This window comes from Desulfosporosinus shakirovi (assembly GCF_020595055.1).
Lineage (GTDB): Bacteria > Bacillota > Desulfitobacteriia > Desulfitobacteriales > Desulfitobacteriaceae > Desulfosporosinus > Desulfosporosinus shakirovi.
The window spans coordinates 1-57,671 of sequence record NZ_JAJDOO010000017.1 but is presented as its reverse complement, the minus strand read 5'-3'; the positions used below and the strand labels follow the sequence as shown (position 1 = coordinate 57,671).

Annotated in this window: 59 protein-coding genes and 2 riboswitches; of the genes, 10 read left to right on the top strand and 49 right to left on the bottom strand. The window is 41.4% G+C overall.

Annotated elements, in window-relative coordinates:
- Positions 1-6 precede the first annotated feature (6 nt).
- The 10 genes from LJE72_RS15285 to LJE72_RS15245 form a co-directional block, all read right to left on the bottom strand.
- On the bottom strand, positions 7-1,404 hold the full coding sequence (locus LJE72_RS15285; RefSeq protein WP_229248594.1) for a sigma-54 interaction domain-containing protein: 1,398 nt from the start codon (positions 1,402-1,404) through the stop codon (positions 7-9).
- Between the two features lie 263 nt (positions 1,405-1,667).
- A complete protein-coding gene (locus tag LJE72_RS15280; protein ID WP_229248593.1) occupies positions 1,668-2,072 on the bottom strand; it encodes a MaoC family dehydratase in 405 nt (134 codons plus the stop codon).
- Positions 2,069-2,497 carry an FAS1-like dehydratase domain-containing protein gene (locus tag LJE72_RS15275; protein ID WP_229248592.1) on the bottom strand — a complete coding sequence of 143 codons (429 nt, stop codon included), beginning with the start codon at positions 2,495-2,497 and terminating at the stop codon, positions 2,069-2,071. The genes LJE72_RS15280 and LJE72_RS15275 overlap by 4 nt, the downstream gene beginning before the upstream one ends.
- A 14-nt stretch (positions 2,498-2,511) precedes the next feature.
- On the bottom strand, positions 2,512-2,709 hold the full coding sequence (locus LJE72_RS15270; protein ID WP_229248591.1) for a hypothetical protein: 198 nt from the start codon (positions 2,707-2,709) through the stop codon (positions 2,512-2,514).
- Between the two features lie 11 nt (positions 2,710-2,720).
- A complete protein-coding gene (locus LJE72_RS15265; protein WP_229248590.1) occupies positions 2,721-3,314 on the bottom strand; it encodes a hypothetical protein in 594 nt (197 codons plus the stop codon).
- Positions 3,315-3,361: 47 nt separating this feature from the next.
- Positions 3,362-3,664, bottom strand: coding sequence for a 4Fe-4S binding protein (locus LJE72_RS15260; RefSeq protein ID WP_229248588.1), 303 nt, complete (start codon positions 3,662-3,664; stop codon positions 3,362-3,364).
- 15 nt (positions 3,665-3,679) lie between these two features.
- Entirely contained in the window at positions 3,680-4,690 is a 1,011-nt protein-coding gene (locus tag LJE72_RS15255) for a 4Fe-4S binding protein (RefSeq protein ID WP_229248586.1), read from the bottom strand.
- A 5-nt stretch (positions 4,691-4,695) separates the two neighbouring features.
- Positions 4,696-4,824 (bottom strand): hypothetical protein, encoded by a 129-nt coding sequence (locus tag LJE72_RS26300; RefSeq protein ID WP_282437913.1) that lies wholly within the window; start codon positions 4,822-4,824, stop codon positions 4,696-4,698.
- Positions 4,769-4,921 carry a PHP domain-containing protein gene (locus LJE72_RS26555; RefSeq protein ID WP_312038936.1) on the bottom strand — a complete coding sequence of 51 codons (153 nt, stop codon included), beginning with the start codon at positions 4,919-4,921 and terminating at the stop codon, positions 4,769-4,771. Before LJE72_RS26555 ends, LJE72_RS26300 begins: the two co-directional genes overlap by 56 nt.
- 445 nt (positions 4,922-5,366) lie before the next feature.
- On the bottom strand, positions 5,367-5,552 hold the full coding sequence (locus tag LJE72_RS15245) for a hypothetical protein (RefSeq protein ID WP_229248584.1): 186 nt from the start codon (positions 5,550-5,552) through the stop codon (positions 5,367-5,369).
- A gap of 243 nt (positions 5,553-5,795) precedes the next feature.
- On the opposite strand from LJE72_RS15245, the gene LJE72_RS15240 reads away from it, so the two are divergent.
- Positions 5,796-7,214, top strand: coding sequence for a Na+/H+ antiporter NhaC family protein (locus LJE72_RS15240; RefSeq protein ID WP_229248582.1), 1,419 nt, complete (start codon positions 5,796-5,798; stop codon positions 7,212-7,214).
- A gap of 17 nt (positions 7,215-7,231) precedes the next feature.
- Here the strand turns inward: LJE72_RS15240 and LJE72_RS15235 are convergent, their stop codons facing one another.
- Together LJE72_RS15235 and LJE72_RS15230 are read right to left on the bottom strand one after the other, a co-directional pair.
- Positions 7,232-7,882 carry a potassium channel family protein gene (locus LJE72_RS15235; protein ID WP_229248580.1) on the bottom strand — a complete coding sequence of 217 codons (651 nt, stop codon included), beginning with the start codon at positions 7,880-7,882 and terminating at the stop codon, positions 7,232-7,234.
- A gap of 15 nt (positions 7,883-7,897) precedes the next feature.
- Positions 7,898-8,038 carry a hypothetical protein gene (locus LJE72_RS15230; protein ID WP_229248578.1) on the bottom strand — a complete coding sequence of 47 codons (141 nt, stop codon included), beginning with the start codon at positions 8,036-8,038 and terminating at the stop codon, positions 7,898-7,900.
- A gap of 246 nt (positions 8,039-8,284) precedes the next feature.
- Here LJE72_RS15230 and LJE72_RS15225 point away from each other — a divergent pair, with 246 nt between their 5' ends.
- The 5 genes from LJE72_RS15225 (at position 8,285) to LJE72_RS15205 (ending at position 11,167) form a co-directional block, all read left to right on the top strand.
- The gene (locus tag LJE72_RS15225) at positions 8,285-8,749 is read left to right on the top strand and encodes a hypothetical protein (RefSeq protein WP_229248577.1); all 465 of its coding nucleotides are present in this window, start codon (positions 8,285-8,287) and stop codon (positions 8,747-8,749) included.
- A 163-nt stretch (positions 8,750-8,912) separates the two neighbouring features.
- Positions 8,913-9,533 carry an RNA polymerase sigma factor gene (locus LJE72_RS15220; RefSeq protein WP_229248576.1) on the top strand — a complete coding sequence of 207 codons (621 nt, stop codon included), beginning with the start codon at positions 8,913-8,915 and terminating at the stop codon, positions 9,531-9,533.
- Complete coding sequence (locus LJE72_RS15215; RefSeq protein ID WP_229248575.1) at positions 9,490-9,966, top strand: anti-sigma factor family protein; 477 nt, start codon at positions 9,490-9,492, stop codon at positions 9,964-9,966. The genes LJE72_RS15220 and LJE72_RS15215 overlap by 44 nt, the downstream gene beginning before the upstream one ends.
- Positions 9,967-9,984: 18 nt before the next feature.
- Entirely contained in the window at positions 9,985-10,692 is a 708-nt protein-coding gene (locus LJE72_RS15210) for a B-box zinc finger protein (protein ID WP_229248574.1), read from the top strand.
- Between the two features lie 166 nt (positions 10,693-10,858).
- Positions 10,859-11,167 (top strand): zinc-ribbon domain containing protein, encoded by a 309-nt coding sequence (locus tag LJE72_RS15205; RefSeq protein WP_229248573.1) that lies wholly within the window; start codon positions 10,859-10,861, stop codon positions 11,165-11,167.
- 144 nt (positions 11,168-11,311) lie between these two features.
- Here LJE72_RS15205 and msrB read toward each other — a convergent pair whose 3' ends face one another.
- The gene (gene msrB / locus LJE72_RS15200) at positions 11,312-12,280 is read right to left on the bottom strand and encodes a peptide-methionine (R)-S-oxide reductase MsrB (protein WP_229248572.1); all 969 of its coding nucleotides are present in this window, start codon (positions 12,278-12,280) and stop codon (positions 11,312-11,314) included.
- 325 nt (positions 12,281-12,605) lie between these two features.
- Between msrB and LJE72_RS15195 the strand changes: the two genes are divergently transcribed.
- Positions 12,606-14,309, top strand: a complete 1,704-nt coding sequence (locus tag LJE72_RS15195) for an acyl-CoA dehydrogenase (RefSeq protein WP_229248571.1) — start codon at positions 12,606-12,608, stop codon at positions 14,307-14,309.
- A 390-nt stretch (positions 14,310-14,699) separates the two neighbouring features.
- Here LJE72_RS15195 and LJE72_RS15190 read toward each other — a convergent pair whose 3' ends face one another.
- From LJE72_RS15190 to LJE72_RS15140, 11 genes are all read right to left on the bottom strand, one after another.
- Positions 14,700-15,542, bottom strand: coding sequence for a DegV family protein (locus tag LJE72_RS15190; protein WP_229248570.1), 843 nt, complete (start codon positions 15,540-15,542; stop codon positions 14,700-14,702).
- Positions 15,543-15,885: 343 nt separating this feature from the next.
- Positions 15,886-16,227: a MazG-like family protein gene (locus LJE72_RS15185; RefSeq protein ID WP_229248569.1), complete on the bottom strand. Its 342-nt coding sequence runs from the start codon at positions 16,225-16,227 to the stop codon at positions 15,886-15,888.
- 185 nt (positions 16,228-16,412) lie between these two features.
- On the bottom strand, positions 16,413-18,692 hold the full coding sequence (locus tag LJE72_RS15180) for a xanthine dehydrogenase family protein molybdopterin-binding subunit (protein ID WP_229248567.1): 2,280 nt from the start codon (positions 18,690-18,692) through the stop codon (positions 16,413-16,415).
- Position 18,693: 1 nt separating this feature from the next.
- Positions 18,694-19,143, bottom strand: a complete 450-nt coding sequence (locus LJE72_RS15175) for a (2Fe-2S)-binding protein (protein WP_229248566.1) — start codon at positions 19,141-19,143, stop codon at positions 18,694-18,696.
- A complete protein-coding gene (locus tag LJE72_RS15170) occupies positions 19,128-19,931 on the bottom strand; it encodes an FAD binding domain-containing protein (RefSeq protein WP_229248565.1) in 804 nt (267 codons plus the stop codon). Before LJE72_RS15170 ends, LJE72_RS15175 begins: the two co-directional genes overlap by 16 nt.
- Before the next feature lie 182 nt (positions 19,932-20,113).
- Positions 20,114-20,215: riboswitch (purine riboswitch) on the bottom strand.
- A gap of 217 nt (positions 20,216-20,432) precedes the next feature.
- A complete protein-coding gene (locus tag LJE72_RS15165; protein WP_229248564.1) occupies positions 20,433-21,596 on the bottom strand; it encodes a pyridoxal-phosphate-dependent aminotransferase family protein in 1,164 nt (387 codons plus the stop codon).
- A 405-nt stretch (positions 21,597-22,001) separates the two neighbouring features.
- Positions 22,002-22,103: riboswitch (purine riboswitch) on the bottom strand.
- Between the two features lie 82 nt (positions 22,104-22,185).
- Positions 22,186-22,653, bottom strand: a complete 468-nt coding sequence (locus tag LJE72_RS15160; RefSeq protein WP_229248563.1) for a MarR family winged helix-turn-helix transcriptional regulator — start codon at positions 22,651-22,653, stop codon at positions 22,186-22,188.
- The gene (locus tag LJE72_RS15155) at positions 22,610-24,241 is read right to left on the bottom strand and encodes a DHA2 family efflux MFS transporter permease subunit (protein ID WP_229248562.1); all 1,632 of its coding nucleotides are present in this window, start codon (positions 24,239-24,241) and stop codon (positions 22,610-22,612) included. Before LJE72_RS15155 ends, LJE72_RS15160 begins: the two co-directional genes overlap by 44 nt.
- 13 nt (positions 24,242-24,254) lie before the next feature.
- Positions 24,255-24,908: an HlyD family secretion protein gene (locus LJE72_RS15150; protein ID WP_229248560.1), complete on the bottom strand. Its 654-nt coding sequence runs from the start codon at positions 24,906-24,908 to the stop codon at positions 24,255-24,257.
- A 15-nt stretch (positions 24,909-24,923) separates the two neighbouring features.
- A complete protein-coding gene (locus LJE72_RS15145; protein ID WP_229248558.1) occupies positions 24,924-25,889 on the bottom strand; it encodes an HlyD family secretion protein in 966 nt (321 codons plus the stop codon).
- A gap of 467 nt (positions 25,890-26,356) precedes the next feature.
- A complete protein-coding gene (locus LJE72_RS15140) occupies positions 26,357-26,608 on the bottom strand; it encodes a hypothetical protein (protein ID WP_229248556.1) in 252 nt (83 codons plus the stop codon).
- Between the two features lie 110 nt (positions 26,609-26,718).
- Here LJE72_RS15140 and LJE72_RS15135 point away from each other — a divergent pair, with 110 nt between their 5' ends.
- Positions 26,719-27,126 carry a hypothetical protein gene (locus tag LJE72_RS15135; RefSeq protein ID WP_229248555.1) on the top strand — a complete coding sequence of 136 codons (408 nt, stop codon included), beginning with the start codon at positions 26,719-26,721 and terminating at the stop codon, positions 27,124-27,126.
- 145 nt (positions 27,127-27,271) lie between these two features.
- Positions 27,272-28,273 carry a methyl-accepting chemotaxis protein gene (locus LJE72_RS15130; RefSeq protein WP_229248554.1) on the top strand — a complete coding sequence of 334 codons (1,002 nt, stop codon included), beginning with the start codon at positions 27,272-27,274 and terminating at the stop codon, positions 28,271-28,273.
- On the opposite strand, the gene LJE72_RS15125 is transcribed toward LJE72_RS15130, so the two are convergent.
- From LJE72_RS15125 to trkA, 24 genes are all read right to left on the bottom strand, one after another.
- The gene (locus LJE72_RS15125) at positions 28,247-29,836 is read right to left on the bottom strand and encodes an ASKHA domain-containing protein (RefSeq protein ID WP_229248553.1); all 1,590 of its coding nucleotides are present in this window, start codon (positions 29,834-29,836) and stop codon (positions 28,247-28,249) included. The two genes, LJE72_RS15130 and LJE72_RS15125, sit on opposite strands and share 27 nt — an antisense overlap.
- An 84-nt stretch (positions 29,837-29,920) precedes the next feature.
- Positions 29,921-30,688, bottom strand: coding sequence for an NRDE family protein (locus LJE72_RS15120; RefSeq protein ID WP_229248552.1), 768 nt, complete (start codon positions 30,686-30,688; stop codon positions 29,921-29,923).
- A gap of 141 nt (positions 30,689-30,829) precedes the next feature.
- Complete coding sequence (locus LJE72_RS15115; RefSeq protein ID WP_396391200.1) at positions 30,830-32,257, bottom strand: sigma 54-interacting transcriptional regulator; 1,428 nt, start codon at positions 32,255-32,257, stop codon at positions 30,830-30,832.
- 346 nt (positions 32,258-32,603) lie between these two features.
- On the bottom strand, positions 32,604-34,358 hold the full coding sequence (locus LJE72_RS15110) for an acyl-CoA dehydrogenase family protein (RefSeq protein WP_229248550.1): 1,755 nt from the start codon (positions 34,356-34,358) through the stop codon (positions 32,604-32,606).
- A gap of 36 nt (positions 34,359-34,394) precedes the next feature.
- Positions 34,395-35,174, bottom strand: coding sequence for an enoyl-CoA hydratase/isomerase family protein (locus tag LJE72_RS15105; RefSeq protein ID WP_229248549.1), 780 nt, complete (start codon positions 35,172-35,174; stop codon positions 34,395-34,397).
- Between the two features lie 14 nt (positions 35,175-35,188).
- Positions 35,189-36,046, bottom strand: a complete 858-nt coding sequence (locus LJE72_RS15100; RefSeq protein ID WP_229248548.1) for a 3-hydroxyacyl-CoA dehydrogenase family protein — start codon at positions 36,044-36,046, stop codon at positions 35,189-35,191.
- A 41-nt stretch (positions 36,047-36,087) separates the two neighbouring features.
- A complete protein-coding gene (locus tag LJE72_RS15095; RefSeq protein WP_229248546.1) occupies positions 36,088-36,234 on the bottom strand; it encodes a hypothetical protein in 147 nt (48 codons plus the stop codon).
- Between the two features lie 29 nt (positions 36,235-36,263).
- Positions 36,264-37,844 carry an acyl CoA:acetate/3-ketoacid CoA transferase gene (locus tag LJE72_RS15090; protein ID WP_229248652.1) on the bottom strand — a complete coding sequence of 527 codons (1,581 nt, stop codon included), beginning with the start codon at positions 37,842-37,844 and terminating at the stop codon, positions 36,264-36,266.
- A gap of 88 nt (positions 37,845-37,932) precedes the next feature.
- Positions 37,933-39,126, bottom strand: coding sequence for a thiolase family protein (locus LJE72_RS15085; RefSeq protein WP_229248544.1), 1,194 nt, complete (start codon positions 39,124-39,126; stop codon positions 37,933-37,935).
- A gap of 592 nt (positions 39,127-39,718) precedes the next feature.
- A complete protein-coding gene (locus LJE72_RS15080) occupies positions 39,719-40,576 on the bottom strand; it encodes a GNAT family N-acetyltransferase (RefSeq protein WP_229248542.1) in 858 nt (285 codons plus the stop codon).
- 295 nt (positions 40,577-40,871) lie between these two features.
- Complete coding sequence (locus LJE72_RS15075) at positions 40,872-42,179, bottom strand: phenylacetate--CoA ligase family protein (RefSeq protein ID WP_229248651.1); 1,308 nt, start codon at positions 42,177-42,179, stop codon at positions 40,872-40,874.
- A gap of 271 nt (positions 42,180-42,450) precedes the next feature.
- The gene (locus LJE72_RS15070) at positions 42,451-43,350 is read right to left on the bottom strand and encodes a uroporphyrinogen decarboxylase family protein (protein WP_229248649.1); all 900 of its coding nucleotides are present in this window, start codon (positions 43,348-43,350) and stop codon (positions 42,451-42,453) included.
- A 224-nt stretch (positions 43,351-43,574) separates the two neighbouring features.
- On the bottom strand, positions 43,575-43,862 hold the full coding sequence (locus LJE72_RS15065) for a spore coat protein D (protein ID WP_229248540.1): 288 nt from the start codon (positions 43,860-43,862) through the stop codon (positions 43,575-43,577).
- Positions 43,863-43,949: 87 nt separating this feature from the next.
- Positions 43,950-44,792 (bottom strand): 1,4-dihydroxy-6-naphthoate synthase, encoded by an 843-nt coding sequence (locus LJE72_RS15060; RefSeq protein WP_229248538.1) that lies wholly within the window; start codon positions 44,790-44,792, stop codon positions 43,950-43,952.
- Positions 44,789-45,493 carry a futalosine hydrolase gene (locus tag LJE72_RS15055; RefSeq protein WP_229248536.1) on the bottom strand — a complete coding sequence of 235 codons (705 nt, stop codon included), beginning with the start codon at positions 45,491-45,493 and terminating at the stop codon, positions 44,789-44,791. The genes LJE72_RS15060 and LJE72_RS15055 overlap by 4 nt, the downstream gene beginning before the upstream one ends.
- A 159-nt stretch (positions 45,494-45,652) precedes the next feature.
- Entirely contained in the window at positions 45,653-46,351 is a 699-nt protein-coding gene (locus LJE72_RS15050; protein ID WP_229248534.1) for a sulfite reductase subunit beta (hemoprotein), read from the bottom strand.
- 52 nt (positions 46,352-46,403) lie between these two features.
- A complete protein-coding gene (locus LJE72_RS15045) occupies positions 46,404-47,012 on the bottom strand; it encodes a DsbA family oxidoreductase (RefSeq protein ID WP_229248533.1) in 609 nt (202 codons plus the stop codon).
- A 5-nt stretch (positions 47,013-47,017) separates the two neighbouring features.
- Entirely contained in the window at positions 47,018-47,647 is a 630-nt protein-coding gene (locus LJE72_RS15040; protein WP_229248532.1) for a hypothetical protein, read from the bottom strand.
- A 145-nt stretch (positions 47,648-47,792) separates the two neighbouring features.
- On the bottom strand, positions 47,793-48,890 hold the full coding sequence (locus tag LJE72_RS15035; protein ID WP_229248531.1) for a TDT family transporter: 1,098 nt from the start codon (positions 48,888-48,890) through the stop codon (positions 47,793-47,795).
- A 75-nt stretch (positions 48,891-48,965) separates the two neighbouring features.
- Positions 48,966-49,352, bottom strand: a complete 387-nt coding sequence (locus tag LJE72_RS15030) for a RidA family protein (protein ID WP_229248530.1) — start codon at positions 49,350-49,352, stop codon at positions 48,966-48,968.
- Positions 49,353-49,852: 500 nt separating this feature from the next.
- Positions 49,853-50,803, bottom strand: coding sequence for an NrfD/PsrC family molybdoenzyme membrane anchor subunit (gene nrfD, locus LJE72_RS15025; protein ID WP_229248529.1), 951 nt, complete (start codon positions 50,801-50,803; stop codon positions 49,853-49,855).
- 22 nt (positions 50,804-50,825) lie between these two features.
- Complete coding sequence (locus tag LJE72_RS15020) at positions 50,826-51,482, bottom strand: 4Fe-4S dicluster domain-containing protein (protein ID WP_229248528.1); 657 nt, start codon at positions 51,480-51,482, stop codon at positions 50,826-50,828.
- A 676-nt stretch (positions 51,483-52,158) separates the two neighbouring features.
- Positions 52,159-53,610 (bottom strand): TrkH family potassium uptake protein, encoded by a 1,452-nt coding sequence (locus tag LJE72_RS15015; protein ID WP_229248527.1) that lies wholly within the window; start codon positions 53,608-53,610, stop codon positions 52,159-52,161.
- Between the two features lie 14 nt (positions 53,611-53,624).
- Positions 53,625-54,956: a Trk system potassium transporter TrkA gene (trkA, locus tag LJE72_RS15010; RefSeq protein ID WP_229248525.1), complete on the bottom strand. Its 1,332-nt coding sequence runs from the start codon at positions 54,954-54,956 to the stop codon at positions 53,625-53,627.
- Positions 54,957-55,277: 321 nt separating this feature from the next.
- On the opposite strand from trkA, the gene LJE72_RS15005 reads away from it, so the two are divergent.
- Entirely contained in the window at positions 55,278-56,363 is a 1,086-nt protein-coding gene (locus LJE72_RS15005; RefSeq protein WP_229248523.1) for an FUSC family protein, read from the top strand.
- Between the two features lie 598 nt (positions 56,364-56,961).
- Here the strand turns inward: LJE72_RS15005 and LJE72_RS15000 are convergent.
- Positions 56,962-57,648 carry a L,D-transpeptidase gene (locus tag LJE72_RS15000; protein WP_229248521.1) on the bottom strand — a complete coding sequence of 229 codons (687 nt, stop codon included), beginning with the start codon at positions 57,646-57,648 and terminating at the stop codon, positions 56,962-56,964.
- Positions 57,649-57,671: the final 23 nt, after the last annotated feature.

Genomic DNA, 57,671 nt, shown 5'->3' with positions numbered 1-57,671 from the left:
GACGAATTACTTTATACCATACCGACGTAACTTATCATAAAATACTCGCCGGGAAAAGCCTAATGCCTCCATTGCCTTCGTACGATTATTCTTATGAGTGACTAAAGCCGATAAAATAAGTTCCCTTTCCACAGATGCAATAATCTCTTTTACCGAAGAAGAGTCCCTCATATTGTCATATTGATCGAAAGTAGACGGTATTAATTGAGCTGGCAAATGATACATTTCGATAATCATACCGTTACACACAATACTTGCGTGTTCTAATACATTTTGCAATTCCCTAATGTTACCGGGCCAATCGTAATCTTGAAAAAAGCCTACGACTTGGGGAGACAATATCAGCTCATGACCAACTTCTCGAGCGAACTGAGCAAGGAAGGTTTTAGCCAGAGCTAAAATGTCATCTTTACGCTCACGCAGTGGAGTTAAATTAAGAGGAACGATATTTAAGCGGTAATATAAGTCACGTCGGAAAGTGCCTTGTTTGATCATACTTTCTAAATCACGGTTTGTGGCCGCGATCACCCGAATATTGACTTTTATGGGTTTAGTTCCTCCTACTCGTTCAAACTCTTTTTCTTGTAACACTCGCAGTAGTTTTGCTTGCATGGTATAGCTCATATCCCCAATTTCGTCCAAGAAAATTGTGCCGCTGTGAGCCAACTCAAATTTCCCCAGCTTCCCTCCCTTTTTTGCACCCGTAAAAGCACCGTCTTCATAGCCAAAGAGTTCGCTCTCTATTAAGTCCTCAGGTATAGCTGCACAATTCACCTTAATCAGTGGCATATCTTTACGACGGCTGCTGTTATGTACTGCTCTTGCCAATACTTCTTTGCCTACACCGCTTTCACCGCGGATTAATACTGTACTATCCGTGCGCGCTACCTTGGCCGCCAACACCAATGTCTCTTTCACGTTCCTGTTTTGTCCTACATATTCCTTGAAGGAAAGAGGTAGTTGTTCCCACTGTTCTAACTGCTCTTTTAAATAGTCCGCGAGTCCCTTGGTTTGTTGCAGCTCACGGTTTAATTCAACGACTTCAGTTATGTTTTTAAATGTAGAAACACAGCCAATAACACTGTCGCCATTATATAAAGGAAAGGAGCTCCCTACCACATCGATCCCTAAGGAATCCAGATAGTCTGCACCACTGGTTGGCTTACCCGTTCGCAATATTTCAATCGCCGCCGCTTTTGGCTCAATCTTGTCTAATCTTCGCCCTAATACTTTAGCGACAGGCACTCCAAGAATTTTAGCATAAGCCTCGTTTGCATAAACAATCGTCGTATCGGAATCAATAACAAGCACTACGTCATGAATATTATCCAATATATGAAACAATAGTTCTCTGTCCCATTGTGGAAAATCGCTGGTTGTGACAGCATGGACTCCGACACTCATGTTTTTCCCCCATTCTCTTTGCTTTTTATCACCATTATATAGAAGCTGGTTAATTGAAGTAAAGGATAAATCTTTAAATAGTTCAAATATTCTTGATATAATTTAATGCCCCTAGAAACACAAAAAGACCTTGGTCAGGCCTTTTTGTGTTTCTAGGGGCATTCGTGCAAACCGTTGTATACTAAAACGCACAATATTTTTTATTCATTTAAACAGGTCCGTCTCGCATATATGAAGATCAAAAAGGACTCATTAACAGTGATTTAGCTTTTAAGCATGACGTATGCCAAGCCGGATAAAACTCTCTCCTTCTTGTTGTTAGAGGCTTCTAAAATACAAACCAAGGTGTTTTTCGATCGCGCTTTAATAGAACCAGAGCAGGTTATCTTATCATTTGGTCGGACTATTTGCTCAAATCGCACATTGAATTTACCGAGCATCCCTTCTTCACCGATCCAATCTGTTAGCATGGCACCCATTTGAGCCATTGTTAACATGCCGTGCACTATCGCCCCCTCCAGACCGGCTTGGCGGGCATAATCATCATCTAAATGAATCGGATTAAAATCCCCTGTAGCCTCCGCGTATTGACGTACTTGCAAGTCACTAGGAACCCATTCTCGGATAGGAAGGGGTTCTGCAACCTGATAATCTAATAGGCTTTTCATTCGCCTTCCTCCTTAGAAGGTGCAATCAAGACAGAACTACTGGCAAATACCAATTCTCCGGCCAAATCATAACCAGTAGTTTCGAGCACTACAAACATCCTCTTCCCTAGCTTGCCACTGCGTTCATAAACATCTTTAACGCACTTCTTATAATTAAGACTATCCCCCACACAGAGCGGACGATAGTATGTTATATTCTGTTCTCCGTGAATCATGCCAGGTGCCGGCAATTCTACTCCGGGAATAATTGCCTGAACTAATGTTCCCACAAAAGTTGCAGGCACTCGGTCATTGAACCGAATCCCAATGGCTTCTGCGAACCTGCGCACATCTTCATGTCTAATTTTCAATGGGAGCAACTTGCTCTCAAGGCCAATTAATTCTTTGCCAATTATTATATTCTCCGCCCTCCTTCCTTTTGCCATAAGTAATAGCCACTTTAAAGACTCATTTTCTTCTTGAGTTCGCCCAGTTTGGTCTGTATTATTTCTAAATCTGGATCAAGAGCATTTGCTACCATATATTCATTTAAAGCTTCATAAAGATGGCCAGCACGTTCTTTAAAAATACCCTCACCTAAATGACGCATAGCTAAGCTCTCATGATCAAGGTCATCCTCGTTATGTCCAATGTGCACGATTAACCTCCTTACACCTTTTGAAAGGTGAGTTCACATAGCCCGCTGCCGTCTGCCTCATTTTTACAAGTCATTTGCACGGGAGTTCCAGCTTGTTCTGCTGCCACTTGACAAGCTGCCAAGCAGAAAGTCTGGCAGTTGTTTATCTCTTTTTCACCGAACTTCTTGCCTAGGCTGCAGTTAAAACTGCGCACTTTTAAGACCTTTGTGGTTGCTTCTGTAACCGTCCAGGCATCTCGTGGACGTAAAGCTAAAATGGCAAGTTCAACATATCGTTCAAAGACATGGGGAAAACGAATCCCAGTTTGCTGAGCTACACGTTCAATCATATCCGCCGTCCTATCTCGGTAGGCGTCGGAATCAGCGTTGCTTATTACAAGGTTCATAAAATCCTTCCCCTGTTTTACCAGAAATTCCTCGCTTCTTACTTCGTCTGAGCTAAACAGACTTTCAATTGGGAATTCCTTGTTCACAGCATAAATTAGCTCCTTAGAAAGATCATAGACATAATCCTGACCGGGGTTTATCTTTAACCTGCGCCCAGGTGCTGCCTCTGCACTGGGGTTGCCTTTGACTTTTTGTAAAACCTTAAAATCCAAAGCCATACTTAACTCCCCTTTGTTTTTAAAATTATTATTTTTTCCCAAATAAGTTAAAAATTACGTTTTTTTAATTGAGTTGCCCTTTCCTCCTTATATTTCTGGGCTAACTGATCACGGGGGACAAAATTAAGTTGTATAGCATCAATAGGACAAACCTTGACACAATCACCACATCCGGAACACTTGTCGAAATAGCGTCCAATGATTCGATATTCATTGGGATCGCTCTCTCGTCCTTTCCAGACTTTCGTCGGACCGCACACGAAAACTACCGATGGACATACACTCAAACACCTGCGACAGTTTAAGGGATCTTTGCATAAGTTATAGTCAATGCCAATTTGAGCGATCATAAGATTCTCCTCCTTTTACCAGTTTTCGGCTAATCCCGGCAAACTCTGCCTGTCAATTAATTCGATAGCGCCACTTGGGCAGGCCGTTACACAGAGTCCGCACCCAAAACATTGATCTAAGTCTATATAAGCTTTGCTCGTGTAAACCTCAAGATTTAGAGCTTTAAACTGACACCGGCCCAAGCAACTTTTACACCCTGTGCATTTCTCTCGATCTACTTTAGCCACTGTATGGCCCTTTAGCAAAAATTTAAAGTCATAATCGATCCTGTTACGCACCGCTACACACCCAGGATACTCGCATTGGCAGAGTCCCCCAATGTAGGGTGTGCCAAATACATCAACCGTCTGAACTCTTCCTTCCTTGTGGTTCATCATTGCCCATTCTTTTGCTTCCTCCGGGGTAACGAATTCTACCCCGCCATGATAAGTCTCAGGCCAACGTTCCCACTTATACATTCCAGGTCCGATGCCCATACACGTGAAGTTTTCCTCATCAGGCATACCCCTTTGCACTCGACGACATCCGCAGGTCATTTTAGCCAAAGGATATGCAATATCCAGAATCTGAAGATATTCATCAAGGGTGACTACCTGTCCAAAATGTGTTTGATAGGCATGTTCCAAGGCTTCGCGTTTAATTTCGTCCTCCCATTCTTGATCCCCGCTGATTCTAGCCTTAACTAACTCTGCCACCACGCCGGCACCCATCCCGGCTGCCTGTGGGTCTGCATCAGCACCAGCCGCTTCTTTGCCCTCTTTGCGAACTTTATATAAACGTCTTGCATAGTTTTCCGGGTTGAGATACCATTTTTCTCCGTTACTATATTTATCACATACCCAACACATTCCGTGATACCTCCTTCTTCTTTGCCTGAATACATCCATTTTGTAAGATCTACCAGGTGCGCTTCCATTCTCAACTGGGGCATCAACTACGGTTACACAAGAGCCAACACTGAGTACACTTTGGGCGTCGCTCCCCCCGGTTCTCTTTTTACCTAAAATTTTTGTGGCCTTACGCACCGCATTTATTTCCTCCTGACTGCTTCGGCCATTAATTCAATTCCACCATAGACTTGAAGACCGCGTTCCTTGTGCAGTTTAGCCAACTCCCTTGGATCCCAAGCAATAATCATGATCCGTGATGCAGACACCATCCAAACCTTTCTGACACGCTTCGTGAATTAAGTCCCAAATGTTCATACGGCTGCAGGCCGAGCCCTGACTGGAATGCGTATGCAAATCAAACTCCATGCTAAATTTCTTCATATTCCTCCCCGCTTAATTTCGATCCTTTGCTATTACATAAGCAATTTCCATGCCAATGAATTACCATAAGACTATCTTCAGCGGATACACACAATGTTCACTTCAAATATTCTAAGTTAAAAGACACTATAAACTCTACTCGGGCGAGTCCACAACAGCTCTCGGCAATAGCTAAATATAAGTATGATTAATGAGATCTCTCGATGTTATAAGAAATAGCCACGATTGAAATCGCGGCCATTTCGCCATCCTAACATTATTCCCTGAGAAAGAATATCTGTTGCTCGCATAGAGATGGACATTGAGTGCAATTGCATAAGCAGAATAATCGGAACAAATAAGGTCTATCTTACACTTAAATTAAAATATAGACACCCTTGAAGGGTGTCTATATTTTAATTTAAGAATGTTTTACGCAAAAATTTCTCACTTACTTAGACTTAGCTAATCGGGGCAAATCCCAGAATTCCTTTTTTAACGGGACCTCATAGGTAATCTTAGTATATTGTTCTTTGTCATAAGTTTGCCCCCTTAAGAGGTCAACCAGAAAACGTTCACCACTGCGTTTGTCTTCAATAACGACCATACGACTCGGGTTGCTTGGCTGTCTTTCCAAAATAAAATCCCCTTATCAAATTAAAATTTACTCCACAAACAATAAATCCCATCTGTTACAATTCGATAAATATTTAGAGATTCCTTCTTTGAATACATTAAGAAATCGATGATTGCCACCTTAATATATGATTGCCAATTTGGGGATAATATATTAGTGAGCAAAATTCGAACAACAATTTGTTATACAATTAGTTCTTGAGAGATACATTTATAAATACTCAGAAACGGAAAGTAGGTCATAATGGAAAATTCATGGGTTTCACTATTGCCTTTTATCGTTGTCATTCCTATAGCGGTCTTAACTAAACAGGTTCTGCCAGGATTGTTTGCGGGTTTGATCCTAGGAAGTTATCTCATACAACCGGATCTCTTTGGAGGAATTACTACACTTATCTCCTATCTGATCAACAATTTGGTAAAACCCAATAATATACGTATAATTATTTTCCTCTATATGTTTGCTGGCCTCATTAATTTAACCAGGATGACTGGAGGAATTAAAGGTTTTGTTGACTTAGTAAGTCGAAAAGTAAAAACAAAACGCTCGGCAATGCTTCTTATATGGCTTTCAACAATTGGGACCTTTAATAATCCCAATTTTCGGATTGTAACTGTTGCACCTATCATGAAACTGCTGAAAAGAAGATTGCCGATTTCTACTCAGAAGATCGGTTTCATGATTGAAGTCACCTCAAATCCGGTTGTTGCGCTTGTACCTGCAGCGACTGCCTTTGTCGGATATATGGTGTCTTTGATAGGGACAGCGCTGCAGCAGGTCGGCATCAATGAATCCCCTTACAGTATCTTCATAAAAAGTATACCTTTTAATTTTTTCTCTCTTGTTATAATTGGAATAGGGATTTATTATAGCTTTTTTGGAGAAATGAGCAACCACATGCAAGGGGATATGGTTGAAGATTCTGATGCCCAGCGGGAGGAAGAAGATTTGCAAAAATGTTTGCAAGCTTATGAAAAGGAAACCCCCAGTAAGCCTCTAAATCTATTATTGCCCCTTAGTATTGTCTTAGTTATGACTCTGTATTTAAGTTGGCGAAACGGTCAGGCCCATGCAATAAATATTTTTGATGCCTTTGTTAAGGCAGACGCACTTGGGGTTATGCTTGAGGCGCTGTTCGTTACCTTACTTCTATCCTTGCTTCTTTTCCTTTTGCAACGTTTCAGCATTGCCAAAATTGTTACTCATTTCATCGATGGGGGCAATGAATTAGTCTCTGTTATCCTTATGCTTGCCTTAGTTTGGGCCTTATCCGCTGTCTCTGAAGATTTAGGGTTTTCCACCTATATTGCTTCAAATTTGATTGGTTGGATCCCCGAAACCTTTATAGCACCTGTAGTTTTTATCTTAGGGAGCTTCATAGCCTATTTTATTGGTTCATCATGGGGAACCTGGGGTCTGTTAATGCCCCTCGCAGTAACTCTCGCCCACCAAACCGGATCAAATATTATCCTCGTCATTGGTGCCGTTTTTGCAAGTGGAACCTTTGGAGCTTTCGCCTCCCCTTTGAGTGATAATTCCATAACGCTCTGCGCAATACTTGATTTGCCAGTAATGGAATATGCGCGCTTAAAGTTAAAACCATCGTTAATTGCGGCTGGCATAACAACGATTTTATTTGGAATTGCATCACTGTTTATTTGACTTAAGGCATGCCTGTATTATTCAGGTAATTTCGAAAGTGCATTCTTACTTCCAAGGATCACCAATACATCTTTTTCATCTATGACATCCTCTGCTCCTGGCGCAACAACTATATGCTCTCCCTTCTTCTTGATGGCCATGACATTAATTCCATACACAGCTCTTAGATCTAATTCTCCAATCGTTTTCTTAAGGAAACGAGAGGGAGCGGCAATTTCAAAAATGCTATAATCTGGTGATAGTTCTATAAAGTCCATGACATTTGAACGAATTAAGTTATGAGCTAAGCGTATCCCCATATCTTGTTCCGGATAAATAATTTGATCTGCTCCGATTTTTTCCAAAACCTTTCCGTGCTGAGACGATTGAGCTTTGGCAACTACAGTCGGAATTCCCATTTCTTTTAACATCAGTGTAATCAAAATATTTGCTTCTAAGTCATCCCCCATCGCTACAACTGCAACATCAAAGTTTCGCACTCCTAAAGCTCGAAGTGTCTCTTCCTCTCGTCCATCAGCCTGTACTGCTTGGGTCACATCATTCATGATGGCATGGACGGCATGTTCGTTCTTATCCATTGCTAGAACATCATGTCCTAAGTCGCTTAAGGTTTTTGCGACACTTGTTCCAAATCTGCCTAATCCAATAACTACGAATTGTCTGCGCATTAATAACTACCTCCTTCAGGCAATCAGAATTTGTTCATCCGGATATTCAAAATTTGCTTGATTTTTCTTTTTCTGAGCAAGCGCAAACGCCAAAATCAACCCTTCAAGTGAACAACCAATGACTGTTAGAAGTAGCTTTAATAAAACGAAGGACATAGTGCTCTTATAGCACAATGTATCGTCACTAATTCTTTATACTAATTATGCCTTAATCTGTCCAAAAACAATACATCTAAACTTACCCCTGCGGGACTTCTATCACTAATATGTCTAAACCAAGCTTGCTAAACCAGTATCAAAATTAAAATCGAACTTTACCAAAACCATTAAAAAGGGGTTATAGTGAAATCTGTAGAAGTAAATCTACTTATAATAAAGCAAAGTGGGGTGGTCAACATAACAATGAGCATTCTGATCGGTATCGTACCCTTAGTACTAATCATTTTAATCATCGCAAGTGTGATACGAATTAAAAAAGGTAACGAAGAATCTGCGGAAAGAGGTAATGAAATGATTAAAACCGTCTATGTTTATTTGATACTATTCGCAACGTTGATGATGACGATTGGGGGGACAGTAGCTGCTTTTATGGCTGTGGCTGATATTGTTGCTCCACCTGGTTATTATCAGAGCTTTGAGCAATATAAGATGCAACCCCAATATAAAGGAGAGGTTCCAACGCCTGCTAATCCATCTCAAACTCTAAGTGATGCAGAGTTAAAAGAGCAATACGATCGAATTGTTAATGATGAACGATCCTTAACCAAACAAAGAGCCCTAAATAGCCTAATTAAGAGCTTCGGTTGGATTATCGTTCCTCTACCGATATTTCTATATTTTCAGCGCAAGGTGAAACAACCTATTTAGCCTCTATTCTACATATAATTAGCAAGTCACCTAAAGGAAAACCTCCCCAGTCAAAAGACCGGCGAGGTTCTTCTTTTTAAATATTCAGCTAAGAATTTCATTTTAATTGAAGTATAATCCAGCATCGATACGTCTAAAGGGTAGTAAGGGCGGTGAACGGTATTTGCATGATGATGAAGCTCAAAACATCCTCAAAGGGGATGAAGAATTAATTAAATCTATCCTATCAGGAAATGGGGAGCGATATGGAGATATCGTGGAGCGCTATCAGACAGGATTATACAGGGCAGTTTATTATTATACTCAGAATGTTGAAGACGCCCGCGACCTCACCCAGGATATTTTTATCAAGGCCTATAACAATCTGGCTGGATTCAAACAGGGCTCTGCGTTTTCCACTTGGCTCTACCGAATTGCAGTAAACCATTGCCTCGATTGGTGTCGGAAGAAAAAACCCACATATGTAGAATCTTTCAGTCTGGATAATCTCTCTTCTGACGAAGACAGCCCAGAAGACTTGTTTCTACAGCAGGAGATTACCTCTGAAGTACAAGCAGCAGTCGGGAGCCTGCCGGCAATCTACAGTACAGTCCTTATCCTTTACTACTTTGAAGACTTCAGTCCCCAACAAATTGCAGACATAACGGATATACCCAAAAGAACGGTGGAAACTCGCTTGTTTCGGGGGCGAAAAATGTTAAGAGACAAACTCCAACCTAAATCTTCTGGAGGTGAAGACCATGACCTGTTATCGAAGCCGGGACAACTGGCACAGCTACGTTAAATACAGTTTGAGCGAGGCAGAACGAGACGAAATGGCTTCTCATCTAGCGCATTGCCCTGAATGCCGCAGTATCGTTGCAATTATTCAGGAGACATTAGAGAGCTTGGCAAAAAAGCAAGTAATCCTCTGTCCTCCTCTAGATATCAAAATCAACGTTATGAAGGCTATTGATAAGAATCGATATAGGGAAACCATCGTTAGCACTAACCCCTTCCACCTTTTCGAGTTAAAAAACTGGGGCGTTAGCATGATCGCAGCGGGAATCCTCCTTTTCGCACTGAACCTAACCACCTTGAGCCCTGGATCTGAAAACGGTCAGATGACCGAATTGCATACCGAGCTAGGTAAGCAAATTACTATTCCCTTCGATAAAATGAGCCAAGTTGCTAACGACGCTCTTGAAAAGATTGAATCTCTGAGATTGTCAAAATAGAAAAAGGGGGATTTACCCATGAATTGCAAATATCATCCCAATCAAGAAGCCCAAGCCATATGCGTGAAATGTAAAAATCCAATCTGCTCGGAATGCACAATTAAAGTAGACGATAAAACCGCCTGCCGCCAGTGCCTTGAACAAAATCTCAGTTTCAACCCAGCGTCAACAAATTCACCTGCGGGCATTCCTAGAAAAACCTTTCTAGAGAAATTCCTGTTTCTCTGCTACAGCCTGATTCCTGGTGCTGCGCACATGCATTTGGGCCTTTTTCGGCGTGGTCTTCAGCTGATGATCATCACTTTTGGCGGAATCACACTTATTAACTTTATCGGTTTGGATTTCCTCATTCCTTTCATAGTAATACCCACTTGGTTTTTCAGTTTCTTTGAGAGCCATCATTTAAGGAAGCGGTTTGAAAACGGGCAGGCTATCATCGATCAGGATCTCTTTGACCGTCAATTGTTTGATTATACTCCTCTTTTGAAAAATCGTCGCATGATAGGATCTACAATAATAATAGTCGGCCTTCTCAGCCTTATAAGGCAAATAGACCGATATTCATTCTTGCCTCGTCTGATTGGAAACTGGGATTATTACAACTTACTTAGAGGGAGTTTAATTCCACTCTTGCTTATCTTAGGCGGTATTTACCTAGTTATCAAAGCGACCCGTCCACAACCGCCCAAGGTGATATCAGACCCCGAAATATCAGAAAATCCATAATCCCTAATTAAGGTATCCATCGATCAAAGTCTTAATCACAAGCATGTCTAATAAGAAAACAAAACTTTGGTTATACTCTATATTATCGGTGTGTGACATCAGGCAATAATATTGCAGATCCCCTGAACACGACGATATCCACTAAGAACTAAAGAGGTGTTTATTTATGTTTAATGACAAGATTTTGACTTGTCGGGATTGTGGCCAAGAATTTGTTTTCTCCGCGTCAGAACAAGAATTCTTTGCAGAGAAAGGGTTTACGAATGAACCCGGAAGATGTCCCCAATGCCGTGCAGAAAAAAAGGCTCAGAATCGTTCTTCGGGCGGATATAACAATAACCGTCAAGAACGGGAAATGTTCCCTGCCACCTGTGCTACATGTGGAAAGGAAACCACAGTTCCGTTTCGACCGTCTGGTGAGAAGCCGGTGTATTGTCGGGATTGCTTCCACCCCGCCCCGCGTAACAATTGGTAGACATCCATATATTAAAACCTCCCAGGTCAAACCGAGGAGGTTTTTCTCTTTTTCTGATCTTTGCATGCATATTAGCACAATTCTTCGGAACACTGGTCGAAAGGCCCAAGAGGAATAATGAATCGATTGAGTTATTTACGTTCTTTATTTAAACATTTCACAGTAGCTTCCATAACCCTCTTCGACTAGTACTTCTTTAGGAATAAACCGCAGGGCTGCAGAATTGATACAGTAACGAAGCCCAGTTGGCTCAGGACCATCCTCAAAGACATGCCCAAGATGTGCATCCGATTTTGCACTAACAACTTCAGTTCGCTTAATTGAATGACTAAAATCAGGCTTTTCCTTTATCTCTTCGGGCCTGAGAGGTTTCGAAAAGCTAGGCCACCCACACCCAGAATCGAATTTGTCTTGAGAGCTGAAAAGAGGCTCCCCAGAAATCACATCAACATAAATTCCTTCTCTGCCATTATTCCAATATTCATTTTGAAAAGGAGGTTCTGTACCTCGTTTTCGAGTAACTTCATACTGTAACGTTGTCAGTTTAGATTTCAGCTCCTTTTCTTGTTCCTTTTCTTTATCCTGACTCCAATGTTCATCGAGAAACGTATCCCGTCCTGATCCTTGTCTGTAGGCACCGTATCTTAACGGAAACTTCTTATAATAACCCTGGTGATACTCTTCAGCGGGATAAAATGTCGCAGCTGGTATAATTTCCGTTACGATAGGATTCTGGAATCTCTTGCTTTTTTCCAGATTTTCTTTAGACCCCTCGGCAAGATTCTTCTGTTCCTGATTATGATAAAAAATGGCTGTTTTATAGGCTTGCCCTAGATCAGCAAACTGTCCTCCTGGGTTAGTAGGGTCAATTTGTCTCCAAAAAACCTCTAATAATTGAGTGTAAGACAACAAAAGTGGATCAAAGGTAACTTGTACCGCCTCATAGTGCCCTGTCTTTTTAGAGCAAACGTCCTCATATGTAGGATTTTCTAAATTCCCGCCAGTATATCCTGACTCCACTTTAACAATGCCAGACAATTCTTCAAACGGTTTGACCATACACCAAAAACAGCCTCCTGCAAAGGTAGCAAGTTGGAATTCGTTATTGTTCATAATTTCTTCCTCACATTCTCTCCAAAATCATCTTCGCCACTTTAGTTATTAATAGGCATATAATCAGTTCAAATTAATACAAATTAGAGTTATTATCAGAACCCATTGTTAATTTATCAAACGATTCTCATATGCTATTATTTGATAAATCACGATAATCATACCCCTTATTAAGTTGATAGGTCTGATTGGAAAGGTTTAAGCTAAGGCGCCGACTGCTGCAAGATACGAAAATGTTACTTTACATTCTCGGTATTTATGAGATAATTATGATAATTGATGAATGGTCATTCATTATATCAATAAGAAGAAAGGTGTGAGGTTGGTGTCCCTCTTACTTAATCCACAAAACTATGAAAGTCCGCAAAAAGATTCTCATTCAAAGGAAATAATGGAGAAAACTATTGCTTTTTTTGAGGAAAAAGGGCTCAGAAGCATCAAAGAAGATGACCAGGCAAGTCGATGGTATACAGATTTCTTAAAACTTATTAAAAAAGAACAAATTTTTTCTACTTTATTAACGCCGGCAGGATATGGTGCACCTGACTCACGATTTGATCTAAGTCGAGTCTGTGAATTTAACGAGGTAAGTGCATTTTATTCATTGTCCTATCAGTACGCCTACCAGGTTTCCATTCTTGGACTTGGACCGATTTGGATGGGAGATAATGAAAAAGCCAAACACTTAACGGCCGAAAAACTAAGAGAGGGTGCTATCTTTGCGTTCGGATTATCCGAAAAGGCCCATGGTGCAGATCTTTACAGTAATGAGATGTCATTGTCTTCGACTAGCGAAGGGAACTACCTTGCTAACGGTGGAAAATACTATATAGGTAATGCCAATGAAGCAGCACTAGTATCGACTTTCGCTAAATATAGGGACTCTAAAGATTACGTATTTTTTATCGTCGATAGTCAACACCGCAACTACAAATTAATTAAAAAAATCTCAACTTCTGGGGTTCGTACCGCCTATGTAGGAGATTACGAACTGATCGATTATCCAATCACTCAGAATGAGATTCTATCAAGTGGGCCTTTAGCTTGGGATTCTGCCCTTTCTAGTATTAACATTGGCAAATTTCAATTAGGATTTGCTTCTATAGGTATTTGTACTCATGCTTATTATGAAGCTTTGAATCACGCCTCAAACCGTGAATTATACGGTAATAAGGTCACTGATTTTCAACATATCCAGAAAATTTTCACTGAATCCTATGCCCGACTGATTGCCATGAAGTTGTATGCCTTAAGAAGTTTAGATTATTTCCGTTCTGCCACTGACAACGACAGACGTTATTTACTCTTTAATCCCATACAAAAAATGAAAGTTACTACTCAGGGGATGAAAATTATTGAAATGCTTCTCGATGCTATTGCTGCCAAAGGATTTGAACAAGACACATATTTTGAAACGGCCATCCGCGACATCGGTATGATCCCTCGCTTGGAAGGGACGACTCATGTAAATATTGCCCTCGTAATTAAGTTTATTAACAACTATTTCTTTAATCCTCAAGAATACTCCATTATTCCCAAACGGGACGATCTTGCAGACGATTCCTATCTATTCCGTCAAAAGGCAGGGAAACTTGCGTCTGTCCGTTTTCCAGACTACCGTTTGGCCTACGAAGGAATTCAAGTCCCCAATGTAACTATTTTTCAAGAACAAATTGAACTCTTCCGTTCCTTCTTAGAACAAGCCAGCCCTAATCAGGAACAGCTAAGAAATATTGACTATATGCTCGCCTTGGGTGAAATGTTTACTTTAATTGTTTATGCCCAGCTGATCTTGGAAAACTCCAAAATCCATACTATTTCTTCCGCCTTACTCGATGAAATTTTTAGCTTTATGGTTCGTGACTTTGCTCAATTCGCCTTAACTCAGATTTCAAATTATAACAATTCTAATCAACAAGAAGATTTCTTAAAAGCCATGATGAAAAAGCCTAACTTAAATCCTGCTGCCACTCAAGCGCTTTGGGAGGCAGAGGTTAAGCCTTTAGCAGGTACCTATCAACACGCTTAAGCTTAACCCTATTTGATTCTACGCAGTTTAGTCTGGCTCTTTGTTCTTGATAAAGGATAGACTTTGGGTACACTTTGTTTTTGTCTCTTCTCTGATTTGAGACGACGGTTTCTTGACCAAAAACCCACCGATACTATAATTACCATCGCTAATGTCAGTGTCAAATAGCCCATTATGTAGCACTCACCCTTCCAACGAACAATATATTAGTTAATTATATGCCAAGGCCAATCTACTCAATTCCAAGCTTATTATCATTGTTTAAAGTATTCTCTTCCTAAATTATATTGCCAAGGATTTTTAAATAGTATCATAAATAAAACTTATCTAGCGCCAACTGATTAGTATGAAAAGAACCCTTGAGATTTTATCCCATGGGTTCTTAGTTTTTCACTCAAACTGAATAGCGGCTCCCACCGTTCCCGGCCCAGTGTGCACCCCTATAACTGGCCCCACCTGAGTAAAAACCGTTGTCTGAAGTTGAAAGGCATATTCTAACGCTTCCTTCAGATATGTTCCAGCCTTATGTGCAGCACCGTGAGCTACTACCAATCGGATTGGTTTCCTGCCTTTAGTTACGTCTTGATAAGCCTGAATAACACTATCTAACGCCTTCTTCTGACTATGCGCTTTTCCATAAGTTTGATATACCCCGTCATCTCCTACCCGGATGATTGGCTTAATATTCAAGAGCGAGCCCATGAAACCTTGAACCCTCCCGATACGCCCCCCCTTTTGCAGGTACTCCAACGTATTTAAAGTGAAAAGCGTTTCGATATTTTTTCTGGCCTTCTTAAGGTTCTCAAGAATCCATTCGGTATCTTGACCCTCTTTAATATTCCTTGCAACTTCCATTACCATTAGTCCTGCACCCAGGCTAATGGTTTTTGAGTCTACAAGGTGGATCCTTTCTTTGAACTTCTCCTTGGCCAGATATGCAGCATTAAATGTACCGCTCAAAGCAGAAGATATATGCACGGAGATAACTTCTTGATATTCCTCTAGCAACTTACTGTATAAACAGCTGAACTCTTCCGGAGTTGGTTGTGATGTTTTTGGAAGTATCTTATCTTCCATTAAACGTCGATAGAAGTCTTCACTTGTAAGCTCCCCATCAGAATACTCCTGCTCCCCAAACCTTACTTTAAGTGGGATTACATGAATCTCAAAATCCTTTTTAACTTCTTCCGTTAGATCAGCTGTACTATCTGTCACCAGGGCAATCCTTTTCATTAGAAACCCTCCGTTTTATAACATTCCATCTATCTTCAACATTCGGTAAATTCCGATGAATTCCTCCACTCCTATGAAAGAAATTTTATTTGAAACAAAAAAAGGCTGAAAGAATGGTATCTCAGCCACTATTTCTGCATTGCAGTTATGCACATTTCAATTTAAAAGGTGAATAATGAACCTTCTTCAATCAATTATATTGCCAAGTTATCTTGAAAAAACACGAAACATTTCGCGACAAAATCAATGTAAATCATTGGTTTCGTTCTTCCTATATAGCAAAAAAACTATTCCGGAACAATACTCAAATTACCTTCCGAAAAAAGATTGAAAACTTAGACCCTTAATCACAATATCCCTTATACCGGAGTTTTTCTATATGCTCTTTCAAAATCGCTTCCAAATTAATGCCATATTGCTCTTCTAAAACAAACATCATTGTTACTGCTGTCTGAGCAACATCTACCAATTCTCGAGCCACCATCTGCATAGCTTCCTCTTCTTTCATCCGCTGGCTCTCTCCACTGAGCCCTCTAAGTTTACCAATTGCTTGAGCCAGCTCACCGGATTCTTCCATGATTTTAAGAGCTGTACTTTCCAGGGAGGGGCTCAAACGATTCAAACGTGGAAGAGTTACGGTTTTTGAAGCGAGCCGTTCTTTGCTAAATGTATTATTTTCAGTCATTTCACCACGACCTCTCGGCTTATCTTATCTATCACAGTATACATTATTATGGATATGCAAATCGACAGAAACAACAAAAAAGGACATTTTTAGATACTTCAGCAGGCCTAAGACTCCACTGTGTATCAAAAATGCTCTTTTTCCATTATATCTGGCGGTTGTAACTTCCCCCAGTCTCTTATGGTCTATAGTTTCTGCATTCCTAAGAAAACTTTTTCCGGAGTAATCGGCAAATGATTCTCTCTAACACCGACAGCATTATAAATCGCATGAGAAATGGCAGGCGGCGGAGTATTAGCCACCACTTCTCCAATTGATTTTGCCCCAAAAGGTCCCGTGGGTTCGTAGCTTTCTTCAAAGGCTATTCGAACCTTCCCGACATCCTTGCGACTGGGAATTTTATATTGCATAAAACTGTTCGTAGCCATCTTTCCTATCTCATCATATCTTACCTGTTCATAGAGGGCCATTCCGATTCCTTGAGCAATCCCTCCTTCGGCTTGAATACGCGCAAGATTTGGGTTAATCACTGTACCGCAATCTATGACTGCCACATAGTCAATTAAGTCTACTTTTCCAGTCTCTTGATCAACTTCTACTTCAGCAAACCCTGCAATATATGGCGGTGGGGATACTTCACACCCCTGCGTAGCATAACCCACTAACTGAAGTTTTCCCGTACCCAGGATGGTAAGTTCAGCTAGCTTAGCAAAGCTTATTTCTTGATCCCCACTTAAAGTGCGGACTGCTAAGCCATCGAATTCGACGTCTTGAGGGCCAACCCCTAAAATTGCTGCACTCTGTGCTAGTATTTTCATTTTCAACTCTTCTGCAGCCTTTACTACTGCCCCTCCCGCAACATAGGTAGTACTGGAAGCATAAGACCCTGGGTCATAGGGAGAAGTATCCGTATCTCCGGCATGGACAATGATCTTCTCCATGGGAACTTCTAAGATCTCTGCCGCCATCTGGCTGAGAATCGTGTCACAGCCCGTTCCCATATCCGTAGCCCCAGTGAGCAGAGTGAAATTCCCATCATCATTTAAGCGAATTTCAGCCGAGGCCGTCCCGATATTAGCAATCCCTGAGCCTTGCATCGTGATCGCCATCCCTACCGCTCTCACTTTATTGTAACTGACTACCCGACGCGGGAATTTTTCCTCCCAACCAATCAGCTCTTTACCCTTGGCAATACAGCGATCTAAGGTTGAACTGCCTAACATGACTCCCTGCCCGGTAAGAAAAGTTTCCCCAACCTTACTGATATTTTTAAGGCGAATTTCCGTGGGATCCATCTTTAATTGTTCAGCTAACCTATTTACAGTCGATTCCAGGGCAAATGTACCCTGAGTAGCTCCATATCCTCTAAAAGCCCCGGCTGGCATTTTGTTAGTGTATACGGCCTTCCCGTCAAACCGTACTGCTCTTGTTTTATTATAAAGCGGGAGAGTGTAATGCCCTACACAACTTAAAACAGTCGGGGCATGCTCTCCATATGCACCAGTGTCCGATAAAACCTGCATATCGATAGCTCTAATAAAGCCCTCTTGGTCTGCACCTAACTTAACCTTTAATCTCATGGCATGACGGCTTGTTGTAGCGCTAAAGGTTTCTTTTCGATCATAAATGATCATCGCTGGTTTTCCTGTTTTCAAAGTTACAAGGCCGGCAAATACATCCCCTGCCCCGGTTTGTTTTCCGCCAAATCCACCACCGATTCTAGGCTTGATTACCCTGATCTTACTTGCAGGGATCTGTAAAGCTCTTGCCAACTGCCTTTTAATATGAAAGGGGACCTGTGTAGAACTGACTACGATTAACCTCCCTGCATGATCCAGATAGGTAAAGGCCCGATAGGTTTCCATCATAGTATGGGCTTGAGCTTGTGGATAATAGACATCCTCTACCACCACAGCACAACGTTTAAATTCTTCGTCAACATCTCCAACTTCTTCATGAGAGGAAGATGTGATATTGTTTTCCTTTTGCAGTCCAATCTCAAAGTTACAGCTTAAGTCCTCTTCAGGATGAACGACTGAAGGATGCCCTATGGCCTGCTCAAAATCTAAAACAGGCTCCATCACCTCATATTCAACCTTAATTCTTTTCATAGCCAAAAGCGCAGTTTTTTCGTCTACCGCCGCTATAATAGCCACTTCATCCCCTATATAGCGCACAATCTGATCAAGGATTAGACGATCGTAGGGTGACGGTTCAGGATAAGATTGACCAGCTAAAGTAAATCGAGCGTTCGGGACATCCTTAAAGGTCAGGACACATTGTACACCCTCTAAAGACTCCGCTTTGGAAATGTCTATTGACGTAATCTTGGCAAAAGCGTGTGGGCTTCTGAGGATTTTTACCACTAAAGCATTAGGCATAGCTAAATCCTCAGTATACACAGGTTTGCCCATGGCAATTGCCATTCCATCTATTTTTCGAATGCTTTGTCCGACATTTTCCATTCTAAGCCACCCCCAGATAGATCTTTATCGCTCTAAGCTGTCCCATATAACCCGTACAACGGCATAGATTGCCCGTTAAATAGTGAATAATTTCTTCCTCTGTAGGGTTAACCAGCTCATTCTTCATAGCTAAGACGCTCATGATAAAACCTGGACTGCAAAAACCGCATTGTTCAGCCCCTTCTGCGCTGAGTATTTGGGCAAATTCCTCTGCTTCCTTGGGAAATCCTTCTATAGTTGTGATTTTCTTGCCATGTGCCCGCAGAGAAAGGACAGAACAGGAAAGCATCGATTTACCATCCATCCAGACAGTACAAAGTCCGCAACAACTTGTATCACAAGCCTTCTTAACACTCAGAAAGCCATGGGATCTGAGTGTATCCGCTAAAAACTCATCGTTAGCGACTTCCCATTTAACAACTTTATCATTAATCGTTAGTTCGATTTGCATGCCAATACCTCCATTATTCCCCGTTTGACAAGCGCTCTGCAAAGGGCTTTCCGATAGGTTGCTGTTCCCCTCGTATTCGTTCCAAATGATAACTCTTCGGATGTCCTCTTCGCTGCTTCTTCAATTGTTTCTGATGTTGCACCTTCCAGTGATAACAGCGCAGAAGCACTTATCGCAATCGCGGCTTTACTCGGCCTGGCACCCACAGCAATCGTCCAGCAGTTATTCAACATAGAGACCGCCACATTTAAGACCGCATAATCGCTGGAAGAGTTTCTGAAACTTAGATAGGATGCTTGACGCATGTTTTTCTTGATCCATAATCTAACCATGAGGTCCTTTTCCTTAGGTTTAGCCAGAAAGTCCGTCAAAGGCATTCTACCGGCCTTAAATAACTCAACCTCAGTGTCCAAAGACAACAAGGCAGTGATTAGATCAGAAAAACCGTATTTAGAATAAACCGAAGCACCCACAGTCACGCCGTTTCTAAACTGCACTCCAATAATGTCACGAACGGATTGTGGAAGCACCCCATTATAATGCTCCTTTAACAGTGGATGAGTTTCAATGTCTCTCAGGCTTGTCATAGCCCCAATCTCAATAAAACCATCCTTTTCCTGTATATAATTAAGCTTAAGCTTAGTCAGGTCTATCCCTGTATTAATTCGCTTTTTACCCATTTTCAGAAAAGCACAGCCTCCAAGAATGGTATTATTTCGTTTATCAGACAAGATCTTATAAGCTTCTGCTAGGTTATCTGGTTGAACTAAATCAAGAATAGTAAACACACTTGCCCCTCCTCAGTGACTCTAATTCTTTTGCAGAAAAAACAAACCCAAGCAGACAGGTTTCAACTCAAATTGGTGAGAGAAATCTGCCCGCCTGGGATCTGACCCTGCGGTATAATCCAAAAACAAATTTAGACTTCCTAAAGAAAGTCTTTGGATCTGTACATTTTTGACATATTGCCCTTAGTACATCTTTCGCTCATAGTCGGACCATTTACGGCAGTCCGGTAGAAACTTGCAGACCATATCTCTGCTACTATATGAACACTATTCATTTACTGACCTAGAGTTTATTCTACAAGAAACTTAATCATAGGTCAATACATTTCCGAACATTAACAGTGTTATTTTGTATATCGTTCGATCAGAATCAAGGTTGAAGCAGTCTTTTTACAACAATTCCGTATGTTAAAAAACAAGGCTGCAAGTTAATCTTACAGCCTTGTTTCCAGAACAGAAGTCCATGTTTAGCTATTAGTGTTATCAATTATTAAGTTTCCTTTAGGCCGAATGATAAATTCCTTTAAACTCATCGACTGCTGTGTCTATATCAGCAGTATATCCCATCTCTTGAAGAGTCTCTCCAACAATCTGGAGTGCTTTAACAAACATTTCTTCAGTGGCATTCCCCATGTGCCCAATCCTGAAAGCCTTCCCAGTTAAAGCCGCTAACGCCCCAGCCACGATAACCCCTTTCGAAGCTAACTTTGATCGGAACTCCGCGTCGTTTAGACCCTCAGGATAAATAATGCAACTCAAGGTTGGAGCAGCGACCGCTTCTTCTGCCAAGGGCTTCATGCCATAGACCTTCAAAGCAGCTCTCATAGCGCGTCCCAGTACTGAATGGCGACGATAACGGGTCTCCAGACCTTCTGCCATGACTAGCTCCATGCCCTTATTGAAGGCATAAATCATGTTAACCGGAGGCGTAGCAAAGTATTTTACAGGCTCATTCATGACTGGGAGCCAATTCTTAATATCTGTGTAATACCCCATAACAGAAGGCATTGCTTCACGGGCAGCTAGCGCTTTCGGTCCAAAGGCTACAATTCCTAGTCCGGGGGGAACCCCAATCGCCTTCTGAGATCCTGTCAACACTACATCTATCTTGTAATCTGGCTGACCGTATGTTTTTTGCATATCCTCTTCCATGGCAGCAGAAGCACATACTCCATCAAGAATAAAAAGCGCTCCTGCTTTTTTTACAACCGGAACTAATTCTTCAACATTAGCCATTACTCCAGTTGAGGTGTCAACATGAGTCACGGTTACAGCCTTGTAACCACCCTCGGCCAACTTTTCTTCTACTAATTCCTTGCTGATCTGCTGGCCCCACTCTGCTTGAAGGGTCTCTACTTGTATCCCGAAAACTTTTGCTAGTGGAATAAAGCGATCACCAAAATAACCATGGCTTACGACTAGCAACTTTTCTCCTGGGGCAACGGTATTGATGATAGCCATTTCCATCGCCAAGGTCCCTGAACCTGCAATGACAAAAACCTCTCCATCCGTGTTGTACAATTTCTTACTTAAATCCAAGCTATTCTTAAAGATCTTTGCAAAGCGAGGATCTGTGTGCCCCATTGTCTCACTGGACAGAGCGTCATATATTTCATCCACAACTGGTGTTGGTCCTGGGACAAGTAACATTTCTTTATTACGCAAAATATCCAACTCCTTTATTAACATCATACTCGATAGCTAATCCAACTAAACTTTTGATAGAGTAAACTCCATCCGTCGCAAGTTCCTTATATCCCTAACTTAATTATTCTAAATATAAGTACGTAAATGGATTCACAAACCCTCGTGACTATAATTGTAGATTTATAGACTCTCTGATGTCCTCCTTTCGTTGCTACGTCCATAGAATTATTACCAACAAGTCTTGGTTAAAGTGATACACTGGATCTTGTGTAGATAAAAGAAAACCCCAGCAAACAGATCCTACTCAGATAGAGTGAGAGAACCTGTCAGCTTGGGGTTGCAGATCGCAATTTACCCAATGAAATCATCCAAATACAGATTACCTTCTTGACAAGTCATATAATCTGTGATCTTGGACTAAATGCCTAGGACACTTTCGCTCATAGTCGGACGATTTACGGTAGCCCGGTAGAAACTTGCAGACCTTATCTCTGCTATTATATGAACTAATATTCACTTGTCATGATTATATTTTACAAGAAATATAGAGATTGGTCAAACATTTTTTCGAACGTTTTTTGAATTAATTTATGGAACGTTCGGTAATTTAGGTTTCACCCTTGCTGATTAATGAATGTAAGATCTCTAGTCCAGAAATAATTTTTTCTATTTCCTCTTCACTGGCGTTCTTTAAAGTGTCGTAGATGTACTTATTCATCAGCTCATGCAGGGCATTATTTTTTTGCCATTCAGGTGATAAGGAAAGACGCACAATCCTCCGATTATTTTCAGGAATTTCTCGAATAACTACGCCCTGACAGACCAAGCGATCCACAATTCCAGATACAGTACTCTTAGAAAGACCTAAACAGTCACTCAACTCATTCAAGGTAGAAAAAGGGTTCTTATGCAAACCCATAATTAAGCCAATTTGAGGTCCAGTAAAACCATATTGCCTGGATTTTTTGTAGAGATGATCCCGATATACCTTGTGAATGGCTTTAAATAGAGATACTACTCGTTCAGAATCTTTACTCCAGGATTGTTGCAATTCGAGCTTCTGATTCTGTTCCATCTAATACCTCCCCCTTGACGAGACTTTTTTCAGGTTCTTTATTCTTAGATTTTTTACTATTTCTCATCATTAGAACCATGAAAATAGCAATAACCACTGCTAAAACTGTTATGGCAATCACATAGTTCATGGCATCCAGATAAGACTGGGCATAAATCATTGTTCCAAGGGTTGTCAACGCTGTCCCATGTGCATCTCCTTGTGTTAATCCGCTATTCATATAAATCCCTTGCAAACCCTTCAACAGAGAGTTAGAAGCTGGATTAAAGGAGGTAATCTGCTCAGTAAGTCGAGCGTAATTATCGCTTGATCTTGTAGAAATCATAGTCGTCATAAATGTTATTGCTAAGGCACTTAATATACTTCGAACGGTCGTCGACAAGGCCGTTGCCTTTCCATAGAGGTTCCTAGGCACATCATTCAAACCCGCCGTATTGACAGGCATCATTGAAAAGCCAAGTCCAATTCCTCTTAAAGCTGCTACTAAGGTTATTGTTGACATTGCAGTGTTCATGTTAAACTTGGACATTTCATAGGTAGCAAAGGCGACAATGATAAGTCCCGGAATTGTAACGACTTTTGCTCCGTATTTGTCAAACAGAGCACCGCTTATGGGCATCATTAATCCTGAAGCGATAGCGGAAGGGAACAGGATTAAACCGGTTTCCATTGCCGTATACCCTCTTATATTTTGCAAGAACAAAGGTAAGACATACATGCCACCCATCATTGCCAAAGTTGTTACACCTGAAATTACTTGACTTAGTGTAAAATTATATACTTTAAAGACCCTTAATTCAAGTAATGGCTCGGGGTGGGTTAGTTCATTTACCACGAATATCAGAAGACTAAATAAACCAAAAACAAGAATAAGTGGAAATTTTACATTTCCCCAGTCAATCGAATTACCTTCACCGAAAACGTACAGAAGGCTGACAATAGCAGAAATTGAGGAGATAAAGCCCACGTAATCAAAATTTCCTTTATACGGTTTGAGAGTGGTCTCCCTCAGTAACAAAGCAGCCACTATAACGCCAATTACACCAACTGGAACGTTTACATAGAAAATAAAGCGCCAATCCATATATTGAATGATATATCCGCCCAGAGTAGGTCCTATAGCAGGAGCGGACATTGAAGCAATTCCCCAAAAGCCCAGGGCCTTTCCCCGTTCATGAATGGGGAAAATCTGCATAATATAGGACATACCCACTGGCATAATAGCACCGCCGCCTATTGCCTGTATCACACGAAAAGAGATCATGGTATTAGTACTCCAAGCAAAGCCGCATAAAAATGATCCTATAGTAAAGAGCCCTAACGCCCCAATAAACAGCTTTTTTATCCCAAAAGTATCACTGATGAAGCCGGTTATAGGCACTACAGCACCCATTGCAAGTGTGTATCCAGTTAGTATCCACTTTACTGTCTCCAAATCAGAGCCAAAAACATTCATCATTTTGGGAATTGCAATATTAACAATACTGCTGTCCAGCATCACCATAAACGTACCAATTACAACAACAAGTAAAGCCGACCACTTATATAACCCGTCATCATCCTTTTCTGGTGTGTCATGTCCTGTCATATTATGCACCCCATCACTTAATATGAATCTTCACGACAGCATTAGTACCAGGCAGCAATGTGACATCACTATTATCAAATTCAATTTTCACAGGAACTTTTTGGATGACTTTCGTGAAAGTACCGCTTGTTGATGAAGGTAATAAGGCAAACGCAGAATTTGAAGCTTGACCAACATACTTAACTGTCCCAGAAAATGACTTATTCGAAAATTGGTCAATCGTAACATCTACCTTCTGACCTTGTTTTATCTTTGTAAGCTTTGTTTCATCAATATTAGCACTGATATAAAGCTTTTCAGGATCAACGATTATGGCAACGGTTTGACCTGTGGAAATAAACTCCCCGACAGTTCCTTGCTTCTTAATAACCATTCCGCTGATAGGTGCTCTAAAAACAGTTTGATCTATGTTAGACTCCTGAGGGTTGCTCATCCCCTGACGCCCTAGGATTTGATCCTTAATGACCTTATCACCTTCTTCAACATTCAGTTCCAAAAGCTTCCCCGAAATCTGCGGACTCACGCTTACTAGATCACCTGCTACTCGGGCATCCTCTGTTGAAACGAAATATGAATTTTCATACCAGTAATAGCTGCCAACACTGGCTAAGGCAATCACCATCGCGACAATTATTAGAGAGATTAGTTTTTTTCGTTTGTCAGCCATATTCTTCACCTACCCCTATTTAATAAGGCCGATTTCAGCCAGCATTCCAGGTTTTAAGATTGAGTCGGGGTTATCTACTTGAATTCTCACTAAAACACTTTTACTGCGAGAGTCGATCACCGGATCTATCAGTGAAATTTTTCCCTTGAATTCTTGATCTTTAATTTCCGCAACTTTAACAACAACTTCTTCCCCAACACTTACATCCCCCATAAGTCCTTCAGGCAGAGAAGCTTTTATATACAACGAGTCAACATTTACTACGGAAATCAAGATAGCCCCTGGGGAGGCCAATTCTCCAAGATTAATATTTTTTGCACTAACTATGCCAGAAATCGGAGATACTATCGTACCATTAGTCAACTGAGTTTTAGCAAATTCTAAGGCTGCTTGGGACTGTGCGACTTGCGCTCGCAAGACATTTAAAGACTCTTCTGTTTCTCCCATGATTAACAGATTTAGCTGATCTTGTGCAGATTTATATTGTGCTTGCACCGAAGCTAACTGAGTCTGAGCGGTTTCAAACTGAGATTGAGATATTGCTCCGGCTGATAAAAGTTGTTGGTTTCGATCAAAGTTATTTTTGGAATTAGTATAGCTTATTTCAGCACTGTCCAGAGCTGACTGTGCTTGAGCTATCTGCTCCGGTCGCGCTCCAGCCTGCATCTTAATTAAGTTTGCCTGAGCTGTATTAACTCCGGCCTCAGCCTGTGCCACTTGAGCCTCAATATCTTTTGTATCCAGTGTAATCAAGGAATCACCTTTTTTTACTACTGAGCCTGCTTCAACGGAAATATCAGATACTTTAGCCGATAGTTTGCTTGTGATCTGGGCCTTTTCGTTAGCATCAACGATTCCTGCCATTACAAACACAGGTTTTATTACTTCAACAGCAGTATCGGTTTCAACTTTTTGACTTGTACTATTACATCCTGTAAGCAAAACACTAATAATTAATAGGATACCGACCACTCTTTTCATTCCAATCCCCCTTTTTCGTTTCTGTAAGAATTGTTCGCACACGTACATTTGGAACAAACTTTAATTTACTGCGATTTTAAAGTTATGTCAATAGCTATTTTTCACTTTTAGTTTTTCCATCCAAATCGTGTGATCCACACATGCTGACAATAAAAAAGCGCCCTTTATTTTTAGAAACGCAATGGAATATAACGGAACGAGACAAATCGCCAATCCCCTATAATGGATTATGAGTTAGCGAATAACATTATGCGCTAACTGGCGTTGAACTAGCTAAAAACCGTTAAGTCTTATGAGGAGGATTGATTTTTAATGGACAGATGGAGTCGCAGACATCGCAGGCGTTTTTGGCGTCGGTTTCCTTTGATAATGTTGTTCCACGCGGTGGGGGCGTCGTCGTTGGTAAAATAATTAGAAATTATTGGCATCTTCCCTTCTGCTTCAGATGCTTATCTATTTGATATTGCTTAGAATTTCTTGTATTTGACATATTGAGCCTCTGCCTCATGCTCATCAATAAACCACAATACCCCTTGATCTTTTGATTCAATATTAAAAGTATGGATCAAACCATTAGATAAAGACCCTCTGCCCCACGCTACAAAAAGCTGAGCAGGAGAATTGACGGGATTAACCCCAGAACCATAATAAACAGGTATCCCATATACCTCAGTTTCCTCATAAATCTTAGCCTTTGTCATTCCACAAGGATTGCCCATTGATTTCCCTTCTTTCCGAATTGATTATCCCTTCACTCTAACAAACAAATAGTCTATAATTGCAATATACATAAGAGGACAGGACGCGTCCAATGAATTGGGGGAATTCTATGTTTACTCAGGCTTATTCACCTGAACAATCTGCTTTTGGCAAGCTAGAAAACGGTCGGGATGTACTTATTCTCTATGTTAAAGAATTTAGCGAACAAGTCCGGTCCATTAACCAGTCCGGCCTTTCTAAATATACCTATCATTGGTTTGCAACAGAACTTAAGGATGCCTATGTCCTGCAAGTAACCTGGGAAAATGAAATCCACATTGCTATCCGCTTTAACCCTCAACATTTTGGCCTAATTGACCAATTACTTCAGCCCAAAGATGTTATCCTCACAACAACTCCCATATCACTCCTTATGGAAAAAGCCCAGATTAGTGACTATAACTTTATCGAATTCAACGATGTACTTACCTTTAGTAAATTATTGTTTGAAGTACCCCATTCCGACTGTGAGAGTTAACATATAACAGCTCTTATCAAGATTATTTCCTGAAAAGAAATCGTTGCAAATTCCTAGGACTGTCGTATAATGAAAAAAGATTGGCAAAGGTGCCGACCTGTTTTTTTCAGGTCGGCTATTTTTATTTAGGGGTGATCAGATCTACATGGCAAACGAAAATCTCGTTATCGATACATCAATTCTACTAAGCGAACTCAAGGACGCGAACCAGGAAATGGGTCAAGTCATTGAATCCATCCGGCAAATAGCCCAGCACACAAACCTCTTATCTCTAAATTCTGCCATTGAAGCAGCCAGAGCAGGTGAAGCTGGTCGTGGCTTTAGCGTAGTAGCGGACGAAATTAAAAAACTCGCTACACGAAGTTTAGCTTCAACTAAAGAGAGTACAACGATCATTGAAAATATTCAAAGTAAAGCAAACGAGGTAATGGCTGTACGAATGGCCGATGTGGCCTATGACACAATTGATAAGATTGATCGGAACCTTTTCGAACGCAATTGCGATGCCCAAGCCTGGGCTGGTTTCGATAAAGTTAAAAACTGCTTCTGCACAACGATTAGTGACCGTTCTTCAATTGCCAATAGCTTACTAAAAAAACTAGTTGATATTTATGAGGTCTATAATGACCTATACGTATTAGACCCTGAAGGAATAATCGTTGCCGCTGGTGTTCATCACGAACTTATCGGCCAGAGCATGGCGGATAGAGACTGGTTTAAAGCTGCCAAGGTTGAAAATACCATATCGGTAAGTGACCTTTACTATTCCACGGTTGCTAAATCTCATACCGTGGCGTATACATGCCCAATTCGTAATGATGGAGGTCAAATAATCGGATATTTTTCTACTCGATTCAATTGGAACTACATCTACGACATTATCGATTCTGCCCGAATAGGAAAGAATGGAGATATATTTATTATAAACAGCGCTGGATACGTCATTGCCTGCCGAAATCGCAAGGGTATACTTACAGACAATTTGAAGCACCTTAAGGCTGCCCAATTAGCTATTAATGGGGAAACTTACGGTTATATTTTCGAAAAAAGTACTATGGGTACTAAAATTTATGGGTATGCACATACACGTGGTTATAACGCCTATAAAGGAAAAAACTGGTCAGCTCTTGTCAGTGAAAACCTCTAAGAGCCTTCCCCTGACACTAGGATAGCGATCTAGATCAGTATGAGGCAGAAATTTGCTGCTGACGAACTTGTCCATAAAAGCAGAATCAGCATTTAGCTCAAAATATGTTGCTTTTCCTGCGATCCCTTCTGCTTCCAAACGCTTGCAACGGGACAAGAGCACTTGGCGGGCCGCTTCACCTGAACTGTTACCTAGGCGCACGATCGCTGTTCTTGGAAGATCAGGGTAGAGACCTATCGTAACGGCAGACTCAATTGGCAGATATTGGCCAAAAGCCCCAGCAGCGTAGAAATGACTAATTTCTCGCCAATCACATCCAACATTTTCTATCAATAGATCCGTAGCTGCGTTGACTGCCCCTTTAGTCGCCATAAAATTATTAATATCGACCTGAGAAACAACAATGTCTTCTCCAGAGGCTGATTCATGGGCAGGGACTATAACAAACTCCTTCTGTCCGTTCTGAAAACGAGCAGTTCGATTAATAATGCCGCTAAGGAAAAGTCCGGCAAGTGTGTCCACCAGGCCTGAACCGCAAATACCGCGAGCAGGGAGATTTCCTACTGTTGAATAATGTACCCAGCCTGTCTTTGGATCAATGGAAACATGATCTACTGCTCCTGGTTCTGCCCGCATTCCATAGGTTGTAACCCCGCCTTCCAGAGCCGGTCCGGCTGCACCAGCACATGCGACAAGCCACTCTTCATTACCTAACACGATTTCCCCATTTGTCCCTATGTCGACAAAAAGGGAAATGTCAGACTGTTGGTGCATGCCACTAACCAATATTCCTCCTATGACGTCTCCACCAAGAAAACTGCCTATACTGGGCAAGCAATAGACTGGGGCCAAGGGGGCAATATCAAGGCCAATTTCTCCCGCCGGAATCAATCCCGGATTATTAACAACCGGAGTATATGGAGCGCGGCAGATTGAAGCAGGGTCCAGACCTAACAAAAGATGAATCATGGTCGTATTTGCCCCTATTGCTGCCGCGGTAATCTTACTTGTCTCAGTGGGCAACGGATAAAGACACTTTATCAGACGATTGAGGGTATTCAAAACCGCCGATTTCAGGCTTGCTAAACCGCCCGGTTCTGATGCATGGCGAATTCGGGTCAGTAAATCCTCACCCATGGCAATCTGATCATTATAGTCAGCAGCATGTTTAAGTACCGTGCCATCGCAGAGATTGATCAGGTATACAACCACGGTTGTTGTTCCAATGTCTATGGCCAACCCGTAATGTTCTTGGGCAGTATCGCCGGGTTCTATGTCAATTAATTCCCAGGCGTGTCCAGTGTCTGCTACTGTGGCTGTAAGTTGCCAATTGGCACCCCTGCATATGCTAGGTATCTTAGGCATTATTGCCAACGGCATATATACAAAGCCATCGCAACTGCGCTCTAACGCTTGACGTATTTGGTCCACATCTGCTCGGTTATCTTGTGGGCCAGGCGGGTTAAGAGATAAGAATACCTTCCTGGTAAGGGGCTCGAGCTTATTTAGAGGGGATTGAACCTGATCTAAAAGAATCACTGGCTTCTGATTATTGTTTGACATAATCGTACCTCATTTAAAATTTTAAATTATTTTCTATACTATCATTCTCTGTAAGAGATTCAAGGTATCTAAATTTAGTTGCCGTTATATTATTTTGAATTCATGGCTAACTTCAATAGAGTTTTTCTGGCCAGGGGAAAAACTTTTCTCTGTAAATATCACATGATTGCTGCGATCAATCAATAGCACCGTAGAAGACCTTGTTCCATAATCCATACCTTTAATAAAGATTGAGGATAGCTGTTTCTCAAAAGCATAATTAATCCCGGTATTCGGCAATTCGTGATCCATTGCCTTTTCTTCATCGGCCAAAATCTCAAAAAGAGCTTGAGCTTTGATCAAGATTTTATTTTCTATGTAATTGGCTAGTGCTTGTTTCCCTTTTAGGACTTTAGGCCAAGGTGTATCTATGAGATGATTACTAAGACCATAGATCCCAGGTTTAAGTTCCTTAAGCTCCGATGTTTGTTTAGAATAATATACAAGACATGATGAATCTCCTGCTATGACATTAAACGGATTATAAAGTTCGCAATATTTTACGACATCTTGTAAGTAATTGGTTGGGCATTCATTCATGCATAAAAAGTCACTGACCAGCTTCCCCCTAGATTCAGCATTCGTAAGCTGTTGAGAAGGATCTCGATAGTTTGTCAGTGCAGCAAAACGCCCTGAACTGGTTATTCCCATCCAAGTTCCCCGCATTTCCAAATCCCTGCCAGCTAAAACCCAAGGGTAAGACTCCCAGAAATGAGCCTTTTCTGTTGGCCTCTGGAAATACTCATCCCTATTAGCCGCGAGAATTAGACGATAATTTGGATGGCAGTTATATGCAAATAAGATCAAGCACATAATTTTGTTCCTCTCATAAGAAATAATTCGCCAAAGCCAAAGACACTCCAACATGAGTGTCTTGTTTATTATAAGTTATTCTATAATAGATCGTAAAGAAAAAGTGGCTAAATTGTTAAAAACTGTATCTGTAACGTTTTGTCATGTGGATTTTACTTCGCGCTTTCGATACAGCAAGGAGCGGTGGACTCCTAATCTCCGAGCTGCTTCGTCTACTCGTCCATTGCATTCTTCCAGAACTTGATTTATATACTTCTCTTCCACGGCTTTCATAACACTTTTTAGAGTTCCTTGATAAGCTATATTAATCTCAGGAAAACATTCTAAATCATAATCAAAATTCAAAGTGTCATTAGCTGACGTAATCACTAATCTTTCAATAACATTCCGCAATTCTCGGACATTTCCAGGCCAACTATATTTTAAAAATGCTTGTGTCGCTTGTATAGAAAATCTCTTCTTGAGAGTGTATTTTCTATTCAATTCCTCCAAAAATTTATGAGCAAAGGCAATGATATCCTCAGGTCTTTCTTTTAAAGGCGGTAAATCAATGGGTATTACATTAAGGCGATAGTATAAGTCACTTCTAAACAATTTTTGCCTCATCATTACTTTTAAATCTCTATTCGTAGCAGCGATAAATCGAACATTGGCCTTGTAAATGGTCGTATCACCTAACCTTTGGACTTCACTGGATTCTAAAACTCTTAGCAGCTTAGCCTGCATCGCTAGTGTCAATTCAGCAATTTCATCCAAAAACAAAGTCCCTTTATCGGCAATTTCAAACAACCCCGGTTTTCCTTGCGGATTTGCACCCGTGAAGGCCCCTCGCACATAGCCAAAGAATTCCGACTCCAGTAATTCATGAGGAATCGCTGCACAATTTACGGGGATAAACGGTTCTTTCGATCGAAGACTATTGCGATGAATATGTCTAGCCATTATTTCTTTACCAGTACCTGTTTCTCCGATCAACATTACAGTACTGTCTGTTTTCGCTATAACATTACTGATTTTCATAATTTGGCGCATTTGCTGACTCTCGGCCACGAGCTCTTTATTCTCCAAATCCACATCACTCAAATACTCTACCGCAGTTTTATAACGATTCACAGATAATCTTTCTTTATCTAAAGCCGCTATATACTCATCAACCAAATTTTTATCACGTGCATTAGTGATGACCATAACAATCTCACCATTTTCATCCAGTAACGGATTACTGGTAACCATAAACTGAATTCCGAGCCTATTTCTAACATTCCCTGATACAATAGAACGTGTTTTAATAGCTTTCATGGATGGAGAACAGTCATAGATACCTCTTTTCAGTAAATCCTTTACATTCTCCCCAATCAGCTCTTCCGCCTTACATCCCATAAATTTCTCCGTTCCTGAGTTAGCCAAGAGAACGTTGCCACGTTTATCGATAACAAATATCGCATCCGATGAATTGTCAATAATCTGTTGTAAAAACTGCTGTTCGAGGGTTTTTTTAAACTCAAACGTATAAGAGTCTTGTTGGTTAAAATTTTGTTGTTTATGTTCAGACGCCACTTTTGTCACCATCCTTAGAGGTTGAAATAGAAATGACAACGTCTCCACCAAAATCTATCCGATTATAAGTTGTTCTTTTAATTAATATTAGAATATTAAATATTATTTGATTTATTCGACATTTCTGAATAAACCCCTTTTTGAAAAACAATCCTTAGCCATTAAATGTTTTAGCCTTTCTTGCATGAAATTCTAGTTCTGTAATTAGACCGAAATAAAATGATCTAGCCCTCCGAGTGCTAGATCTTGTCTACACTCAAGAAGGCTACTACTCAAAATAATAATATACCCATGAGATTATGGTAATCATTTGACCGTCTATATTAAATTTCTAGCAAGTCTAACTGAACTTTTCTAGTTAAACCACATATTTGCCACTTTCAGAAATAGCTGCTGCAATCGCTTGCCTCAAGGCCACCGTATTTCGGGCAGTATACTTAGTCAGCCTCTGCAGGTCCTCCAGTAGGCTTGCCAACTCTTCACCTTCTGCAAGGGCTGCCAAAGTTTCCTTAGCAGAGTACTCCAATAGCCCTGCAGCAGCATTAATGTAAGTCATCGCCATACAGAGCTTAAGTTCTGCCTCGGCCTTACCCTCATTAGCTGCAGCTTTCTGAGCCCGCAACCAGGCACTCTCCATGGCAAAGGCTCTAATAGCCATATCTGCTAGTCTTCCAACTATTTCTTGATGTTTTTGCAAATCCCTCCCATATTTCTGAAGCCCGGCACCCATAGTCAGCAGGAAGATATCCTTCGCTGCCTGTACTAAACCCGCTTCCCCTTCTCTGTTCAGACCTCCGGATACGATTTTCTCCTTGAGACTTTCGATTGCTTCCTGAAGGGGCAAATCCCCTTTTGACGCTCGACGCAGCAGGGTGGTTGGAATCAAGACACGGTTTATTTCGTTGGTCCCTTCAAAGATACGGTAAATCCTAGCATCCCTGTAAAGTCTTTCGATTGTGTATTCGGAACTAAACCCATAGCCGCCATGAATTTGTACCCCTTCATCTACTGAATACGCTTGTACTTCTGTAGCAAAAATCTTGTTCATCGAGCACTCTATAGCATATTCCTCAATACCCTTGGCCGCTATTTGTCCTCCGTCATCACCTGAGGTGTCCAAACTGTGCAGTATGTTTTCCAACAACCCCCCAGTACGATAGACCATACTTTCAGTCACATAAGTTCTAACAGCCATTTCAGCAAGTTTTTCCTTAATTAGGCCAAAATTTGCGATTGGCGTGCCAAACTGCTTGCGGTCGTTAGCATAGGCGGCTGCTAGCTCCAAGGCATATTTAGCATTACCTAAGGCATTTGCAGAAAGCTTATAGCGACCCAGATTCAGTATATTGAAAGCCACAACATGCCCTTTGCCGATTTCATATAGAAGATTTTCCACGGGCACTTTCACATCTTCAAAAATTACTGCCCGGGTAGAGGAGCCCTTAATGCCCATTTTGTGTTCTTCTGCCCCGGTAGAAAGCCCCTTTGAATCTCCGTCAACAATAAAAGCAGTAAACTTATCACCATCAATTTTGGCATAAACTATAAATAAGTCTGCCATTCCAGCATTGGTAATAAACTGTTTAGTTCCGTTTAGTATGTAATACTTGCCATCAGAACTTAAATCCGCCCTCGTCTTGGCAGACAAAGCGTCCGATCCCGCCCCCGGTTCAGTCAATGCATAGGCCCCAACTTTTTTACCACTGACAATACCGGGGAGGTATTTTTTCTTTTGCTCATCGCTGCCGAACATAACAATGGGCATACTGCCGATACCAGTCTGACCACCGTGAGTCATGGCAAAAGAACCCGACCTCCCGATACACTCGGCAATGATGGTAATGCTGATTTTATCCATATTCATACCATCATAATCTTCCGGGATATCTGCGCCGTTTAAACCTAACTCTCCAGCTGCCTCTAGAAGTTCCCTGATTAGGCCTTCCTTTTTGGATTCCAGCTCATCCATTCTGGTCAATATACTATCATTTACGAAACCCATAGTTGTACGGTAGATCATATTATGCTCAAGTGTAAAATCCTCGGGGGTAAATATATCTTGAGGGTTGGTTTGACCGAATAGGAAACTCCCCCCTTTAGGTAAGTTACTCATAGGCTCACTCTCACTTCCATCGAGTTATCTAAGGGTCTACTTTCCTGTGAAGTTAGGTTTCCGTTTTTCCATAAAAGCTCCTATGCCTTCTTTACGGTCGTCGCTGGCAAAAGCAGTGACAAAACATTGGATTTCCAGCGTTAAGGCAGAGGAGATATCTAAATTCAGCCCCGTGTTAATAGCTGATTTAGCCATAGCCATAGCCACAGCAGGTTTGGAGGACAGTCTCTTAGCAAGTTTTTGAGCCTCTTCAAGAAGAGATTCTGTGGGTACCACTTTATTTACAAGACCAAAGCTTAAAGCTGCTGAAGCATCAATAATATCGCCCAGGAAAATAAGTTCCTTGGCTTTCGCTGCACCAATAAGCCTTGGCAGGCGCTGAGTACCTCCTGCACCCGGGATAATGCCCAGACCAATTTCGGGTTGCCCAAATTTAGCGGTATCGGCAGCCACACGGAAGTCACAGCACAGAGCTAACTCGCACCCTCCTCCTAATGCCAGGCCGTTAATGGCAGCAATAACGGGTTTTCCTAAGTTTTCAATTCTTTTGAAGGCAATCTGAGAATCCTGACAAAAGTTGTAAACTTCAACTGGGGTCAGATTAGCCATTTCCGTAACATCCGCGCCGGCTGCAAAGGCCTTATCTCCTGAACCGGTCATAATAACAGCTCTAACAGATATGTCGGACTGCAATCCATTAATAGCCTGAGTTAACTCCTTAAATATTTGAGTGTTCAGGGGATTCATCGGAGGACGATTTAAGGTGATAGTAGCCACTCCGTTTTCTTTACTCACCTGAATTGCTTCATACGTCATGAAATCACACTCCTTTACTTTTTGTAATCAAACCAACCAGCACCAGTCTTCTTGCCAAGGCGTCCAGCCCGTACTATTGCTTTTATAGTCTGTGGAGGATTCCATTTAATGTCTTTTGATTCATTAAATAAATAATCTGCTACATGAACTGAGATTTCTACGCCGGTAAAGTCCATGAGTTCGAAGGGACCCATAGGATAGTTTAGACCTAGTTTAACAGCTGTGTCTATATCTTCAGGGGTGGCTATACCTTCTTCTACAATGCGAATGGCTTCTAAGAATTGAGGCATCATGACGCGATTTACGATAAACCCTGGCGTGTCCTTCTTAACCACTACTGGGGTCTTGCCTAAACCTAGTGAAGCCTCTGAGGCCAACTTTACGGCCTCATCACTAGTGTAATAACCTCTGATCACTTCTACCAAGCGCATAATCAGAGGTGGATTAAAGAAGTGCAGTCCAACCACCTTATCCGGGCGGGAGGTTGCTGAGGCTAATGCAGTAATTGACATGGAGGACGTATTCGAGCCAAAGATTGTTTCAGGACCACAAATCTTATCCAGTTTTTCAAAAGCACTCTTCTTAACTTCCATATCTTCAAAAATGGCTTCAATTACCATATCAACAGACGCAAAGTCCTCTATTTTAGTCGTGATCGTGATCCTCTTTAATACTGCATCTTTTTCTTCGAATGACATTTTCTGCTTTTCAATGCTTTTATCCATAAAGCCAGCAATACGCTTAACTGCGCCTTCGACAAACTTCTGTTCCACATCACAAAGTATTACTTCAAACCCTTTTACTGCTGCCAGATGAGCAATTCCGCCACCCATTGAACCAGCACCTAATACTCCAATTTTCTTAATTGTCATTATCAGTACCTCCTATTTTTTTAGTTCTTACATACTTTTTCCTATTCTTCCGCTTTCTCAATTTCTTCAAGTTCGTCATCGATATCCATTAGTTCTGTCAGCAATCTCGCGCGGTTTTCCCTTTTTTCTGCCAGATATAATAAAACTACTTCTCGTTGAAGGCTTAGAGTCTCTATTCGCGTCATCATCGTTAATCAGACTCCTCTTTTGAAAACTCCTAAATACTACCTTTAGATTGGAGAATTTCAGCCAACCTTCCCCATTTTTCTTGGAATATCTCCGCTGGCATTGGTTTTACATCTTTGATTATCGGTTTGAAATCCATAAACTCCAAAATGTCCTTTTCCAGCTTAACTCCCGGCGCGATTTCAATCAATTCCAAGCCTTCCGCCGTAAGTTGGAAAACGGCCCGTTCTGTGACATATAAAACCGATTGTCCATCCTTCACGGCATACTTCCCGCTGAAGGTGATTTGTTCTACATCGGTTACGAACTTTTTTCTCTTTCCCTCTTTCACGATCATCAATTCACCCTCGACAATTTCCAATTCGGCTCCGTCCGTAAAAGTTCCGCAAAACACAATCTTTTTAGTATTTTGCGTTATGTTAATAAATCCTCCGGCTCCAATTGGTCGTCCACCAAACTGGCTGACGTTGACATTACCAAACACATCAACCTGCCCCATCCCAAGAAATCCGATATCAAGTCCACCCCCATCGTAAAAATCAAATTGAAATGCCGTTCCGATAATACTTTCCGCATTTACAGAATGACCGAAATCTAATCCTGGTGCTGGCATGCCGCCAATTGCACCTGATTCCGTAGTGAGACACACCTGATCCGCAACCTTTTCTTCTGCACAAATTTTTGACACACCATCTGGCATCCCAATTCCTAAATTAACGACGACATCCGGCGTCAATTCCATAGCCGCTCTCCTGCATACGACTTTCCGATCATCCAATCTCATCAAATTAACCGACACAGGATCAGCCGCCAGTTTTATTTCCCCTGTAAAGGCTGGGTTAAAATACGTACACATGGTTTGATAATGCCACTCCGGCTTAGCAACAACTACATAATCAACCAAGATACCGGGAATACACACCTGCTTGGCGTGCAGCGTTCCTGCTTTTACTAAATGTTCCACCTGAGCGATGACGATCCCGCCGCAAGCTTTCGCTGCCATCGCCGCGGATAAACCTTCTACAGAAACCCCTTCACGATAATCCGAGATATTACCACGTTCATCTGCCACCGAACCCCTGACAAGCACAACATCCAGCTTCGGAAGTTTATAATAAAGCCACTCCTCGTTTTTAAACTCTATGAGTTCCACGAGATCCTCACTATCTATGGCTTTCTGGTTAAGCTTCCCTCCAACAATCCTCGGATCAATAAAGGTACCTAAGCCAACTTTAGACAAGATACCAGGACGCCTGCTGGCTATGTTGCGTGACATCGTCACAAACACGCCCTGAGGCAACGTATAGGCTTCCAGCTTATTGTCCCTGACAAGTCTCGTTATATCGGGTCCGGCAACTGCAAAATGTCCCGCTACCAATCTCTTCAAGAGTCCTTCAAGAGCGAAATGAGCAACCCCGCGGTCTTTAAAGTTACCGACGCCTGTAGCATAATAAAGTGTTAAATCGCGAGGATGACCGGTTTCAAGAAAACTTTCTCTAATACCGACAGCTGCTTCCTCTGCAAAACCTCCTAACCCGAAGCCTGTCGTATAAACGGTGTGCCCATCTTTCACATAATTTCGTATCTCTTCAGATTTGATGATTTTCGGCATATTTTCACTTCCTTTCATGATACTGATAAACAAGACGACTTCTTGAAACAGCCTCTTCCTTAGCCTTATGCCGGGCTTTCTTCCTAAGTTAGGAGACCCTGATAACGAGAGCAGCACCGGTGTCGCCAGCTGCACATCCTGTGAATAGACCATAACCACCGCCTAGAATAGCCAGTTCTTCAATCATTTCTATAATTCCCCGACCGGCAGTAGGTCCTTGAGGATGTCCATAAACAAGCGAACAACCGTAATTATTCATGTTCATGACATCAAGACCCATTACGTTAGCCATGTATAAATCATTGGCCGTAAATGGATTGTGCGATTTGATTGATTTTAAGTCCTTGACACAGATACCTGCTTTATCTAACGCCATTTGGGATGCCGGAACTACTGCTGCTGCCATATGAGCCTTCTCTGCACGGGCATAACCATAGGAAAGGATCTGAACTTCGATGTTTTTATCTGAGCTCAGTTCACGAGCTTTATCTTTTGTTGTTACAATAAGACCGCAGTTACCATCAGCCGGGTGGGTTTGAGCACCAAATGAGTGTACTCCACCTGGAATAACTGGTTTTAGTGGAGTCAAACTTTCAAAAGTTGTGGGTGTAATGCCTTCATCGGTTTCAACTAGGCCCGTTTTCTTTTTGCTTATTTTATATTCAGCGGAGACCATATAACGTTTTTGGAACGCCCGATCATTAGCCAAAGCATCCTGATATTGCTCGTACCGTCTAGCCGTAACCCTGTCTACGTCTTCCTTGGTAATCCCGCCAACTTTTTGGACCACGTTTTCCGCAGTCTGAATCATGGCTGCTCCGGCCCAAGGGTCATTGGCGAAGTTATCCATCAGCCAACTTTCCGCTATCAATTCGCCGCCTGGACCCTTTGGATTAGGCCAAACTGTGAAAGGACCATTAGAAGTACGGTCTGTGAGCATGCAAAATGAGGTTTCGTAGAGACCGGCTTCGATAGATATTGCCGCTTGATTTAAAACAGTCGTGGAAGTCGAGCAGGCCTGAGTAATATGCATTCCAGTAATATTTGGGGCTCCCATTAGAGCTGCCGCCCATGGACTATCGTAAAAAGTATGCAGTTGACCAATGGTTTTACCAAAAACAAGATATTCGAATATCTTTGGATCAACTTCTTTTGTCGCCAGCCACTTTTTAGTGGTCGACGCAGCCAGTTCAACGGCATGTTCATTTTGCAAACTCCCCTGCCACCGAACAAAAGGTGTACTGTAATAACCACCATAGGGAATATAAGCTTTTGAATACATTTGAATAACCTCCTTATTGTTTCTAAGTCTGAAACTCGAGGATAAATCCTAGCACCGTTTACTTCCAACACCCCATATTATTGTGTAGGTAAATTCCCTCTGGTTCGAAATATAAGCAAGATCCATACCAAATCATCAATAGCTCGCGGTTAATTATCATATAAATCTGAGAAGACCCAACTTGCTCAATAATCAGTTATTTTTTCTATGTTAAGTTACTAATTCATTGGTGTTTCTTAATCCTTAATAGTTTAATCCTTAAGAATTGTCGCATTATTACTACAACTTGATTGTATAAATACGACATTTTACATAACAACATCCCAACTAAGATTTGCATCTCACTTTGGTCACCTGATAGCATCCCTTTTTCATTGTTTATATGTACCCCGTAATTGCTAGCTAAAAACAAGATCTGCCAAATAGCCGTATTAATAATTATTACAAATGAAAAAGATAAGCATGAATTAAAAATAATCCCTGCTTATCTGTATAGATGTTAAATAAACTTTAAACGTCTTCATAAAAAATAGTTGCAGAATCACCATACCTAATGCGTTGACAAATAGCTGAATACTTCATCTCTTGAAATTTATCCGCTTTTTTTGCGATAATACTCATAAGTTGCTTCTATATGAAAACCAGTCTTTTGATAAAGCTCTAAGGCATTGGCGTTTTTGTTATTGACGTCAATTGTGATATCCGATCTGCCTCTTAGCAATAAATCATCTACAATAAGGTGAAGCAGTTCTTTCCCATACCCCTTGCTGCGATATTCAGGTATAATACCAAACCCAAATATCGACACGTCTTCTTCTAAATTAACTGAAACTGCACCAATAATCTCATCATCTAAAACCGCCAGGTATTGTTCTCTTGTATCCGATGAGAAGCAGTTTTTAATTAGACTCTTAGATTCTTCACGGGTGTCGCCGAAGACCTTCATATTAGCGGCAATTGCTTTTTCAAGATCCTTTTGCTCTGCCTTTAACAGAATTAAACGATACCTATTAAGACGAGTATAACTCGCCCTATCAAATCTCATAAAATACTCAGTATGATCATAATCTGCATTAAGAGCATCAATTACCCGTTTACCCGGAATTGATGAGCTTTCGCATACAAATAGAAGTTCGGGAATATCAAATGCCCTCAATTCTTCAACTGCTTTTCCTAATAATGACTTGAAGTATCCTTTTCCTCTAAACTTTGGCAGAGTGTAGGCAGTAATCTCTGCCTCATGTTTTGTTGGAATAAACATGGATAATATACTTATCATCTTGCCATTTTTATAGAGCAGAAAAAAACTTTTAATCTGTTGATTGATGTTCAATGACGAATCTAAAAATACGCTCCCTTTTAGACTATCATGGTCAATACAAATTCCTTCTAAGTCAAGTACCTCCTCGATAGCCCTTTGGCTTAAACTTACATAAGCTCGTATAGTCATTTTTGCCCGGATTGCCTCCTCGCTGTATAACCCGCATCCTTTTACATCTGCAAAGTCCTTAAGAGATAATACCATACCAATCAGTTACTAAATACATATATTGTAAAGTTATTCTACTTTCAAATAGGTCCTCAAGAAGGTGCTCCGTTAGTTATTATAACACTTTCATCATGGATAATTGTGAGAATATACTAATTATCTTATCTAGAGAAGAGTCCACTCCTTATTTTTAAAGGAATGGACTCTTCAAACTCTATTCACTCAGCTCTAAGGTAGGACAAATATAACCCATATATTATTTAGCAGTCTGATTGCGGTAATCGAAAACTCGCTTGGCTTTACCGGCACTCCGTTCCAAGGTTCCCGGCTGAACAATTTTCAAGCGAACGTTAATTGAAAGAACACTATGGAGCTTCTGGCGGATGTAGCCCGAAAAGTCCTCCAACTTTGAATAAGGCTCGAGTAAATCTTCACGGGTAAGCTCTACCACGACTTCCAGCTCATCGAGAAAGTTACGTCTGTGGACATTGATGACATAATGGGGACCGATACCTTCGATCGTCATAAGAACGCTTTCGATTTGAGAAGGGAAGACATTGACCCCGCGAATAATTAGCATATCATCTGACCGACCGATAATTTTACGCATTCGAGCCGTGGTTCGCCCACACTGGCAGGGATCCTGGGTAACGCGGGAAATGTCCTTGGTTCGAAAGCGGATCACTGGGAAAGCTTCCTTAGTCAAGGAAGTAAAGACTAACTCGCCTTCCTGGCCCGGCTCAAGAACTTCACCCGTCTCTGGGTCAATCGTCTCAACGATAAAATGGTCCTCAGCAATATGATGACCGCATTTGCAAGCGCATTCCCCAGCAACCCCTGGCCCCATGACCTCACTTAAGCCATAGTTATCGGTAGCAAGAATGTGAAGTCTGGATTCGATTTCGCTGCGCATTTCCTCCGTCCAAGGTTCACCGCCGAACAGCCCAATCTTTAGCTTCAATGAAGAAATATCAATACCCATCTTCTCGGCAACCTCTGCAATATAGAGGGAATAGCTAGGGGTCGATATTAGTACAGTAGTACCGAAATCTTGCATTAGCATGAGCTGTCTTTCCGTATTCCCTCCCGAAACGGGTACTACCAAGGCCCCGGCCCTCTCCAGTCCGTAATGGAGGCCAAACCCTCCTGTGAAGAGACCATAGTTAAACGCAATTTGAGCAACATCTTCCGAAGTAACCCCTGCCAGACTGACCATCCTCGCTGTCAGATCCGTCCAGGTATTGAGATCATTAGCCGTATAGCCGACAACCACAGGACGGCCAGTCGTTCCGGATGAGGCATGAACCCGTACCACTTCTCTCTGGGGAACAGCGAAAAGACCAAAAGGATAGTTACCCCTTAAATCGTCCTTTGTCGTAAATGGTAAGCATTTTAGATCGCCTAAGGATTTGATCTTCTCAGGAGTTATACTTAACTTTTCGAATTTCGCACGATAATGAGGCACCTTATTGTAAACCCTGTTGACTGTCCACTTCAGCCGTTCCAGTTGCAGGTCTTCCAGTCGGCTGCGACTCATACATTCTTGTTCAGTATTCCAGATCACCATAAAACCAACCTCGCTTCTTTGGAAATTTAAAAACTCTTTTCACAAAATAAAAAATAGCTACCATAAGAAAGGATAGCTATTACACAAACAATTGCAAAATACTTCATATTCTGCCATCCTCCCATTCTATTAATATGACTCAACCCAATCCACTTGCCTATTCTACCTTGCTACAAACCTGTGAAACAGCTCACAAGTTTTCTACATCATTTATTCTAACTAACTATTGTGTAATTGTCTAGAGTTTTTTCCCTTTATGTATTCCATACTATTTACCTAAAGGGAGGTCACTCGCATACTTATATACGTCTAATACCTGTTTAGCCGATAAAGTACTTCCCAGAATCCCCGCACTGCTGCCAAAAATATATCCCCCTTCCATACCCTCAATAGAAGTTGCGGTTAATAATTCTAAGACTTTTTCAGTCCTGTTTTCCTCTGCAAACCATCCCAGATCGTATCCACCCATTAGACAGAGCCGATTTTCCGTCGCCATTCTGACCTTTGCTATATCAGCAAGGGAAGAAAAATCGAGGGAATGCAAGCCATTAAAACCCAAATTACTAATATCATCTAATACCCGCAATAAATCTCCATCAGCATGGAAGAAAACTGGAGCCTTTTGGCCCCTGAAAAATTCTGTTTGCTCCTCAAGGCCAGGGAAAAAGTCCTTACGCAGAGCCACCGGAGATATAAACGTTCCACTCTGATATGCTATATCGTCCGCAACGATTATTCCGTTTGCCCCCAAAGCCAAAGCATTTAGCCCAAGTTCGATATTAGCAGCTACAGACTCAGCAACAAGTTTAGGTATTACAGGGTCACATTTCGCAATTGCCAGCAAATAATCTGTAAACGAAGTGAATAGTTTAGCAGTTCCTTGAAAAGGGCCGTCGATTATAGCAAAAACAAAAAAATCCGTCTCTTTTCTCCATTGTTTGAGTTCCTCCCAAACCTTTCCTTTGTCTTGTTGTGATAAAGCAGGGGAAAAGGCTAACGCATCGAGTCCGCACAGTTCACAAGCCTCTACTCTGTCTTTAAACGTTACGCTCTCTTTCAAACTTAATAATTCAGCAATAAAACCATCCTCAAGATGAAACTCTCCTTTAGCTAGGCGATCCACCTTCTCAAATCGTACAGCTGCCATTATTCTTTCAATTTTAGTCATCACTTTACACTACTTCCTCTCTATAGGATTGCTTCTGAAAGTTCCTCTTTAATTCTTGATTTTCCTGTAATTTTATGTAATCTACCATTAAAAGAGGGCATACATAAGTCCGATTATTCTTTAGATTCATAGTTATTATAATCTTTCGGTTACATTAATACTAGACGACAAAAATAACAAGCCACGCTTAGCTTAGCATGGCTTGTGTTTACAATTTATAATCACTAGAAAAGACGATTAGTGTATCCTTGATACCCTTGAACACCCTGGCCTAAGAAGCCTTGACCTTGAGCACCCTGACCTAAGAAACCTTGACCTTGAATACCTTGGCCTGCAAAGCCTTGGTCGACAACAACTGTTCTAGTCGTCTGTTGATAAACATGCTGAGGAACATCGATAATATTCTGACGGTTAATATTCACAATAGGATGAATAACTGGGACCATTCGCTGAGTGTAAAAATCTCGAACACAATATTGTGGGGGGCAACAAATTGGTTTACATCCATACATTAGAAACTCACCTCCTTAACTTTACTATATGCAAGAAACAACTCAATGGTATAATATTCCAAGACAATTATCTCGTTTTCTGATTTTTTATAAATAAAGCCTCTCCAAATCTACCTTTGGTACCAGGCCTTCTTGTGACGCTCTGCTCAGCAAGGATGCAACCGCTTTATATCCGATCTTGCCGATGTGTTCGGTGAATTCGTTAACGTAAAGCTTAATGTGTGCCTGAGTTACCTCAGCAGACAGCTCTTGGCTGTGGTGCAACACATATTCACTCGACGCCTTCGGGTGGGCCCAGGCATATCTGACTGATTCCTGAATCCAGCTGGTGATTGCAGACAGATCAAGCGAACGTCGAGCAATAATAGCTCCCAGCGGAATCGGCAGATTAGTGTCTTGCTCCCACCAATTTCCTAAGTCTACCATGAGGGTAAGCCCATATGCAGGATAGGTGAAACGCGCCTCATGGATCACAAGCCCTGCGTCGACTAAACCATCACGCACCGCAGGCATAATCTCGTGAAAAGGGAGCACTGTAATCTCACCTACTCCCCCTGGCACATTTTGCGCTGCCCATAACCGAAAAAGCAAATATGCAGTTGACCGTTCACTCGGAACCGCCACCCGACTGCTATGCAGTTTCGCAGGATCAAAAATGCCGCCTGCTTTATTTGAGGTCAGTAGCAATGGCCCGCAGCCCTTACCCAAAGCACCTCCACATGGCAACAGGGCATATTCAGACAATACCCACGGCAGGGCCGCATATGAGATCTTAGCCACATCAGGGCCGTCGGAACCAGCGGCCATACCATTCGTAATGTCAATATCTGCGTAGGTTACATCCAGCTTAGGTGCCCCGGGTATCAGCCCGTGTACCCATGCATGGAAAACAAACGTGTCATTAGGACAAGGAGAGAATGCAATTTTCAAACTAATACCTCCGTTAATACTTCGCAAGCAGCTTCCAAAACCTCCAGTGCCTCTTTGATCCGCCATGCAGACCGATCGCGCGGACCCACTATGTTTGAGATCGCGCGAATCTCCAGAACCGGCAAACCGCGATCAAGCGCTGCAAATCCAACACCAAATCCCTCCATCGCTTCTGCTGAAGCGTCATTTATCCGGGCAGCCAGTTCTATAGCTGTCTCAGACCTCCCTGTAACGGTTGAGACTGTGAGCACCGGGCCGGTATTAACCGGCAATTTCGCATCTTGCAAGGCCTTCGTAATGCACTTTGCTAAGTTAGCATCAGTCAGAATTCGGGTCATTCCGAAACCCAACTTCTCCAAACTATTGAACCCATCTGAAGTCTCTGCCCCCAAATCGGCGGCCACGATCTCTGTCCCTACCACGAGTGAACCTACTTCAGCTCTGCCAGGGAAGCCTCCACCGATACCTGCACTAATAACCAAGCTGTATTGGGCCCCAACAAGCGCCTTAGTCGTATTGACTGCAGCAACAACCGCACCGACGCCCCCCACCAAAACATCAAACCTTGGATCTCTGTGTAAAGCTCGCCATACCGCATCTCTCTCGGCCGAAACCGCCGTCACTACTAGGACGCGCAATTGAGATTGCCGTTCAAAAGGAATTATGCCAGTTGGTTTTTTTAATCTTTGTTCTGCATCCAAAAGAAAATACTCCCTTATATGAGATTCTAATTAAAATATTTCCATTCAGAAAATAGTTTTAACAGACAAAACTAGGGCAGAAATCCTTGCCCCACAAGAAACTCAACCCCTATCTATAAATTAACAGTTTCCGAATTGCAGATGCTAGAGTTAATGGAGTTACACTGTTAGGAAGCTTGCAACAGTTTCAAACCCAATTCTTTCCACAGTTTTAGCAAATCGTTCTCCTTTTAGACCATTTTCACGATAAAATTCCATAGCCTTATCCACAATATTGAGTGCCTCACTAATAGAGTATAAACCAGGCAACTCTCTTCCCACATGTTGTTTTTGACTGAACATTCCTCCGACAGTAATCGCTACTTGGCCCTGTTTTCGCCCTTGCAATCCGATGCATCCAAGTTGCGGTTTCGAACAACCATTCCTGCATCCACTAATCGTTACTCGGAATTTATTAGGAAGTGCAATATCGTATTTCCCTGTATAAAACTTTTCATTGATTTGCCTAGTCACTTCTGCCGTATCGAAAAAGCTAACTTGACAAACATCCCCTTTACACGTGAGTGCCGGTCTTACCCTCATCCCCGTACTTCCTGCCGACAGCCCCGCTTCCTTAAGCTCACGTGCGACAGACTCTAAATCCTGATACTTGATCCAAGGTATTTCTACGTTTAAGCGTTGGGTTAAGGTAAAATAACCCCTGCCATAGTTCTCACTGACCTCTGTGATCTTTCGAGCTTCCTGGGCATTCATACTGCCTCCCTGTATTAAAACCCTGCAGGAAAAATGAATACCATCTTTATAGACGATATAGCCTCGTCCTTTTAACGCCTTTTTCTGTTCATCAGTTAACTCCATTTTAAGTACTTCTCCTCCCCTGCTCCATGCTCTCTATTATAATTCTTGAATTTCATTTTAATTTAATATCTAACGGAAACCCGCCCCCTGTTCCCTGAAGGAACTTCTCCAGAGCTTCATAACTCTGGGCTCCATGGACTGCACGATTATCAACAATGAAACAAGGAACACTTTGAATTCCCAGATGCTGAGCTTCAGCTATATCCTGGGATACTGCTTGTTTATATTTCCCGCTAAGGAGAGTCTGCTTAAATTCTTGACTGTCCAGTCCAATCTGCCCTGCCAGCTCGATTAAAACGCCTACATCATTAATGTTCTTTTGTTCTTGAAACTGAGCCGCAAAAACTGCATCATGATATGCATTGCCAAGCCCCTGTTCTTCCGCGAATTTAGACCCTTCCAGGGCTAATCTTGAGTGCTTGCTCTTTTCATTAAAGTTCATATGGAGCCCGTACTTTTTTCCTAAAGCTTCAACACCAGCCTTCGCTCTGGCCAAATATTCCGGCGATTTCTCAGGGAGTTCAATCCCCTCTGGCCTAAGTTCAAAAGCTTTCCATTCTACCGTTAAATTTTTATCCTTGGCCAACTGGTCAAGGGGGACTTTCCCTATCATACAAAAAGGTCATAAGAAATCCGAGAAGACTGTTATTTTAGTTGACATCACGATTACAACTCCTCATAGAAGGGCAATTGCTCGCCCCTGATAGTTGCTATTCTCCACAAGTAATCGTTACCCATGCCTTCTCTCTTATCTTCAATAAATCCTTTACTTTTCAGTAGATTCAAAGTGCTTCGGTTAGTAGCATATCCAGATAGATACCTCGCCCCTTGCTCTTTAGCAAATAGTCGCAAATTATTAAGTATCTTTTCCATAGTACCATCACTTAATAGATCGAACTCTTCATTCTTAACTAAGACGATGTCATTGATGAAGATTTCTTGTTTGTTAAGCTTTGAAATGTGAAGACTAATTAGAGCTTCCTCAAAGCCTAATGTATCTACCCACATAATCTGAGGTATCTGAATCCCGAGTAAACCTGCAAGTTCGGGACTATTACAGTAGGTAGTATAATATTCCTGCAAGAGTTGAACTAGTTGCTGATTGTATGCTCTAGCCTGAACAGAGATGTTATATTGTCCTGGATACTGAAGTCTTATTTCATCATCACGCAGCACCTTTATTCCAGGGTCTCTTCCGATTTCAGATTTCAAGTCATCAACAGGAAAAAGACTCTTTATTTCATCCTCCGAAGGATTCCATTGTTCCGAATAGATACGCTGTGCCTTAACTGCCATCTAATCTCACACGCCTTTCAAATATCGAAGATCTTTTTAAATGTATACAAAACAACTTAATTCCAAGCTTCTCTACTTACAATAATACAGTATTTAGGATTAAACGCCAACTCGCACCTTCAATAGTCCCGTTGGGATTTCGCAATTATAGTTTCCCTGCCGATTTAGAAATTGGGCTACCCATAAAAAGCGTACCACTGAAAGCACCTGTTATGGTTTTTATAAAGACATAGCTCCAAAGAAGAGCAAGGAAAAAGGTTAGGAAAGCACTAAACCCATAAGTAAGGGGCGTTAAATAGATTGAGGCTATTTTCTGACTTGCTATTGTATAGGCTGCCAAGGGGAAGATAAACGCCCACCATCCCAACCCAAAAGGGATTCCACCTCTTCGCATATGATGAATGGAAATCAGTCCAGTAATCCCAATTACCCAAATACCAAATCCCCAGATTATAGTTGCCCCTAAGTAAGCAAGATCGACGGATGTTAATATTCCAAGGCTTTCGGCATTTTTTGCAATATCAATGATGGCAATAGAAGCAAGACCAACAGCACTTAACAGGATCCCGAACGACGGCGTCAACTCTGCTGGAGGAAGCGCATGTTGGGCAAGACGAACAAAGATCACGGCACTAATAAATATAAACAAAAACAACCCTACCCCCAGCATAATTGCGTTGATAATGAAAATAGACATGCTCCAAGTGGGCTTATGGCTTAAACTTTGAATTAAAACAGCATTCCCCAACAACAATGTTGCCATATTAGCAATCGGTGCCATAATCCATGAGAAATTAGTCGTTTCTGGTTTCGGTGCGACTTCAACCTGAATAATCCTAAAAGTCGTATAGAAAGAGAAAAAGGCAACTCCCGCTAACCCTGTAATCCAGGCAATAGTCGTAAGTATGAAAGTCAGGGATCCGCCTAGATATTGACTCCAAATCGTATAGATATTTGTTCCTACAATTATTGCGGCTACGGGCATTGTTACGAAGAAATTGCTTGCGACTGGGTGATGAAGATCCCTTCGAACATACTCAAAAAAAGAGATCCAGCGAATAACCCATGGAACGAGAACCAAGAAAAAAAGAATATCAGCCAGAGCTGCAGCTGCTAAGCTCAACATGTTTCCTGCTGGCAAGGCATCTTTCCATTGATACAAGATATTTGCAAGTCCCCCTGTACCCATGACTACGGCGAACCATCCCGGTGCTAAGTACTTTATGACGTGACGCTCAAGCATATCCTAAAAATCCCCTCTATAATTGTGTCATTTGAAATTGGCCTTATAATCCTAAATCCTTTTTATATGGTATGTTTAGCGACCTCCCCTTCTTGCAATCATTTCAATCTCCACCTGAGCCCCCAGCGGCAATGAGGAGACACCAATTGTAGTTCGGGCAGGATAAGGCGAAGCAAACTTAGCTTTATAGACTGAATTCATCGCATCAAAGTTTACCATGTCTGTTAGAAAGACGTTCACCTTAATAACATCATCTGACGTCAAACCCGATGCAACTAAAACATTGAATAGATTTTGAAAGCATTGTTCAGTTTGAGTAGTGATATCACCTGAAACAAGCTTTCCTGTTGCGCAATCTATAGGGGTTTGCCCCGAAAGATAAATGAGATCACCCGATTCTACGGCATGGGAATACGGGCCGATTGCAACTGCCCCGTCAGCAGTGTAAGCTTTTCTTGGCATTTGAAAATCCTCCTTAAAGTCTAATAACTAAATAGCTTTTTAAACTAAGATATCATACCACAAATTAACATAGTTCAAATAAATTCTTATTTTAGTTTACATATAAACAAGCAGGGAAACAATCCCTTTCATCTAACTAAACATTAAAATAGTTCAATAACACCTTTTAAATTCAAGTATAGGCAGTCACTGAAATCGTACTAATGCGGTGTCTAACTCAGAAATTACAAGTTTAGAACGCCTTCATGACTTAAACAGTATAGTCGCGTTGGAGTATTTGCAATGAGGAATGGAGGCCGTAAGGCAAAGTGTCATGATGGAGAGATGAGCCTTCCCGAAAGAATAACAATAGTTATTCTTTCTCCTGGAAAATAGTTTTTCAAGCAAAGTGTATTGCCTCATAAGGTAATGAAAGTACAACGTGGCACACCAAAAAAGAGAGGAAGTATTATACTTCCCCCCTTAGACCCAGACCCTAGCGATATTTTGTGATTCATAGTTTAACTCAATAGACCGTTCCAAACTGGCAGAGCTGCGAAAACGATCAAACATCGTAAAGTCAGTCCACCCACCATTACCGCTCCGTCACAAAGTAATAAAGCATTCTGGCTTTTCGCACTGGCTCCCTGGTTTACTCCCGCTGGCATATCTGCATTCTCAGATAAGTTTTGTTCTTTCATTGCTAAAGGCGCTTTCTTCTGGCACCGAGACTGTTGAACATAAAATACCAACGGTCCAACAAGCCCTGCAAGGATGAGGAGAAGCCAGAAAGGTAAAGCGAGGGATTCTGTCAACAATAGGTTAGCTGATAACTTGGCGACAGCTCCTTGGCTTCCGGAATAGATGAGTGCAAAGAAAGCAGTGATACTTAAGATCTCCATACTAACAAGCCATAAATGGACTTGTGAAACCCGTTCCTCATGCACTTGGTGTTGTTTTTCAAAGAAGTGCGCCAATAATGAGGTCAACGATAAACCCGTCGAAAGGGCAGATACCACAAAAACTACTGGCATTAAATATGAGTTCCAAAAAGGCACTCCTTCAATGACTGCCAAGAGCATTCCTGTATAGGCAGCTGTTGCTAACGCTAATATTGCGCCAATATATGATAATACATCGGGAGCCTGCCTCTTCTTCCATACAAAGAACGCCTTAATAAAAGCAACGAAAATAAACGCTGTCAGAATATAGATTCCCCAAGTCATAACCGAACTAAAATTAAGAAACATGTTTATAATCAACCACGGCTTCTTTAGGCCTTGCCCTAAATCCGTGATCAATAACAAAGCTCCAAAAGCAACAATTGGTGCTGAAACGTAATATCCGACTTGGTTCAAATTGGTTTTTTTACCCAAAAAACCTTTTTCCGCTGCAAAAGAAGTTAGATATGCCCCTGCACCAAGTCCACCTAGAAATAGGTATATGGCAATAAGCCAACCCCAATGTCCCATCTTAAAATCCTCCTCTCGTTTATTATTTAGGAATTGCAATCATGGACGGATTCGTAATCTTAGGGTTTGGAAGCCCTTTATAGTTTAGATTTCCCTTTTGCGACAATTCCTTCATATCCCCCATAGTCAACGCTTGTGTAGGACAAACCCCTACACACATGGGACCTGACCCCGAATCTTGAAGCTTGTAACAAAAATGGCATTTTGAAACAGCCCCTGATTTTTTCTGAATATGAGGCGCATGATAAGGGCAGGCATACAAACAGTAGCCGCAACCAACACACTTACTAGAATCCTGAATGACAACGCCGTCACTTTCCCTTTTTGTATAAGCGTTAACCGGACACACTTTAGCACAAGCTGGGTCAGCACAGTGATTACAGCTCATAGATAAGGCATCGCCCTTCTCGTTGCGAAGAAGCTTTCTCCAAGGAGCATCCGTCTCCCATTTGTAAGTCTCTTGACAAATTCTTACACAGTTCTCACATTTAATGCATTTTGCTTCATCGTAACTGAACCCAATTTGTTTCTTCGTTTTCGGCTCTGCGTTTTCTTTAACAGTTTCTTCAGCCCGCAGGAGCTTAATTGGCATTAGTCCAATGGCAGCAACAGTTCCGAGCAATAATCCACCTTTAATTACACTGCGTCGGGACAATTCTACTCGTTTATTATGCGACATCTTTTACCGCTCCTTTCAGCAATCCATCACACATAAGCAATAATATGGGTCCTTGTACAGATTTACAATAAATTGCTCTTTCTACGATAATCTAACATAATGCAACAAAGTTCACAATGGTATATTTTTCATTAGTAAACCTTCCCAAGAAACCGTCTTTGAAATTATGGTAAAGATTTAATCTACCTCAATTTTCGTTTAACAATACTTACTAAAAGTTGGAATGGTCTTTGCAAACCTTTGTTTAATGTTCAAACTTAAAAATATAAAAAGAGTTAGTAAAAAACTTTAATACAAGTTTGTTACTAACCCTTTTGTCCACTTCTAGTTCGAAATAGTTAATCTTCTCCCACCATCTTAGACTCCCACTTCTAAAATCACCTCACTCTGAATTCTTACTGAGCCATTGATACATAACAAAAGCGTCTACAAATCCTTTTTTCTTATGCTTAAATGCTTTCTGAAGGGTTCCAACTATGGTAAAACCACATTTCTCCCATAATTCTACAGCTATATGGTTAGTACTAACCACACAATTATATTGCATGCCTTAAATCCATGATTCTGAGTTTCTTTAGGGAGTGCATACACATCAGTCTTTCGATACCTTCACCACTAGCTTTATCTCTGACAGTATGGCCGGCATTGCAAACATAGGTGCCTTTTCCTTAGAAGCTTACCACCCTTTACGACTGCGCCAAAATTCGGGTTGAATAATAATCAATAAGGTAAAGAGCTCTAATCGACCCAGTAGCATGCAGAAAATAAGAACACTTTGACCAAAGGGGTTAATTGAAGAAAAGGTAGTGGTCGGGCCAACTACCCCAAAACCCGGACCGACATTTCCTAAAGTTGCAACTACTGCGCTCATCGCGTCAAAGGGTTCCAACCCTGTTGCCGCTAAAAGTAGCGTGGCAACCCCAAAAATAGCAATAAAGAGAAAGAAAAAAACTAAGATTGTATTTAAAACTACAGGATCAACCGTTTTTTTAGTAAAGCGAACATTAATTACCGCTTTGGGATGAATCGCCCTTTTCAGCTCCGTCCAAGCAAGTTTAAAGAGAACGATTACCCGAAACACTTTAATTCCTCCTGATGTAGACCCTGCACTTCCGCCTATAAACATCAGACTAAAGAGGATGATCTTGGTCACAGAAGGCCACTGATCAAAGTCAGCCGAAGCATACCCTGTAGTGGTTATAATTGAGACAACTTGAAAAAGCGCTTGCCGCAATGAGGTTCCCCCCCCTTCACCCATAGTCCACCACAAACTTAGGGCAATCAGAAGCGTTGAAACTGCAATAATCAATAAATAGAACTGAAACTCTAAATCTTTAAAAACTTTACTTATTCCAGAGCGCCAGGCTTGGAAATAAAGTCCAAAGTTGCCTCCGGCTATAATCATAAAAACTATAATAACAAGTTCGATCCCTAAATTATCGTAGTAAGCTATGCTGGTATTTTTCGTTGAAAATCCACCAGTAGCCATCGTTGCAAAGGAATGATTGACAGCGTCGAACAAGTTCATACCAAAGAGTATCAATAGAATAATCTGAACAACTGTGAGGCCTAAATATATTTGCCAAAGTTTTAGGGCATTATCTCTAATTCTGGGCAGGACTCGCTCGGAAATCGGTCCGGGAACCTCAGCATTGAACAAATGAACTGCGCCTGTCATGTTCGGAAGAAAGACAATAAATAACACAATAATCCCCATACCTCCGAGCCAATGAGTTAAGCTACGCCAAAGAAGAATGCTCTTAGGGAGGGTTTCTACATTGTCAATGACGCTTGCACCCGTAGTGGTTAAGCCTGAAACTGTCTCAAATAATCCGTCGAGATAAGTAGGCACAGCTCCACTAAACACATAGGGTAATGCGCCGGCCAAACCCGTCAATAGCCACGCACCAGCAACAATAACAAATCCTTCCCGCACACCCATGCGGCCTTCTTTCCGTCCGTGAGTTACCAGTATGACCCCTGCAACTAAGGTTACAATTATAGAGAACGAAAACGAAAGGATGCTCCCCTCCTGCCAAATCAAAGCCACCAGAAAAGGGATTCCCATAAATCCAGCATAGGCAATCATCAGACGGCCAAGAATGTTTTCTACAAATGAATAGTTCACTTTCTTACCCTGCCTTAAAATGTTTTACATATTTTTTTAACTAAATTCGGAAGCGTAAAGATTACGGCGCGATCTCCGGCTTGAAGTGTCGTGTTTCCGTCAGGAATAATAAGTTCATTTCCTCGTACGAGCGCACCGATCAAAATATTTTCTGGGATTTTTGCATCTTTAAGTTTACGACCGATAAGCGAAGACTTTGCAGAAACCACAATTTCCATTGCCTCTGCTTTAGCACCTTCCAACAAAGACACAGAAACGACTTCCCCTTGGCGTACCTGGCGCAAAATAACTCCAGCCGTTAGGAGTCTGGGAGAAAGAATCACATCAACTCCCACTTTACCCATGAGAGACATATATTCAGAACGACCTACACGGACTATCGTCTTTTGGGTTCCCAAGTCTTTAGCTAAAAGGGCAAGTAATAAATTCAGTTTATCATCGCTCGTTAGGCAAACCACAGCATCTGTTTCCCCAACCCCTTCTTCGATTAACAGGTCAATATCTGTGCCATCACCACAGAGCACAAGTCCCTTATCAATGATCTTGGCCAATTCATTGCAGCGTTCTCGACTTTTCTCTATGACTTTTACTGAAATTCCTACCTGATCTAAGATTTTTGCCAGATGTCTCCCGATGCGACCAGCACCAATGATCATCACACGTTGTATCTTTGTTTTTGTCTCCGAGAAATGTTCGCTGAATTCCTCAATAGCTGCCTGTGCTCCAACAAAGAAAACACTGTCTTGCGGTAATAAGCAATCCGTTCCATGGGGTATAATCATTCGATTCTGACGGAGGATTCCAACAACGAGTACTTGATCCGGTAAAGTCAATCTTTTAAGCTGTATATTGACATACGGCGACTCTGCTCTAACCCGAACTTCCAACAAACGTACTTTACCATCTCCGAAATCTTCAACATCCAAAGCCGCAGGTGTAAGAAGAATGCGACTAATTTCGACTGCTGTTACCATTTCTGGATTGATCGTCAAGTCTATCCCTAAGGCTTTATTGAAATCAAGCTGATTTCTCCCTGCGTATTCCTGATTTCTTACGCGAGCAATGGTTCGGGATATCCCTGCTTGTTTGGCTGCCATACAGGCGATCATATTAACTTCATCCCGATCCGTTACTGCAACCATTAAGTCCGCTTTCAACAAACCGAAATCCGAAAGAATTTGGGGACTAGCTCCGTTACCGCTGATCGTCATTACATCCAAGCTGTTCTGAACAATGAGACGTCGCTCTTCATCCTGCTCAATCACTGTGATTTCATGTCCCTCTTCAGATAATCGCTGAGCCAAACTAAATCCAACTTTTCCGGCTCCAACTATGACAATGCGCATAGCTTTTGTGTTCTCCTTCCCCTTAGCCCAAAATAAGTAAAACTTATCTTACTTCTAGTTTAATGGTTTAATCTTCTTATTTTAGTACATTATGAATAACGTACTGCTATTCGGCAAGGTATACTAAAATTCCTTTATTTATATTAATAATATAGAGATAGTAGTTTTCCGTATAAGCAACATTGTCCCCGTTCTTTTACAAAATGATTCCTTGATAAATTTGTCCAAGAAGATTCACCCTCATCGAGAATTGACTCATTTATTTCCTGACCAATATGTGATAGACTATTTCAATCACTAGCTCAAAGGCGGGAAATAATAATGCTTATTGGAGCACGAACTGTCAAAACCGGACTTGCTGTCGCCACAACACTCTTTATCTGTAATGTATTTAGTATTGAACCTGCGTCTTTTGCAGCCATTACCGCAGTGGTAAATATGCAGCCTTCTGTTAGCAAATCTATAAATAATGCCTGGGAACAGATTGGCGTCCATTTGCTGGCCATCGTTTTTTCCCTAATTATAGGTTTACTCTTTGGTACAAATCCTATTTTCATAGGTACTACGGTAGTGTTTCTGATTATCTTTTGCAACTGGATAGGTTGGCCTAACGGAATCGTTATGGGAATTGTCTCAATTATATTCATCCTCGATTCTCCTCGAGAAACCTTTCTTATCCACGCTCTTTCCCGATCCCTCAGTATCTTTGTCGGTCTTGGGGTAGCTTTACTTATTAACCGAATTCTGGCCCCGCCAAGATATAAATCTAAATTTTTGAGTACTCTAAACGATCTTGTCCAACTCACATCAAAGTATTTCCTAGAAAGCCTTAACACCTTCATTCATGCAGGAAATTTCACCTACTATCAGAGGCCTGATCCTCAAGAGCAACAAAACCTGCTTGATGAGGTGACTAACCTCTACGAGCATGCCAGAGAAGAAATGACAATGGACGATCATCCTCCCTTTATTGAACGACTATTGGAGATCTGTCGAGGCTTTATCGAACGCGGAGAAAGCATTAATCAAATGACTGCACAACGAGTGACAAGAAGAAGAGAGTCCTATTCCCCCGAAGAACTGCAAGAGATCACGGCGGAATTCAAAGAAATTCTGGATATCTTGTCTCTTGGATATGAGAAGCTTGCCGGGCTCATTGATTCTCTCTCCTCAGGAGTCAACGAGAAGAAAGGTTCAGGTTCTTATACGGAGGATATAGTGTATTGGGAATTATTTGACCGTGCCGTTGATGATTGGAATCGTAAAGTTTGCGGCGTCTTCTATTTACGGGCTTTAATGGAAGTATCTGTTGTTGCTACTGAACTGCGTTGGGCAAATCGACGCACCATAAACTTGCTGAATATGATTAACAAACAATCTGAAAAGAAACTAAAGAAAAGTGTCTGATTTTCTTTTATGTATATGCTTCTAAACATCGAATGCCAGCACAATGTGCTGGCATTTGAATCTCTAGGGGTTTATAAATAAGAGCACGTACTGATCTCACCTAACACCAATTAAAATCGTTTATTACCTAACTATTATCTTACGACAATAATTGAGCAAATCACCACTCAAATTGATGGTTTGTTCAACCTTATAAGATATCTACCCAGCTACACACACCCTCCCGGCTGAATATAACCGGATTTCTTACACATGCATATATCCTCAGACATATGGTTGAGTAAGAAAAACTCAACACCCAATAAAGTCTTAGCTCGACTTTTCAGGATAAGTTGGAACCTTCTTAAAACAATCCTTGCGGACTGCAAAAAAGCTTTTCCCCACCCTTGAAAATCTTCCCTCCAATTTTATATAAGCGTTTATCACCTCATATAAAGTCTTTGGCCGATTAATTATACACCCCTTGAGGAGCATATATAAATCTTGGCTTAACCAATACGTACCCTTATAATCAATAGTATAAACCAAGTCATTTATAATACTCTGTTAATTATTACATCTATATATAGTTTGCTTTAATTCACTTTTCAGAGTTAATTTAATTTGCCCAATGATAATTGGTTAAGAGGTCTTCTTCCATTGGATCACCAAGGGAGTTATAGAGGTTCTTATTAGAGGGATAAAGAATCCCTTCCTTTTCCTTCGGATTCTTAAGAGATAAATTCTTCGATATTTCAACAGCTGTATTGAGCGGTATCATCGCATATAATTCTTCCATGTCCGAATTATTCATTCGAATGCAGCCCTGAGAAACATTTTCACCAATAGTCCCAGGAGTATTCGTGCCATGTATTGCATAATTCATATTTGACAATTCCATTGCTCTTGTCCCATACACATTATCTGCTTTAGGAACATTCTTATCCGGATTCACAACCTTTTTGGATATGCGCAGAATCCCTTCTGGAGTTGTGTCATCTTCACCTAGGGCAACCTTATAGTTACGAATGATTTTGTCTTCTGATATAACGGATAAACTATTACTTTCCTTATCAATAGCAATGGACATGGGCATAAAAGGAATATCCTTATCATAGAGAAGATTAGGCTTTAGGGCATCTTTGACTACAGCAACTAAGTCCTTTTCATTCGGTAACTCTACAAGTGAAAAAAGCCACCCCCCGTCTCTTGTCGGAAAAGTAGTGACAGCATTCTTTAACTCATAGGGTTCCTTGGGTAATTCAGTTAAATAATTAGGGCTTGCTAGCCAAACCCCGATTTTCATGTCAATTTACCGAAATAACATTT

What these genes read in the sequence shown, in the direction of transcription:
- LJE72_RS15160 (WP_229248563.1), bottom strand. Translation starts at nt 22,653, where the DNA reads ATGGAACAGAATCAGAAGCTCGAATTGCAACAATCCTGGAGTAAAGAT.
- LJE72_RS15150 (WP_229248560.1), bottom strand. Translation starts at nt 24,908, where the DNA reads ATGGCTGACAAACGAAAAAAACTAATCTCTCTAATAATTGTCGCGATG.
- LJE72_RS15030 (WP_229248530.1), bottom strand. Translation starts at nt 49,352, where the DNA reads ATGCCAAGAAAAGCTTACACTGCTGACGGGGCAGTTGCAATCGGCCCG.
- LJE72_RS15260 (WP_229248588.1), bottom strand. Translation starts at nt 3,664, where the DNA reads ATGATCGCTCAAATTGGCATTGACTATAACTTATGCAAAGATCCCTTA.
- LJE72_RS26300 (WP_282437913.1), bottom strand. Translation starts at nt 4,824, where the DNA reads ATGGTGTCTGCATCACGGATCATGATTATTGCTTGGGATCCAAGGGAG.
- LJE72_RS15070 (WP_229248649.1), bottom strand. Translation starts at nt 43,350, where the DNA reads ATGACTAAAATTGAAAGAATAATGGCAGCTGTACGATTTGAGAAGGTG.
- LJE72_RS15100 (WP_229248548.1), bottom strand. Translation starts at nt 36,046, where the DNA reads ATGACAATTAAGAAAATTGGAGTATTAGGTGCTGGTTCAATGGGTGGC.
- LJE72_RS15145 (WP_229248558.1), bottom strand. Translation starts at nt 25,889, where the DNA reads ATGAAAAGAGTGGTCGGTATCCTATTAATTATTAGTGTTTTGCTTACA.
- LJE72_RS15180 (WP_229248567.1), bottom strand. Translation starts at nt 18,692, where the DNA reads ATGGAAAATGTCGGACAAAGCATTCGAAAAATAGATGGAATGGCAATT.
- LJE72_RS15190 (WP_229248570.1), bottom strand. Translation starts at nt 15,542, where the DNA reads ATGAAAAGGATTGCCCTGGTGACAGATAGTACAGCTGATCTAACGGAA.
- LJE72_RS15205 (WP_229248573.1), top strand. Translation starts at nt 10,859, where the DNA reads ATGTTTAATGACAAGATTTTGACTTGTCGGGATTGTGGCCAAGAATTT.
- trkA (WP_229248525.1), bottom strand. Translation starts at nt 54,956, where the DNA reads ATGCGCATTGTCATAGTTGGAGCCGGAAAAGTTGGATTTAGTTTGGCT.
- LJE72_RS15050 (WP_229248534.1), bottom strand. Translation starts at nt 46,351, where the DNA reads ATGGAGTTAACTGATGAACAGAAAAAGGCGTTAAAAGGACGAGGCTAT.
- LJE72_RS15120 (WP_229248552.1), bottom strand. Translation starts at nt 30,688, where the DNA reads ATGTGCTTGATCTTATTTGCATATAACTGCCATCCAAATTATCGTCTA.
- LJE72_RS15140 (WP_229248556.1), bottom strand. Translation starts at nt 26,608, where the DNA reads ATGGGCAATCCTTGTGGAATGACAAAGGCTAAGATTTATGAGGAAACT.
- LJE72_RS15280 (WP_229248593.1), bottom strand. Translation starts at nt 2,072, where the DNA reads ATGAAAAGCCTATTAGATTATCAGGTTGCAGAACCCCTTCCTATCCGA.
- LJE72_RS15210 (WP_229248574.1), top strand. Translation starts at nt 9,985, where the DNA reads ATGAATTGCAAATATCATCCCAATCAAGAAGCCCAAGCCATATGCGTG.
- msrB (WP_229248572.1), bottom strand. Translation starts at nt 12,280, where the DNA reads ATGAACAATAACGAATTCCAACTTGCTACCTTTGCAGGAGGCTGTTTT.
- LJE72_RS15175 (WP_229248566.1), bottom strand. Translation starts at nt 19,143, where the DNA reads ATGCAAATCGAACTAACGATTAATGATAAAGTTGTTAAATGGGAAGTC.
- LJE72_RS15110 (WP_229248550.1), bottom strand. Translation starts at nt 34,358, where the DNA reads ATGAGTAACTTACCTAAAGGGGGGAGTTTCCTATTCGGTCAAACCAAC.
- LJE72_RS15040 (WP_229248532.1), bottom strand. Translation starts at nt 47,647, where the DNA reads ATGGCAGTTAAGGCACAGCGTATCTATTCGGAACAATGGAATCCTTCG.
- LJE72_RS15080 (WP_229248542.1), bottom strand. Translation starts at nt 40,576, where the DNA reads ATGACTATACGAGCTTATGTAAGTTTAAGCCAAAGGGCTATCGAGGAG.
- LJE72_RS15185 (WP_229248569.1), bottom strand. Translation starts at nt 16,227, where the DNA reads ATGACTGAAAATAATACATTTAGCAAAGAACGGCTCGCTTCAAAAACC.
- LJE72_RS15115 (WP_396391200.1), bottom strand. Translation starts at nt 32,257, where the DNA reads ATGGTGACAAAAGTGGCGTCTGAACATAAACAACAAAATTTTAACCAA.
- LJE72_RS15235 (WP_229248580.1), bottom strand. Translation starts at nt 7,882, where the DNA reads ATGCGCAGACAATTCGTAGTTATTGGATTAGGCAGATTTGGAACAAGT.
- LJE72_RS15090 (WP_229248652.1), bottom strand. Translation starts at nt 37,844, where the DNA reads ATGCCGAAAATCATCAAATCTGAAGAGATACGAAATTATGTGAAAGAT.
- LJE72_RS15095 (WP_229248546.1), bottom strand. Translation starts at nt 36,234, where the DNA reads ATGATGACGCGAATAGAGACTCTAAGCCTTCAACGAGAAGTAGTTTTA.
- LJE72_RS15105 (WP_229248549.1), bottom strand. Translation starts at nt 35,174, where the DNA reads ATGACGTATGAAGCAATTCAGGTGAGTAAAGAAAACGGAGTGGCTACT.
- LJE72_RS15005 (WP_229248523.1), top strand. Translation starts at nt 55,278, where the DNA reads ATGCTTATTGGAGCACGAACTGTCAAAACCGGACTTGCTGTCGCCACA.
- LJE72_RS15035 (WP_229248531.1), bottom strand. Translation starts at nt 48,890, where the DNA reads ATGCTTGAGCGTCACGTCATAAAGTACTTAGCACCGGGATGGTTCGCC.
- LJE72_RS15135 (WP_229248555.1), top strand. Translation starts at nt 26,719, where the DNA reads ATGTTTACTCAGGCTTATTCACCTGAACAATCTGCTTTTGGCAAGCTA.
- LJE72_RS15225 (WP_229248577.1), top strand. Translation starts at nt 8,285, where the DNA reads ATGAGCATTCTGATCGGTATCGTACCCTTAGTACTAATCATTTTAATC.
- LJE72_RS15265 (WP_229248590.1), bottom strand. Translation starts at nt 3,314, where the DNA reads ATGGCTTTGGATTTTAAGGTTTTACAAAAAGTCAAAGGCAACCCCAGT.
- LJE72_RS15240 (WP_229248582.1), top strand. Translation starts at nt 5,796, where the DNA reads ATGGAAAATTCATGGGTTTCACTATTGCCTTTTATCGTTGTCATTCCT.
- LJE72_RS15215 (WP_229248575.1), top strand. Translation starts at nt 9,490, where the DNA reads ATGACCTGTTATCGAAGCCGGGACAACTGGCACAGCTACGTTAAATAC.
- LJE72_RS15020 (WP_229248528.1), bottom strand. Translation starts at nt 51,482, where the DNA reads ATGTCGCATAATAAACGAGTAGAATTGTCCCGACGCAGTGTAATTAAA.
- LJE72_RS15155 (WP_229248562.1), bottom strand. Translation starts at nt 24,241, where the DNA reads ATGACAGGACATGACACACCAGAAAAGGATGATGACGGGTTATATAAG.
- LJE72_RS15125 (WP_229248553.1), bottom strand. Translation starts at nt 29,836, where the DNA reads ATGTCAAACAATAATCAGAAGCCAGTGATTCTTTTAGATCAGGTTCAA.
- LJE72_RS15285 (WP_229248594.1), bottom strand. Translation starts at nt 1,404, where the DNA reads ATGAGTGTCGGAGTCCATGCTGTCACAACCAGCGATTTTCCACAATGG.
- LJE72_RS15000 (WP_229248521.1), bottom strand. Translation starts at nt 57,648, where the DNA reads ATGAAAATCGGGGTTTGGCTAGCAAGCCCTAATTATTTAACTGAATTA.
- LJE72_RS15065 (WP_229248540.1), bottom strand. Translation starts at nt 43,862, where the DNA reads ATGTATGGATGTAAACCAATTTGTTGCCCCCCACAATATTGTGTTCGA.
- nrfD (WP_229248529.1), bottom strand. Translation starts at nt 50,803, where the DNA reads ATGGGACATTGGGGTTGGCTTATTGCCATATACCTATTTCTAGGTGGA.
- LJE72_RS15130 (WP_229248554.1), top strand. Translation starts at nt 27,272, where the DNA reads ATGGCAAACGAAAATCTCGTTATCGATACATCAATTCTACTAAGCGAA.
- LJE72_RS15085 (WP_229248544.1), bottom strand. Translation starts at nt 39,126, where the DNA reads ATGTATTCAAAAGCTTATATTCCCTATGGTGGTTATTACAGTACACCT.
- LJE72_RS26555 (WP_312038936.1), bottom strand. Translation starts at nt 4,921, where the DNA reads ATGGAGTTTGATTTGCATACGCATTCCAGTCAGGGCTCGGCCTGCAGC.
- LJE72_RS15230 (WP_229248578.1), bottom strand. Translation starts at nt 8,038, where the DNA reads ATGTCCTTCGTTTTATTAAAGCTACTTCTAACAGTCATTGGTTGTTCA.
- LJE72_RS15275 (WP_229248592.1), bottom strand. Translation starts at nt 2,497, where the DNA reads ATGGCAAAAGGAAGGAGGGCGGAGAATATAATAATTGGCAAAGAATTA.